General features: G+C 39.2%; 39 protein-coding genes (1 of these 39 running past the window's edge). 13 read left to right on the forward strand and 26 right to left on the reverse strand.

Annotated elements, in window-relative coordinates:
• On the forward strand, positions 1–1,197 hold a 1,197-nt coding region (locus ABXH34_RS00040; protein ID WP_353569799.1), incomplete at its 5' end, for a GspE/PulE family protein.
• A gap of 206 nt (positions 1,198–1,403) precedes the next feature.
• Here the strand turns inward: ABXH34_RS00040 and rimI are convergent.
• The 9 genes from rimI to ABXH34_RS00085 all read right to left on the reverse strand — a co-directional run bounded on the left by rimI (position 1,404) and on the right by ABXH34_RS00085 (position 8,674).
• Complete coding sequence (gene rimI / locus ABXH34_RS00045; RefSeq protein ID WP_353569800.1) at positions 1,404–1,871, reverse strand: ribosomal protein S18-alanine N-acetyltransferase; 468 nt, start codon at positions 1,869–1,871, stop codon at positions 1,404–1,406.
• Positions 1,868–2,641, reverse strand: coding sequence for a uracil-DNA glycosylase (locus ABXH34_RS00050; RefSeq protein WP_353569801.1), 774 nt, complete (start codon positions 2,639–2,641; stop codon positions 1,868–1,870). The genes rimI and ABXH34_RS00050 overlap by 4 nt, the downstream gene beginning before the upstream one ends.
• Before the next feature lie 49 nt (positions 2,642–2,690).
• On the reverse strand, positions 2,691–3,533 hold the full coding sequence (locus ABXH34_RS00055; RefSeq protein WP_353569802.1) for an ABC transporter permease: 843 nt from the start codon (positions 3,531–3,533) through the stop codon (positions 2,691–2,693).
• A 2-nt stretch (positions 3,534–3,535) separates the two neighbouring features.
• Positions 3,536–4,384: a quaternary amine ABC transporter ATP-binding protein gene (locus ABXH34_RS00060; protein WP_353569803.1), complete on the reverse strand. Its 849-nt coding sequence runs from the start codon at positions 4,382–4,384 to the stop codon at positions 3,536–3,538.
• Positions 4,385–4,766: 382 nt separating this feature from the next.
• Positions 4,767–5,708: a hypothetical protein gene (locus tag ABXH34_RS00065; protein ID WP_353569804.1), complete on the reverse strand. Its 942-nt coding sequence runs from the start codon at positions 5,706–5,708 to the stop codon at positions 4,767–4,769.
• Between the two features lie 246 nt (positions 5,709–5,954).
• Positions 5,955–6,398, reverse strand: a complete 444-nt coding sequence (gene dtd, locus ABXH34_RS00070; protein ID WP_353569805.1) for a D-aminoacyl-tRNA deacylase — start codon at positions 6,396–6,398, stop codon at positions 5,955–5,957.
• The gene (locus ABXH34_RS00075; protein ID WP_353569806.1) at positions 6,395–6,712 is read right to left on the reverse strand and encodes a c-type cytochrome; all 318 of its coding nucleotides are present in this window, start codon (positions 6,710–6,712) and stop codon (positions 6,395–6,397) included. The genes dtd and ABXH34_RS00075 overlap by 4 nt, the downstream gene beginning before the upstream one ends.
• 117 nt (positions 6,713–6,829) lie before the next feature.
• Positions 6,830–8,017, reverse strand: a complete 1,188-nt coding sequence (alaC, locus tag ABXH34_RS00080) for an alanine transaminase (protein ID WP_353569807.1) — start codon at positions 8,015–8,017, stop codon at positions 6,830–6,832.
• Positions 8,018–8,377: 360 nt separating this feature from the next.
• Complete coding sequence (locus ABXH34_RS00085; protein WP_353569808.1) at positions 8,378–8,674, reverse strand: hypothetical protein; 297 nt, start codon at positions 8,672–8,674, stop codon at positions 8,378–8,380.
• A 251-nt stretch (positions 8,675–8,925) separates the two neighbouring features.
• Between ABXH34_RS00085 and ABXH34_RS00090 the strand changes: the two genes are divergently transcribed.
• Positions 8,926–9,144 carry a hypothetical protein gene (locus tag ABXH34_RS00090; protein ID WP_353569809.1) on the forward strand — a complete coding sequence of 73 codons (219 nt, stop codon included), beginning with the start codon at positions 8,926–8,928 and terminating at the stop codon, positions 9,142–9,144.
• Between the two features lie 233 nt (positions 9,145–9,377).
• On the opposite strand, the gene ABXH34_RS00095 is transcribed toward ABXH34_RS00090, so the two are convergent.
• From ABXH34_RS00095 to ABXH34_RS00110, 4 genes are all read right to left on the reverse strand, one after another.
• Positions 9,378–13,985: a M6 family metalloprotease domain-containing protein gene (locus tag ABXH34_RS00095; protein ID WP_353569810.1), complete on the reverse strand. Its 4,608-nt coding sequence runs from the start codon at positions 13,983–13,985 to the stop codon at positions 9,378–9,380.
• A 290-nt stretch (positions 13,986–14,275) separates the two neighbouring features.
• A complete protein-coding gene (locus tag ABXH34_RS00100; RefSeq protein WP_353569811.1) occupies positions 14,276–14,803 on the reverse strand; it encodes an REP-associated tyrosine transposase in 528 nt (175 codons plus the stop codon).
• 54 nt (positions 14,804–14,857) lie between these two features.
• A complete protein-coding gene (locus ABXH34_RS00105; RefSeq protein WP_353569812.1) occupies positions 14,858–15,031 on the reverse strand; it encodes a type II toxin-antitoxin system YoeB family toxin in 174 nt (57 codons plus the stop codon).
• A gap of 211 nt (positions 15,032–15,242) precedes the next feature.
• Positions 15,243–20,996: an alpha-2-macroglobulin family protein gene (locus ABXH34_RS00110; protein ID WP_353569813.1), complete on the reverse strand. Its 5,754-nt coding sequence runs from the start codon at positions 20,994–20,996 to the stop codon at positions 15,243–15,245.
• Between the two features lie 248 nt (positions 20,997–21,244).
• Here ABXH34_RS00110 and ABXH34_RS00115 point away from each other — a divergent pair, with 248 nt between their 5' ends.
• The 3 genes from ABXH34_RS00115 (at position 21,245) to ABXH34_RS00125 (ending at position 22,315) form a co-directional block, all read left to right on the forward strand.
• The gene (locus ABXH34_RS00115; RefSeq protein WP_353569814.1) at positions 21,245–21,541 is read left to right on the forward strand and encodes a hypothetical protein; all 297 of its coding nucleotides are present in this window, start codon (positions 21,245–21,247) and stop codon (positions 21,539–21,541) included.
• A gap of 154 nt (positions 21,542–21,695) precedes the next feature.
• Entirely contained in the window at positions 21,696–21,926 is a 231-nt protein-coding gene (locus ABXH34_RS00120) for a hypothetical protein (RefSeq protein WP_353569815.1), read from the forward strand.
• A gap of 2 nt (positions 21,927–21,928) precedes the next feature.
• Positions 21,929–22,315 carry a type II toxin-antitoxin system VapC family toxin gene (locus tag ABXH34_RS00125; protein WP_353569816.1) on the forward strand — a complete coding sequence of 129 codons (387 nt, stop codon included), beginning with the start codon at positions 21,929–21,931 and terminating at the stop codon, positions 22,313–22,315.
• Between the two features lie 36 nt (positions 22,316–22,351).
• Here ABXH34_RS00125 and ABXH34_RS00130 read toward each other — a convergent pair whose 3' ends face one another.
• The 5 genes from ABXH34_RS00130 to fabI form a co-directional block, all read right to left on the reverse strand.
• On the reverse strand, positions 22,352–22,573 hold the full coding sequence (locus tag ABXH34_RS00130; protein WP_353569817.1) for a hypothetical protein: 222 nt from the start codon (positions 22,571–22,573) through the stop codon (positions 22,352–22,354).
• A 253-nt stretch (positions 22,574–22,826) separates the two neighbouring features.
• Positions 22,827–23,096: a hypothetical protein gene (locus tag ABXH34_RS00135; protein WP_353569818.1), complete on the reverse strand. Its 270-nt coding sequence runs from the start codon at positions 23,094–23,096 to the stop codon at positions 22,827–22,829.
• Positions 23,097–23,408: 312 nt separating this feature from the next.
• Positions 23,409–30,716: an RCC1 domain-containing protein gene (locus tag ABXH34_RS00140; RefSeq protein ID WP_353569819.1), complete on the reverse strand. Its 7,308-nt coding sequence runs from the start codon at positions 30,714–30,716 to the stop codon at positions 23,409–23,411.
• 438 nt (positions 30,717–31,154) lie between these two features.
• On the reverse strand, positions 31,155–32,564 hold the full coding sequence (locus ABXH34_RS00145) for a bifunctional enoyl-CoA hydratase/phosphate acetyltransferase (RefSeq protein ID WP_353569820.1): 1,410 nt from the start codon (positions 32,562–32,564) through the stop codon (positions 31,155–31,157).
• A gap of 207 nt (positions 32,565–32,771) precedes the next feature.
• Positions 32,772–33,545, reverse strand: a complete 774-nt coding sequence (gene fabI, locus ABXH34_RS00150; protein ID WP_353569821.1) for an enoyl-ACP reductase FabI — start codon at positions 33,543–33,545, stop codon at positions 32,772–32,774.
• A gap of 324 nt (positions 33,546–33,869) precedes the next feature.
• On the opposite strand from fabI, the gene ABXH34_RS00155 reads away from it, so the two are divergent.
• The 4 genes from ABXH34_RS00155 (at position 33,870) to ABXH34_RS00170 (ending at position 38,614) form a co-directional block, all read left to right on the forward strand.
• Positions 33,870–35,240, forward strand: coding sequence for an ankyrin repeat domain-containing protein (locus ABXH34_RS00155; protein ID WP_353569822.1), 1,371 nt, complete (start codon positions 33,870–33,872; stop codon positions 35,238–35,240).
• Positions 35,241–35,470: 230 nt separating this feature from the next.
• Positions 35,471–36,265, forward strand: coding sequence for a 3-methyl-2-oxobutanoate hydroxymethyltransferase (gene panB / locus ABXH34_RS00160; RefSeq protein ID WP_353569823.1), 795 nt, complete (start codon positions 35,471–35,473; stop codon positions 36,263–36,265).
• Positions 36,262–37,116 (forward strand): pantoate--beta-alanine ligase, encoded by an 855-nt coding sequence (gene panC / locus ABXH34_RS00165; protein WP_353569824.1) that lies wholly within the window; start codon positions 36,262–36,264, stop codon positions 37,114–37,116. The genes panB and panC overlap by 4 nt, the downstream gene beginning before the upstream one ends.
• An 85-nt stretch (positions 37,117–37,201) precedes the next feature.
• A complete protein-coding gene (locus tag ABXH34_RS00170) occupies positions 37,202–38,614 on the forward strand; it encodes a GMC oxidoreductase (protein WP_353569825.1) in 1,413 nt (470 codons plus the stop codon).
• 5 nt (positions 38,615–38,619) lie between these two features.
• Here the strand turns inward: ABXH34_RS00170 and ABXH34_RS00175 are convergent, their stop codons facing one another.
• The 4 genes from ABXH34_RS00175 to ABXH34_RS00190 form a co-directional block, all read right to left on the reverse strand.
• Positions 38,620–39,231, reverse strand: coding sequence for a DUF4390 domain-containing protein (locus ABXH34_RS00175; protein WP_353569826.1), 612 nt, complete (start codon positions 39,229–39,231; stop codon positions 38,620–38,622).
• Positions 39,206–40,513 (reverse strand): 16S rRNA (cytosine(967)-C(5))-methyltransferase RsmB, encoded by a 1,308-nt coding sequence (gene rsmB, locus ABXH34_RS00180; protein WP_353569827.1) that lies wholly within the window; start codon positions 40,511–40,513, stop codon positions 39,206–39,208. The genes ABXH34_RS00175 and rsmB overlap by 26 nt, the downstream gene beginning before the upstream one ends.
• Before the next feature lie 131 nt (positions 40,514–40,644).
• Positions 40,645–42,732 (reverse strand): DAHL domain-containing protein, encoded by a 2,088-nt coding sequence (locus ABXH34_RS00185; RefSeq protein WP_353569828.1) that lies wholly within the window; start codon positions 42,730–42,732, stop codon positions 40,645–40,647.
• Positions 42,729–43,733: a cytochrome-c peroxidase gene (locus ABXH34_RS00190; protein WP_353569829.1), complete on the reverse strand. Its 1,005-nt coding sequence runs from the start codon at positions 43,731–43,733 to the stop codon at positions 42,729–42,731. Before ABXH34_RS00190 ends, ABXH34_RS00185 begins: the two co-directional genes overlap by 4 nt.
• A 420-nt stretch (positions 43,734–44,153) precedes the next feature.
• Here ABXH34_RS00190 and ABXH34_RS00195 point away from each other — a divergent pair, with 420 nt between their 5' ends.
• From ABXH34_RS00195 to htpG, 3 genes are all read left to right on the forward strand, one after another.
• Positions 44,154–44,801 carry an MBL fold metallo-hydrolase gene (locus ABXH34_RS00195; protein ID WP_353569830.1) on the forward strand — a complete coding sequence of 216 codons (648 nt, stop codon included), beginning with the start codon at positions 44,154–44,156 and terminating at the stop codon, positions 44,799–44,801.
• A 284-nt stretch (positions 44,802–45,085) separates the two neighbouring features.
• The gene (locus tag ABXH34_RS00200; RefSeq protein WP_353569831.1) at positions 45,086–46,429 is read left to right on the forward strand and encodes a sigma-54-dependent transcriptional regulator; all 1,344 of its coding nucleotides are present in this window, start codon (positions 45,086–45,088) and stop codon (positions 46,427–46,429) included.
• A gap of 507 nt (positions 46,430–46,936) precedes the next feature.
• On the forward strand, positions 46,937–48,829 hold the full coding sequence (htpG, locus tag ABXH34_RS00205) for a molecular chaperone HtpG (protein WP_353569832.1): 1,893 nt from the start codon (positions 46,937–46,939) through the stop codon (positions 48,827–48,829).
• Positions 48,830–48,944: 115 nt separating this feature from the next.
• Here htpG and ABXH34_RS00210 read toward each other — a convergent pair whose 3' ends face one another.
• Positions 48,945–49,469, reverse strand: coding sequence for a hypothetical protein (locus ABXH34_RS00210; protein WP_353569833.1), 525 nt, complete (start codon positions 49,467–49,469; stop codon positions 48,945–48,947).
• 180 nt (positions 49,470–49,649) lie between these two features.
• On the opposite strand from ABXH34_RS00210, the gene ABXH34_RS00215 reads away from it, so the two are divergent.
• A complete protein-coding gene (locus ABXH34_RS00215; protein WP_353569834.1) occupies positions 49,650–50,330 on the forward strand; it encodes a DUF928 domain-containing protein in 681 nt (226 codons plus the stop codon).
• A 263-nt stretch (positions 50,331–50,593) separates the two neighbouring features.
• Here the strand turns inward: ABXH34_RS00215 and ABXH34_RS00220 are convergent, their stop codons facing one another.
• The 3 genes from ABXH34_RS00220 to ABXH34_RS00230 form a co-directional block, all read right to left on the reverse strand.
• Positions 50,594–54,565 (reverse strand): ribonucleoside-diphosphate reductase subunit alpha, encoded by a 3,972-nt coding sequence (locus ABXH34_RS00220; protein WP_353569835.1) that lies wholly within the window; start codon positions 54,563–54,565, stop codon positions 50,594–50,596.
• Between the two features lie 595 nt (positions 54,566–55,160).
• Positions 55,161–56,741 (reverse strand): glutamine-hydrolyzing GMP synthase, encoded by a 1,581-nt coding sequence (gene guaA, locus ABXH34_RS00225; protein WP_353569840.1) that lies wholly within the window; start codon positions 56,739–56,741, stop codon positions 55,161–55,163.
• A gap of 740 nt (positions 56,742–57,481) precedes the next feature.
• On the reverse strand, positions 57,482–57,671 hold the 3' end of the coding sequence (locus ABXH34_RS00230; RefSeq protein ID WP_353569836.1) for a homoserine kinase. Its footprint extends 746 nt past the window's final position; the window shows 190 of its 936 coding nt (coding positions 747–936); its start codon lies beyond the right edge, outside the window — the gene reads right to left on this strand; it ends in the stop codon at positions 57,482–57,484.

The following is a 57,671-nucleotide window of genomic DNA, read 5'->3' on the forward strand; positions in this document are numbered from 1 at the left end:
AGTTTAGCCACCGCAGATGAGTATAGCCAACCACTAGTACGTTTAGTGGACGCATTACTGGCGGATGCAGTAAAACGTAATGCTTCAGATGTACATTTTGAACCAGAAAAAGGCTTTTTACGGATTCGGTATCGGATTGACGGGGTTTTACAACAAATTCGCAGTTTACATAAAAATTATTGGTCAGCGATTGCAGTACGTTTGAAAGTGATGACAGGTTTAAATATTGCCGAAACCAGAATTCCACAAGATGGTCGTATGACACTTACCTTGTCAGGACGGCAGATTGATTTTCGAGTATCAGTGCAACCTACGGTATATGGCGAAAATATTGTGTTGCGGATTTTGGACAGTCAACGCGGGATTATGGCGTTGGATCATTTAGGTTTGACGGATGAAAATTTGCAAACCTTGCAACTGATGATTGCCCGCCCTGAAGGTATGATTCTGATTACAGGGCCAACAGGTTCGGGAAAAACCACCACCCTGTATTCGATACTCAATCATTTAAATACTGAATTGGTCAATATTATGACCTTGGAAGACCCTGTAGAATATGTACTAGGCCAAGTGCGTCAAACGGCTGTTAATGAAGGAGTTAAGCTGGGTTTTGCTACGGGTATTCGTTCCATGATGCGACAAGACCCTGATATTATCCTCGTAGGTGAGATTCGTGATGAGGATACCGCAGAAATGGCGTTTCGGGCTGCAATGACAGGTCATCAAGTGTATTCAACCTTGCATACTAATACGGCAATTGGCGCAATTCCGCGTTTATCTGATATTGGTATTTATCCTGATATTATGGCAGAAAATATTATTGGCGTGATCGGACAGCGTTTAATCCGTATTTTATGTGAACATTGTAAACAGGAATATCAGCCAACAGAATTACATAAAACCCTACTTGATTGTGATACTCAGCAAGCATTGTCAGTTTATCATTCACAAGGCTGCGATGTGTGCCACAACCGTGGTTATAAAGGGCGTTTAGCATTAATGGAGATTTTACGGATTGATGAATCTTTTCAAGATTTAATTGCGCACAAAGCCACTACTTTTGATATTCGACAATATGCTAAAAAATCAGGTTTTCAAACTCTAGCTCAAGATGGGGTTCGACGTATTTTAGAAGGGCAAACCAGTTTAGAAGAAGTTTCACGGGTTGTTGACTTAACCAGCCGCTTTAGTAATTGAAAATAATGGCTATATTTTGAGGACAACAATTCTGAATATTCTATAAAATGCTGCTCAAGTGAGCCAGCATAATCTAAATTTGTTGGAGCTCAAAACGCAGATTACAGCATTACAGAACATCTGATATATTATAAAATAGACTTGATTTTAGCATTAGCCATATTAAAAGGTGATTAATGCAAAATTTGCCACTTAAAAAAGCTAAATCATAATGTTAAACCAAACATCAGTGCATTTTCTCGTCCTTTTTTAGTAGGATAATAATTGCGTCTGACCCCGATTTGATTAAAGCCTGTATGGTGATATAAATGGATCGCAGCTTCATTTGATGGACGTACTTCTAATAAAACTTCTTCCACCATCTTATTCCGAGCAACATCAAGCAAATAGTTTAATAAAATACGTCCATAACCGCCATTCTGACAATCAGGATGGACGCAAATATTTAACACATGCGCTTCCAATGGATGTGCAATTAACATCAAAGCATAACCAATTAAAACTTGATTATCTTCAATCACATAATTGTGATAGTTAGCTTTAAAACAATCCTGAAAAATGCGCTGATTCCATGGATAAAGATAAGCAACTGACTCGATAAGCATCACATCAGTTAAATCAGTTTTTAACATTGGACGTATAACTAATTGTGGTTGGGCTAAAACTGCACTCATAAACCTTGTTCTGTAATAATGTGTTTAATTAATTGTAAATCTTCCCACGCTTTACGCTTTTGTAAATTACTACGCAGCAAATAAGCAGGATGATACGTTGCCAGCACTCTAACGCCAGTATCTGCATAAGATAATTCTTGTTTTCGGCTTTGGTTGCGTAAAACGCCCATGGCTTTATCATTATCTAATAAAAATGTGGCAGCAATGCGACCCAGTGCAATAATTACCTTAGGTTGAATCAATGCAATTTGGCGTTTTAAAAAAGGCGTGCAGCACAGCTTTTCTTCAGCAATAGGATTACGATTTTCTGGCGGGCGGCATTTTAAAATATTGGCAATATAAATGTCTTCGCGTTGCAATTGGATTGCAAATAACATTTTATTCAATAATTGTCCTGCACGTCCCACAAAAGGTTCTCCTTGTTTATCCTCGTCCGCTCCAGGTGCTTCGCCGATAAATAAAATATCCGCATTGGGATTACCCACACCGAATACCGTTTGAGTTCGACTTTTATGCAAAGCACAGGCAGTACATTGTGCCACTTGCTGCTGTAATTCATCCCAGCCAATATTATCAACTTGGGGCTGTATAGGCGCGACGGGAATAACAGACTTTGTCTTATGTGAAAGCGTTTTTTTTGCGATAGAAGCAATTGATTTAGCTGGTGATACAGCAGGTTTAGGGGCAACGCGCTCAACAATGAGTTCACGTCTGACCCAGATATCAACCTCCATGGTACGCAAATAATCTTGCTGTAACTCGCTTAACATATCACCATCTCATTTAGCAGATCACTAGTTTAACATATTGCCTAAAAATTTAGGATTCATGAGATTTACCCAGCTTTTGGGTGATTCGGTCTAAAATGATGGCTAAAATCACAATCGCAATCCCTGCTTCAAACCCTTTTCCCGCCTGTAAACGTTGAATTGCAATCCAAACTTCTCGACCTAAACCCCCTGCTCCAATCATGGCTGCAATCACCACCATGGATAAGGCCAGCATAATGGTTTGATTGATACCTGCCATCATTGTGGGAATGGCGAGTGGAAGCTGTAATTTAAATAATTTTTGTAATTTTGTCGAACCAAAAGCATCGGCGGCTTCAACCAATTCTTCAGGTACTTGGCGAATACCTAAACAGGTTAAACGTATTGATGGCGGCATTGAAAACACAATAGTTGCAAAAATAGCGGATGCTGCACCAAGTCCAAAAAATGGAATTGCAGGAATTAAATACACAAAAGCAGGCATGGTTTGCATAAAATCTAAAAGAGGCATCACAATGCGATAAAACGTTTTTGATAACGCGGCTAAAATACCCAGAGGAATGGCAATTGAAATCGATAATAATGTTGCAAAAACAACCAGTGCCAAAGTTTCAATCATCGGCTCCCATAGTTGTAAGTTCCATATTAAACTTAAACCAAGTACAGTAAATAAACCCATACTTCGGCCTGCAATGCGCCATGCTAACAGGCTAAATACAATAATAATCACCCAAGGCGGCAATTCCAATAAGTGATCGATAACGAAATCAATGCTGCTCTCAGCCACGTCACTCATATATTTAGTAATAAAAGCAATATGCTGTTTTAAAAAAGTCAGCCCGTTATCAATCCAAATATCTAAGGGTAGTTTCGGTAATTCAGGAAATTCCATTATTATGCTGCTCCTTGTTTAGCTAAGATATTCAACATTTTGCTAGTATCTATCGTTTCAATGAATCGCTTAACATAGGCGTTTGCAGGCTGGGTTAAAATATCTGTTGCCGTACCCATTTGCACCACGCAGCCATCCTTCATAAGTACAATCCGATCGCCAATACGTAAGGCTTCGTCCAAATCATGGGTAATAAATACAATGGTTTTATGGACACGTTGTTGTAATGTAATGAGTTCTTGCTGCATATCGCGTCGGATCAGTGGGTCTAAAGCACTAAACGCCTCATCCATTAGCAAAATATCAGGTTCAATCGCCAACGCACGGGCTAAGCCGACACGTTGTTGCATCCCACCGCTGAGTTGATGTGGTTTTGCCTGTTCCCAGCCATCTAAACCGACCAGTTTTAATGTTTCGCGGGCTTTTTGTTCACGGGTAGCTTTATCTATATGTTGAATTTCTAAACCATAAGCGATATTTTGCAAAATATTACGATGTGGAAATAAGGCAAAATGTTGGAACACCATTCCAAATTGATGTCGCCGAATATTAAGCAGCTCTTTGTTTGAAACTTGAATAATATCTTGGTTATCAATTAATATCTTGCCAGAAGTGGGTTCAACTAAACGATTAATACAGCGAATTAAAGTGGATTTACCGCTGCCACTAAGTCCCATAATGACTAGGATTTCTCCTTGCTGTACATCAAAACTAACGTTTGCTAAACCAACGGCAAGTCCTGTTTTATTAAAAACATCATCTTTATTAAGTCCTTGAGCAAGTAAATCGAGAGCGCGTTGGGGGTGTTTGCCAAATATTTTAGAAAGGTTTTGAATTTGGATTTTGGGCATCAATTTGCTGATAGTTTGAATGAGGCTAAAATTCTAATTGATTGAATTTGAAAATACAAAATATTAGAGCAAACAATAGATATGGAATCGATAGAACGAAGTGAAACCTACCGAATAAAATGTTTAGGAAATGGCTGGAAAAGACCTTGTTATTCCTCCCTATATTTTGGATAAGCTATGTATAGTCGTTTTATTCTAAGATGATACAGGACTGGCAGTCCTTAGTTTTAAAAGTAATTGATATTTAAAGTTTTATAGGACTGCCAGTCCTAATACCCAAAACGAAATTGACTATAGAGAGAAATGTCAGGGATTCATGATTAATATGAAATAATCCGAAGCATTGATTGTATGAACCAAGACTGCTCCAGATATTGAAATACTACACATTCTGATGCGTATCATGCACGCTAGAATCAGATTCTAGCGTTGCTCTTTTAGCTACATAGCGATTTTCGATATTTAATTGTCCGTCAGAACGGATTTTGTGATACAAAAATAGTTGACGCGCTATAACAGTCACTTTTCTATCATTATCAGGATTTATACGATAAGTACGGGTTTTTATAGCAGATCCATCTTGTGCGGCCAAAATACATTTATCTTCCGCTAAAAAGGTTCGTGTATATTTTTTACCCTCTTTTTCATATTCCCATGTCCCAACAATATCATGCACCCCTTTTTCCTCTTTTTCAGATGTTCGGGTTGCAGTACAGGCTGCACCCAGCATTGATATGCCTTCTACAACTGCCTCATGAAATAAACGCAACTTACCATCAGCAAGCAGCTCATGGTATAAGTACAATTGTTGCGTTACTGTAATTTCCCTATCATTCATGATTTCATAGGGGTATTCCCAAATAATATCTTGGTTTTCTGATGACAGTCTGCACAGATTATCTTTTGTAAATGTGCGGTAAAAATCTTTACTATCTCGGGTATATTCCCATGAACCAATAATTCCATGTACGGTACTCTGTACACCTTGGGCATTATTCTGAGTATTGGAGGTTGCAGCAGCAATATTATCTGGCACTTCAGGTATTGCATATCGAGGTAATTTCTTTTTAGGCTGTGTATTTTTGCCATTCTCTGCTGGCTTTCTATATTGATCAAGAGCTTGTTTTATCTTGGGGTCTGTAATCAAATCAATATCCATTAAAAATTCTAGTGATTCAAGTCGCTCATCTGCATCATCAGAATTCAAGGACTCTTTGATTAAACGCGCCTGCGTTTGTTGGTCAGCTAATTTGGAATCAAAATAAAACTTTATAACTGCGGCTGCGGCAGTCAAAGCTAAAGTAATTGGTAATGCAGCACTCATAAAAACTCCTTAAACTCAATGATTCGGATATTTTTTAAGACACATAAATTATAAAAGAAGTCTGTGCTTATAATTTATGGAAATCTTTTTTTCTAAAATCAATCTAAAGTATTGTAATCTCTTAATTAAAAAAGACACAGTAGCTTCTCAATAGCCAAATCTCTGGCTTGAAACATCTTAATTTAAGATTATATATTGAAAATATATCGTAAACAATTGTATTTAAAAAAAGGAATTCATAGAGTGTTAGGCTGTTACTTGCAGCCAGAATGTGACAGGACCATCATTGGTTAAACTGACTTGCATGTCCGCACCGAATTGCCCTGTTTCGACAATGGCGTGTTGCTGTGTTGCTTGTTCACAAAAATAATTGAATAAAGCTAAACCTTGCTCTGGTGGTGCGGCGGGGGTAAAACTGGGGCGTGTGCCCTTACGCGTATCGGCGGGTAAAGTGAATTGTGGTATAAGCAACAATCCACCTTGAATATCATTGAGACTTAGATTCATTTTATCTTGCGCATCACTGAATACACGATAAGTTAACACCCGTTGTAATAATCGATCCGCTTGTTGTTGTGTATCGGCTTTTTCAACACCAAGCAACACCATCAGCCCTTGTTCAATTTGGCCAATGATTTGATTATCAACACTGACTTGTGCCTGAGTAACACGCTGCAATAAAGCGATCATTCGGATTCTTCTAAACCAAACTTGTAATAAGTTGTATTTAAATATTCAACTACTTGTGTGACTTCATCATCAAACCATTGTGCACCTGTATTCGTAGCACATGTCTGAACCCGACTTTTTAATCCTGCTAAATCTTCTACACTGCTTTCAACCTGATCTTCGCGAGTATAAATCTGTTCTGGTTTACCATTAGTCATCGAATCATGGCAAGATAAACAAGCCTTATCATGTAATTTTTGGCCGTCTGATATTTCTGCCGCTTGTACATATACGACTGCATTCATGAATAAACCGATTAAAAATAACCAACGCATATTGTTGACTCCATTGGCAAAAAAATAAGCCACTTTGAGATAGGGAGGATTGGCAGTCCTGTTAAACTAAAAGCAAATATCTGCAAATACTAGAACTGCCTGTCCTTATTTTTCAAACTATAATAAACCGTCTTTCCTAAACATATCTTTAATACCGCGAATAGCTTGACGGGTACGATGAGGATTTTCAATCAAGGCAATACGCACATGGTCATCACCATGACTACCAAAACCAATCCCAGGGGAAACTGCAATTTTTGCCTCAGATAACAGTTTTTTTGAGAATTCTAAAGAACCTAAATGTTGATAAGGTTCAGGGATTTTTGCCCATACAAACATAGTTGCTTTGGGTTTTTCAACCTTCCAGCCCGCTGCATTTAATCCATCACATAACACATCGCGACGTTCTTTATACATGTCACAAATTTGTTGGACACATTCTTGTGATTCTTCTAAAGCGGTAATCGCGGCGACTTGAATTGGGGTAAACATACCGTAATCAAGATAAGATTTAATCCGCGCTAAAGCCGCAATCAAAGTTGGATTACCACACATAAAGCCCACACGCCATCCGGGCATATTATAGCTTTTTGATAATGAGAAGGATTCGACAGCAATTTCTTTCGCGCCTTCTACTTCTAAAATAGACGGTGCTTTATAACCATCAAACACAATATCAGCATAGGCTAAATCATGAATCACCCACACTTCATGTTCACGGGCAATTTTGACTACTTTTTCGAAGAATTCCAAATCAACACATTGTGTGGTTGGATTTCCAGGGAAATTTAACACTAACATTTTTGGTCGTGGCCAAGATGAAGTGATGGCTTTTTCCAATTCTTCAAAAAAATCGATGTCTGGTACTAATGGCACATGACGAATATCTGCCCCCGCAATCACAAAACCATAAGGGTGAATCGGGTAGGCAGGATTAGGCACAAGCACGGAATCACCCGGCCCGACAGTGGCTAATGCCAAATGCGCAAGCCCTTCTTTTGAACCAATGGTGACGATGACTTCTTTATCATAGTCAAGTTCAACGTTATAGCGGTTGGCGTACCAATTGGCCATCGCTCGACGCAAACGCGGAATACCTCTGGAGGCAGAATAACGGTGTGTATCCTTACGACTGGCAGCTTCCACAAGCTTGTTGACAATGTGTTCTGGCGTGGGTTGGTCTGGATTTCCCATGCTAAAATCGATGATGTCTTCGCCTCGGGCTCGCGCTTCTTGTCTTAACTCTCCAACAATATTAAAAACATAGGGCGGTAAACGTTGTATGCGTTGGAATTCGTCTTTCAACTTTCAATCCTTTCAGTACTTAGGACAGGAATGGTTTTGGTGTGTGATTCCTGATGGTGTTTGTTGCATTGCATTAAGCTTCTTATATTAAAATGAAATGTGCTTTTTGTCATGAAAGAATTGCAGGTTTGTGCGAGTATTTTTAAAGTGAGTGTATAACGATGGATTGTTTTAAATTTATTAAAAATATCTTATGTTTGAATCTGCATTTTTATTTTCTGATTATTTGTGGCTTAGATTTGATTTTTTAGCAAAACAAAAAGACCCAGTATTGATAATCAATTGACTATGCAGAATCTCTGAACCCGACAAAAATTAAGGGACATGGAGAAATAGTTGTAAGTTATTGAGTTCAAAAAATTAAGCAATAATGGCTGCAAAATTCCAGCGCAGCTTATAGGCTTTAATGATGTCATTTTTCTTTGCGGCTAAAACAATGATAAAGCCTTCCTCTCCAAGCTTTTTGGCTTCAACACAAACGGTTTTCCCCCATACAGTCACCTGCTCTAAATAAAACACTTTGCCAATGGTTTGTCCCAAATCTTGCGAAATGTCGTACAAGCCATCATTACTTGATAACTGATTATTGTTCATTAAAATGTCTGCTTGTGCAATATTGGTCGCACCCACAAACAGCCATAGCGTTGTTACTCGCATAATTTATCCCCATACAAATTATGAAATTAATTCTACAACAGGACAGAATATAAGCAAGATAAATACCTTATTCTTTAAAAGAAGATAATCTTAACTTAGGGGCTAAACTTGGAATCCAATCATCAATAGAAATAATTAGGGAAACGATACATATTGATTTTAAGCGTTAGCTGTGGTTGGAATTCTGTGGGTAGCTGTCCTGCAATTGTAGGGCAGCTACTAAAAAGCTAGAAGCTGTCTATCCAGAAATCATGACCAAAATCCAGTTTGAGCTTTCTCCTAAACCCTCTAAAAAGGAAAAAGCCGCTCAAGGGAAAGCTGGTTTTGTTCCTGTTAAAGCGCGTTGGGTTGTCGAACGTTCCAATGCTTGGGTTGAACGCTGCAAATCCCTTGTGAAGAACTTTGAGCATAATCTCTTTCATGCTAATCAAAAACTCAAGCTTTGCTTTATTCGACTTCTCCTCAAATAGAAAATAAACCCCAGCATATAATCTCAAAACTCATCAGCGTGCATTTTCCCATGTAAAGAATCGGCAATATTCCAAAGTTGTTGACGTAAACGACGTAATTCTTCTTCTAACATAAGATAAGTAAACCAATGATGAAACAGGAACAGAATGATAAGTGGAAAAGGTAAGCAATACAAACAAAAAACGCCCACCATTCCAAAGAACAATGAGCATTTAAGAATTGCAAAAACTATTTAGTTTTTAGTGGTTTCTAGGCTTTCAAGAGTCGTATTTTCGTGCTCAACCCCTTCGCCTTTTTCAACACCATTATCAATTCTAACATCAGCCCCTAATCTAACATGACTGAGCTTTGCACCTTTCCGAATCCACGCTTTTACAATTAATGCAGGTTTTTTAGGATGACCTTTGATAGTGCCACGTAATACACCACCAATTAAAATAGTACCTTCTGCCAGTTCGACATCTTCAATATAGCCTAAAGTGTCAGCAATAATCGTTTCAACCACACCTGCTAAAATACCACCTGTGAGCAAATGACCTCTAAAACGAATATTTTTTAGTGTGCCATTATTGATGATTGTACCTGTAAATCTACCACCCTCAACAGTTGCACCCTCTTTAATTTCTGAGTCACTGACTGTGCCTTTAATTTTGGGCGTACTATTTAAAACAACATTAGATACACTTGCATCTTCTCTAATTGCAACACCTTCTGGCAGTTCAGCTCCATTACCTTTACAACCTGAAATGATATTAGTAGAGGTTTCTATGCTTGGGCAAATAGGTGCTTTGATTTTATCTTCTAAGAAGTTGCTTTCTTCTATAGGTGTCTCAATTGATGGTGGTTCAATAACTTTTGCTAGTTGAGTTGGTGCAAATTGTTTGGCAATCGCAAGACTGGTAACAATGCCATCAATGGTAAAGCTGTTTAATACATTACCTTGTATGTCAAAAATAATGATTTCAGAACCACCTACTGCGGCTGCAATTATTTCTGGGGTTTCATCACCTAAGATGTTGCCTGCTGCGATGATAACACCTGTATTACTATCAAACGCTGTGAAGCTGTAAAGCACAGAGCCATCCGCTGTAATCACTTCGATGTAACCACCATTACTTGCCGTTGCAACAACAATTTGATTAAAGCCTGCTACGGCAGCGTTAACACCAAAGCTTTCATTTTTGTCATCATCTTCATCAAGACAAGCTCCTGTTGAATCTTTAGGATGAGCAAGATGAGCATCTAACGCATTATTAGAGACAGAGATTGTTTCAAAAGAGTCTGTTTTATCATCATAATGACAAATGGTAACTTTACGATCATTATCATCCTCTTCGTCATCTTTTTCATTGTCGTCATCATCATCTTCATCATTATTTGGTTCTGCTGGTGGAGGAGAACAACTGCCTACTGTATCACCATGACCTAAATGACCTTTTAAAGCACTTTCTGCTACGCTAAGCTCTTTTCCTTTGTGGCAAATGGTGACTTTTTCATTTTTACGGATACCCCGTGAACGCAGCGTACTTGACTCAAAAACCGTGATGGTTTCACCGTCAATGCTAATTTCATTTGTGGTTTGTGAACCAATGATGGTTTCCAGTGTGGCATCACCTTTGACATTGGCTTGAATCAAAAACATATTGTTTGTCACTGCAATATCAGTTTTACCGCCTGTGACTTCGTAAGTAGCATCGTTTTGTACGGCAATTTCTTCGGTGCTATCCGCATCAATGTCTTTGGTGGCAACAATGGCTTCTGGAGTTGAAACAGAAATAGTCTGGAATTTCTCTCCTTGAGGGGAATAAACTAATACGCTGTTTTGATTTGTACCCACAACTATAGAATCAGAATCTTGCATACCGGTTTTATCTGAATAGGTTATCAAAGAAACTGAAGGTGAGTTAAGACTAAGAGTTATTATTTGAGATATATCAGTATATCCATCTTTAATAATACTAATTGGATATCGATCACCAAGAAAACCAGTTGCTTCCCAGTAGCCTGTACTATCAACAGTAGCAATTACTTCATTTCCTATTTTTATATTTGCTTCTACTAACGGTTGACTTGAATTATCAAATGAAAACCCATTCATACTAAACAGAAATGCAGAAGTTGCTGCTCCACCAGGGTCAACGATATTACCATCATCTCCTGTAGAATCTCCACGCTGATTATCATTAAGTGTAAACGTAACAGTTGCAACAGTTTCTCCATTAATATTAGAAGAAGCAAAATTTGGATCATTAGAAGGAACTAATGTCCAAGGGTTTCCAATAGCTCCTCCTGGGGTTTCAGGTCCATGTTTACGAAACTCTCTTTCACTTATATCAGAACTACCATGATAGTAGAGTATTACATCAGCAGTTTCACATGGAATTTCAAAACTTATAAGTCCTTGGGGATAGTCATAAGAAAAATCAGTTCGGCTACTATTGTAAAATATCCCACTTCCTACTTGACTATCTTCATGAAGTAAACGTACATTTTGGACGGCGCAAGTATCAGGACTTACCTCTAAAGTAATATAAGTACCATCTACAGGGTTTGGCATTGATATAATATTTATTTGATCTCTATCAGGTGTACCATCATCATTAAAATCATTATTAATTAACTTTAAATAGCGATATAAGAATACAGCCATTTGAGCACGGGTAACAGGGTCTGATGGACCGTATCGTCTTGGAGTGCCTTTATAGCCACTTGTTATACCTAGTCTATATATTTCTTCAATATGAGGAAAAAAAGAGTTTGTATCTAATACATCAATAAATATATTTTGATAAGGATATTGCGGAATATAATTATTTCCATAGATTAGGCGAGTTAAGAATGCTGCTGTTTGTTCTCTATTCACTATGCCTTCAGGACTAAAGGAATCATTTCCAACACCATTTGTAATGCCCATGCGAGAAATAGACTCTATTTCTTGTATAGCCCATTCCCAAAGTACGGGGTCAACATCAACAAAGGTATTTTCAATATCTTGTAATGCACTACTCTCAAGAGCTTGGTGAATAGCTATTCGGGATAGAAAAACTGCCATTTCTGCTCTATTTATTTCATCATCAGGGCAAAATCTAGGGGGAGTCTGATCTCCACAACCTGTCGTTAATCCCATATCAAATAAATACTCAATTGCTGGGTATGCCCAGTAAGATGTAGGAACATCTGTAAAACTAGTTGTTTCTGATAAAAATGTCAAAAAATCTGCACTCATTCGTTCACTTGATGCTGATATATCTGTAATTTCAACACTAGATAAAGTTCCCATATAACCATACCTAGAACTTTCAGGTTCTGAGCGAGAACCAAAATAGGAGTTACTCCAAAGATCAGTTTGTTGTGTTCCATTTCCTCCTTTTTCTTCATTGTCAGCTTCCATTAAGTCAACTTTTCTATGTTGATTATTATTGCATATAGCAAAATGGGCATTTGAACCACTACATGCAATAGAGTTATGGTGTTTATCTACATGATTTGTACGCACCCTATCATCAATATGCCATATAGCCAACCCCCCATTAAAATTGTCTCCCAAGTGTCTTTCTAAACCCTCATCAAACCCAAGAGGTTGTCTATTCTCAACTAAGAAATATTCTTGTGGTTCATCTGTTTCCAGTTTAAATACTGAATTTGCAGTTGTTGCGTTTGATGAACCAGCTGCAACAATTTCTGTAACTCCAGAGGGAATCATTTCATCAACCCAGCCGAGATGGTACCTTGCCCAAGCCGAAGGTAAAATCGGACTTTCTCCAATAAATGTTTGGGCTGTAGTTCTCCCCCAACCACCTCCACTCATTAACCCCCAGCCACCAATACCTTTAGATGATCTATCTAAATCATATAAATCAGGTAAACCAAAGATTAAGTGTCCCAATTCATGAGCCATAATTCCAATGGTGGCACGGTGATCCCCATTACAACTATGTATTTCACCAAAAGCTGCATACCTTGATATTGTAATCCCATCAACAGTAAATGAGTTCAATCCTCCCCTATGTCCCCATATACTTGGTGTTCCTCCTGCACCACAAGAGGCTTCGTATCCAGCTGCAATAATCACAATGGCTAACTCTTCCACTTCAAGAATGTCATTATTGTCTCCATTATTCTCTTCATAATCGGAAAAATCTATATAACCATCGTTAAAAACAGCAGTAATTGCATCCTGAATCATATTATCAATAGTAGGATCATTTAAGTTATCTTGAGTATCAGGGTGTTCAATTGGTAGGGAAATACGAATAACTCCGTTGCCATTTATGCCCGCGTCGATTACCCCATCACCATCTTCATCACGTTCATCAATATCATTTACTCGACTGAGAGTTATCCTGTTGTAGGATGCCTGTGAATAATAATCAATAACATCGCCCAAAGCCATTGCAAAATCAGCCTCAGTATAAGTGGCTAACTGTGATGTTGCAGATATACCTGTATCAAATTCAACAAAAATAAAAAGTACTGGGCGGTTATTATCTGTTTTTGAGCGTACAGCACGGCGAGTATTTTCAAATTTATTAATAGTATCTAAACTAAGCTGCTGAGGAGGGTATGTGAATGTGGGACGTAAATTTTTATTTATTTCTGGTAGTGGAGGCAAATGTGCGTAATAACTACTTAAAATAGGAGCTTTGTCATTAAAATCTAAAACATAATACCAGTACTCGTCAGTACCCTTACTAATGGTATAGCCATGTATGTTTTGAATCCAGTGATTCCATTCATCTCCTATTGTTTTAGCTTCGAACACTAAGCCATTAGGTTGTTCAAACTCAAAAAAGATACCTGCTGAGGGTGCTGCTAATACATTTTGATGTATTAATAGCACGGTAGGTTGGGTTGACGAAGGAAGCCCAACAAAACAATATGCCACGATATAAAAAATATAACTTAATGTGATTTTGATAACATTGGGCTTCGTACCTCAGCCCAACCTACGGATATTACGGATACGGCTTTATCTTTCGCCATAACCTAAATCTTGTTCAATGGCTTCACCCCAATCTGGTGATAATCAACACAACAACATGCCACGATATAAAAAATATAACTTAATGTGATTTTGATAACATTGGGCTTCGTACCTCAGCCCAACCTACGGATATTACGGATACAGCTTTATCTTTCGCCACAATCTAAACCTTGTTCAATGGCTTCACCCCAATTTGATGATAACCAACCATTACGTACAAAACGATGAAATGAAGAATAGGGCCAATCGGCAACATTTTTCACCCAACCATGTTTAACAGGATTAAAATGAATATAATCCACATGTCGCTGCCAATCCAACTCATCCCGAATCACATGCTCCCAATATCGACGCTGCCAGATACCCCGTTCTCGTTTTTTCAATCGGCTGACACGGATAAGTTCACCTTTTGGTATACCCCGAGAAAAACCTGCTTTAATTAACATCCATCGCGTAGAGTAATCACTATCATTCTTTGGTAAACGCCAGATTGCATGTAAATGTTCTGGCAACACAACCATTGCATCAATATCAAACGGATGCTTCTGCTTCACATCTTTTATAACTTGACGCAACAAATCAACTTGTTCGACTAACAAAAAAGAATGTCGATTGGCTAAATTAACCGTAAAGAAATAAGTCCCACCTGAAACGCTTGCTCGTCGATAATTCATAATGTAAACATTTTGGATTTTATACCCAACTATCAACCTACCGTATTTTTTAATCTAATAATGATAACGACAGGAAATAATTGTAATTTTTTCATTATTTACAGCATAAACTAATCTATGTGTATCATCAATGCGCTTCAACGTTTTTATCTTGTGGTTGCCAATAAACGACTCATCAATAGATTGTTCTAAGCTCGGTAGGTTGGGTTGACGAAGGAAGCCCAACAAAACAACATGCCATGATACAAAAAATATAACTTAATGTGATTCTGGTAACATTGGGCTTCGTACCTCAGCCCAACCTACAGCACTTGATTCATTTTTTATCCTAAAAACATACGAATACTTCAAAAAAGTAAAGCATATAACTATCTATAAATCAAAAAAACGCCCACCATCCAGAAGACAGTGAGCGTTTCAATCAACTTATAACGTCTAATTAATCCCGCGTGACAATCAACTTCGCAGGTTTACTTTTGCCGTAAATCTCAGGCTCATACATTTCTTCTGCATGAGTGGACATCACGCTAAATTCGCCCGCAGCAATCGCTTGAGCGGTGTATGACAAGTGATAATTGCCTGCGCTCAAATAATCTGCGTAGAAAATCGCTGCATGATGGCGTAACTCTTTATGGTAGAAACTCCAGAATGAGATGTTATAGCCTGACCAATCATTACGCGTGAACCACAATGAACCGCCTGCATATTGTCCGCCTGCTTTATCTGCATCGACAGTTGAGGCCGTGGCTAAATCTCGATTGACAGGTTCTAAACCACCGGGAACAGGATCATTCACCGCGACATAATGACGCGCAGCAGGCAAGGACAAATACAAATCCACACGGACTAATTCGCCTGCCTTAATTTGCATCGGGCTTTGTAATAACACCCATTCTCCATCACGTTCCACATGATATTCACGTTGCAATGACATACCTGCATTCACCGCCTCGGCTTTCTCATCCAATGGCGCGTACTGCAAACGCAAGTTGTAATACATCCGTCCTGAGCCTTCTTTCTGCAATTTCACCACCGCTTCACGACCGACATCGCTAGAAGTCATTTGATGGGCGAAGGTTTCCGCAGGGTTTTGCACGTCATCGAATTCAACATAACCCAATTGCTCAGTATCCAAGAATGAAGTAATTGCCATATCCACGCTGTCTTTTTCATAAATTCGCGCATAATCAATCAAGGCATTCATACAAAACATATTTTCTTGGGTATTTTCCCAATGTCCTTTTTGCTTGCGAGATTGGGTAATTTGACGCACCAGTTTAAACGGCAGATCACCGACATCTGTGCTTGCTTTGCTTTTTGACAGCTCATCATATTGCAATAACGCGCTTAAAATCACACACTCAGTCCGCAATGGAGAAGACAATAAACGTTTGTAATTGCTGTCTAAATCTTCCACAAATGACACCCGACCCGAAGTCTGATTAGCATGAGACAAGATTTTATTCACCACCTCATCTTGAATCCGTTGGGTGCGCGGAATTTGAATCGCGGCTTGTAAATACATCGCTTGACCGAACAAACTCATACTATCCACATGAGGCTGATAACGTTTAATATCCTCACGCGTGACTTTTTGCTGTTTCGCCAACGCGGCTAATGCAACCGCTCGCACGGTAGATGACATGCCTGCCGAATAATGTTCAGGCGCGATATTTTTCCGCAACAAGCGCGACAGATAGTCATTCAATTTGTTCTCGACTTTATCGTTGACAGGTAAACTCCGTTCCCGCATCCAATTAAACGCCAACGCAGTGTAAGCACTTAAATAAGGACTAACGCGATTATCGGTCGGAATAAAATAAGCCATACCGCCGTTAGAGGCTTGAAAATCGGTGGCTAACTGTAAAGTGCTTTGTGGCAAGGTTTCGCTTTCATCCCAAACCACATCACTGACATAATCGCGTAACTGATTGAAATGTGAAGCCATTACGCCTTTGGTCAACTTCTGTTCCCAACACGCATACGGATAATCACGCATATAATCAAACGCACCGCTAACCCCACCAATCACAGTCGGTGATAAAGTCACGCTTAAGCCGCCCACATCAGGATAAATGTCTTGTGGAATCGCTACTTGCTCGGTGATTTTGTTGGCGATGGTTGTGCCGTAAGTCGCTTGGCTGTCCATTGCACGGCGTGGATGAATGATTAAATGATGCTCTAAACCATCTTGCTCTTCGTCATCTTTAGCGGTTGCGACAAAATGCACATGTCCGTCATCCTTGGTTGTTAACGGCATCCACAATTTATAACGTTGATACGGTTCAGCAGTCAGGCTTTGAGTAAACGCTTGTTTGCCGTCTTCAATCATGCCTGTGGCTTGAATATCAACACTCAATTGGCGGGTTTTCTCAGTGCGATTCATCACGCTAAATCCTGCATGGAAGCTGTCGCCTTCTAGCACTTGATTCGGCATAATCGGACGCAATTCAATCGGTTGATTCACTTTGAAATTGGCATCGCTTAAACCCATTTTGTCATCAGGCGTAACCGCAATCGCCAACACGCGCCAACCCGTTAAATTGTCTGGGACATTAAATTGAATCTGCGCTTTGCCATCTTTATCCACAGGAATTGACGGATTCCAATAACTGATATATTTGAACACTGAGCGCATACTTAAGCCCATGCCGCCATCGCCACCCGCATTCGCGCCTTTTTTCTCAAATTTCTGCCGACCGATTAAACGGGTCAACAAGCTGAAATTCGCCATGTCCAAATCATCTAAATTGTAAAAACCTTCATACGGATCAAAATACGCTTTTCCACCTTGCACCAAATCAAATACCGATTCGTCCAACACCGCAATCGCTAATTCAATCGGCTGCTCGGTTTGCATTTCAGCATTTAATGGTTTCACTTGAAAATCAATTGTGACTTGTTCGCGTGGGCGATAAGTTGGTTTGTCGGTTTTGATGTCAACAATGAGTTTTTTATATGGCTCGTTGACCATGGTTTTAACGTAGCCCATTCTATAAGTCGGCTTGCCTAAATCCACTTGTCCATCGCCTAGCGGTTTATCAACCCGTGGTGAGAACAATGTCACAGAAACGAAAAAGCCCGGTACATAATCTGGTTTAATTGGGATTTCAATCACTTCAATACTGTTGCTAATGGTTTGTGTCCAACTGTCCAACACGCCGTAACGTTCAACGGTAATCAACGCTTGTGCTTCAGGGTACGGATTTTTAAGCAAATATTTCGCAGTTTCACCGACTTTGTAACTTTGTTGCTCAGGCGTAATGTGCAAACCGTTGCCCGTTGGCATCGCCCACATCGCCATCCCAGAACCCACAACCCAAATGGTTTCCGTGGTGCTATGGCTTAAGCCTTCAGTATCTTGAATTGTCGCAGTTAAACGATAATCGCCGACTTTTTCAGGATTAAATGTACACGTCAATGACTCAATATCTGAGCTTAAATCTGCTTGTTGGCATGTACCAGCATCAACCCAAGAGCGTTCGTATTTGGTTAAATAAGCGTTGCCCGCGCCTTTGACTCGGGAAGCTTTGACTTGTTCACGTTCGATTTTGACGTTGATTGCTGTGCCTGTGGTGGGTCGCCCAAATTCATTGACCACCAATAATTGAATCTCATTATTTTGTTTGGCGGTGGCGAGCCAGCTTTCTTGTTTTGTGCCGACAAATCGATCTCGACCGACATATTTAGCGGTGCTAGAACTGGCGACGTTTTTACCTCTATCGTCTTTGACCGCGCTTTCTAAAGTCAGTTGACCGTATAAAATCGGTGAGTTTTGCAAGGTGAATTCGGTGAGCATTTCGCCTTTGTCATCGACTTTGCCTGTGGTTTGGAAAATGGTTGAGTCGTAATCTTTATCAGTGCTGACATCAAACCAAAAGCCTTTGGCAACGGGATGTGTTGGGTTTAAGCTACGGGGTTTTAAAATCGCAGTGACACGGGTTTCCGCATCGCCATACGCACCGCCAGCGTGCAATTTCGCTAAGGTATCGACTTTGACTGTATCGCCTTGTTTGAATAATTTGCCTTGAATTTCAGTGCTAACACGGAATGGCGCGGGGGTGAAATCACTGACCAATACTCGCATCGGTTGCCAACTACTTTTAGTGAAATCCGCTTTTAAATTAAACGCATACCAACCCACAGCACCCGTTTTCGGAATCGTAAACTCGCCGTGTAAACTACCAAACTCATTAAGCTTCACTTGTTTGACTTCATGCACGGTTTTGCCCATTGGGTCTTGTACTTGTAAAGTATATTTTTCCGTAGGCGCGGGAATAAAACGTTGATTGTCTTGGTCGCGCACTAAGATTTTGTATTGCACCGTATCGCCGACTTTATAAATCCCTTGTGCGGTCGTACCCCAAGTGTGGATATGCCCGTATTGCTTACGCATTGAAGGATACAGCGAATAATCCAGATTTAAATCATACATCGAAATTTGATATTCATAATCAAGCGGCAACAACGCAGTGTCTTCACCATTTTCAACTTGCACGAAGAAGCGTTCTTTATCACGACTATAAACCCCGACTTTTTTCAATTTAGGATCAAGTTCGCTCGTCCCCGCCAACATTGCTACACCGTGTTCATTGGTGGTTGCGCTGGTTAAAGTTTTATATGGTTCACGTTGTGGTTGATAATTGCCTGAGAATATATTGACAGTTGCATTGGCAACAGGTTTACCCGTGGCGAATTCCGTGACCCAAACTAAGGTGTTGTGATGACCTAATTTGACTTGGATTTGATACGGCGTGACTTGGCTGAAAAACCAGCGATTTTCTTCATGATTATCAGTTTTCGGCGTGGTTTTGTAATAGCCTTGCACCACACCCGATTTTCCATTGAGTAACTTGCGGACATTGAACGGGGTTTTAATTGCCACATCTTGGATTTTGGGGTATTCCAATTTGGTATTGAGCAATTCAGACCAGCCTTGTTTGCCCAGCGTTTGGTATCTGATGTCGACTTTTTCTAAATTGGTGATATAAATCGGTAGCTCGCTATCAACGCCTTGTTCTAACACCGAATATTGATATTGCATGTCATGTTCTGGGGCGCGATGGTCAGTGGCAAAAGCTAAATCGATTGGATTTTTCAGCGGTCGACCGAATTCATCGCGAAACGTTGCTGTCCCCACACTTTGCAAATTGTAGAGTTTATAGGCGCGTAAATATTCAGGCAGCCAGACCATGTAAGTTTTGTTTTTGTAATTGGATTCACCTAAACGTGAATAGCTGCTGGCGTTTTTCCACGGGTCATAGTCTTTTCGTCCGCCTGCTAAGTCTGGCATGATGAGTAGATTTTGTTTGATGATGTCAGAAATCACGGGACTAGAAAAACGTAATCCGATACGACGCAAGGGATTACAACGTTTTGACCATTTTTCATGTGCGCCTAATGTGATCGAATTATCTTGTAAATCATCGCATTCAATACCTAAAAATTTGAATTCTGGGAAGGTATGAAACTTGGTTTCGACTTCGTTTTGAATCCCACGCTCAGGGCCTAATTTGGATTTTAAGCCTTGTTCTATATTTAAGGTGATTTTGCTGTTGAGTGGCAATAAGCGTTTGGGGTACACAATCCACGTTTGGGCAAAGTCGTTGCTGGTGGTTGCATCTTTGGGCAATTTGGCTTTGACTGCCACGCGGCGACCGTTGGGCTTTTTCATATACAGGTGTTTTTCAACCGAGGTTTTGCTCACGGGTTGATTGAATGTCGCTTGTAATAAAGGCATACCGGGTGCACGCCATGTATTGAAATAAGTGTAATTGATTTTGGGGCGTTCAGTAATGAAGTGGTGCGAATAGGTTTTGATTAATTTTTTGCCCGCCGTGGTGACGAATTTGTCTTGTACCAGTATGCGATAGCGGGTGGCATAGGCGAGTTTGTCTTTTGCGCTGAGTTCACAGGCAAGGCTACTGGTGTTTATCCATCGCCATTGGCAGTTGAGTTGAGGCGTGATACTGATGGGGATTTCTGCGGCATCGCGTTCCATTTTACCCAGTGCGACCACGGGTTGGTTAAAGGTGAAGACGATTTGACGCGCGGGATAGACATCTTTTCCATTGGGCGTAACCCGCGAGAGTTTCAGAGGTTTATCTTGATTGAACGCCGCCGAGTCGTAAGCTGCTTGAGTGACAGGTATATGCAGTAGCAGCAATAGCAGAAAGGTTATTCTCAGTATCATTTCAAGCCCCTATATATTTTTGATTCGGATTGGATGTTGTCAATGATGAATTGACGGATAAGTGTTGTTTTTTAATTGATAATAGTATGCACTTTTTTGACCAGCGGGTTAAGGGGTTTTGTGTTTTAGATGGTTATTTTTAAATAGACTGATAATTGAGGGTTTTAATGGGGAATATTTTTGGGGTATGATATTTGAACTAGAAACTTACTTAATTAGATTCAATTATTATTTGAGAGGTAATAAAGATGACAACAAATGATGACATGGAATGGAAGCACTTTCAGTTTATAACTGAAGTTCAAACTGCTCTAATTGCAAATGCTATCAATGTAGTATCGCTTGAAGATGATGCTAAAGACAGACAGCATATTTTCTCTGCAACAGGAATGCTAATAAAAATGGATGATGCTTTTTATGCTGCAAATAGAATTCCGAAAGATATGTCAGCACATAAGGCAGCCTGTGAGTTTATTTATTTTATATGTGAAAACCTTAGAGGAGAAAATGCAACTGTTCCATCTTGGTTTGCTCGGTATGGATAATAAGTGAATACAAAATACCCTACACCCACAAGTTTGTGGGAATTGGGAATGCAGTCAAAACGCTCTGCGTTGAGTTTGCTTATCATTCAACTTGATAATGCCTGCCTGTAAAGCTATGCTTTGTTGGAAAATGTTCATTAAAGGAATTCAATTTATGTTTGCACATCGTATAGAAACAAAAGTTGCTCAAAATGGTATGCTCAATTTACAAGGGCTGCCCTTTTCTGAAGGAGAAATAATTGAAGTCATTATTTTACGACAAGAAAACACTAAACAAGTAAAAAATGAACAACGAACAGTAGGCGAATATTCTGGCAAGATTCGGATGAGCGAAGATTTTGCAGAACCATTACCTGATGAATTTTGGTTAGGAAAGAGTGAATAACAATGAAGCTGCTACTTGATACACATGTATTCTTATGGCTACGCTTTGCCCCTGAAAAATTATCTCAACCTGCTTTAGCTGCTTATCAAAACAAACAAAATCAAGCCTATTTAAGTTTAGCCAGTATTTTAGAAATGCAAATTAAACAGCAACTGGGAAAGTTAGAATTAGATATTGAATTAAGCGAACTAGTACAAAAACAATGTGAACATAACGATATACAACTTTTGCCCATTACATTAACACATATTCTAAATTTACAAACACTACCATTTCACCACAAAGACCCATTTGATAGATTATTAATTTCACAAGCTAACTCTGAAAATATGACATTACTCACAGTTGATGCACTCTTTTCAAATTACGATGTACAAATACTTTGGTAAGTTTTATCTTGTTCTCACAAACTTGAAGGAATGTAGTCAAGATGCGCTGTGTTGAGTTTGCTTTCTTTTGCTTCTCAATGCCATTGCTTCTTGACTTATTTCCTCAATACTTGACTCTTCATCTAAATTTTGATGCCACTGAGTATAATCAAACGGCTCTCTTTGAATTAAGGCAATAAACCGCTCCATTTCAACATTACCAAGATAAGTTGCTAAGATTTGTACGCCTTGGGCTTTTATTTCTGTATCAGTCATCATAACGCCACTTCCTTAATAAATCCTATTTAGCAATGTTGAACAAGGAAAATTTTACAGACCTTTTGGAAGAGCTGGATATACCAATTTACTTGGACAAAGAAGTAAAAGCGTTTTTTATGCAAAAATTACAAACACAAGGTCAAACTTTTTCCTTAAATGAAACCATTAACGCACTTCTAAAAAAAGACATAGAAATCTTAGCTCAACTCACAAACTAAAGGAATGCAGTTAAAACATACTGCCTTGAATTTGCTTAAGCTACTTTTTGGTGTTGTTGAATAAGTTGTCCAAGCGTCCGCAAAGCCTGATTAACAGATTGCGCATCAGGAAAAAGTTCGGCAACATCATCATCAAGTTTGACAATATTAGAACCCGATTTTAATCGCTCTGTATATTTTCCTCGTACTGCATTTGAAAAATCATACTCTTCTAACATTTCATCATTATGTGTAGTCATTGTTTTCTCCATAAAATCGTTTTTCACTTGAGGTTGCTTGTCTTGCTGAAATAAGGCGGATTTCATTACCTAAATCCATATGCACAACATCAAAAAAAGCAAAATCTAAATTTGAAGCCTTTGCACAAACAATCTCAGAGGATACGGTTTTTTTCTGAGTTTCGACTTGGTAGTAAATTTCGAGTACATGGTTTTAAATATCAATCTGCTTTTTTTTCTGGCAATGGCTCAAAAAAAGCAGCAGCATCGACTTTAAACATACCCTTTAATTGCCCTGGTTCGCGAGGTGGCTTTTGTATTGGAATTGCCATTCTTTGAAGGATTAGTCCTAAAAATCAGGCATGTTGATAATATTCAAAATGGAATCCATTTATAGCTTTATAAAGAATCAATATTCAAAGAAAAGCTTAATAAATCATCACCTTCTTGCACTTGATACAATAACACGTTGTCTTGCAAATTGATTTTAGGCTTACGTTTTTCCCCAGCATCTAAAGTACGTACTTTTACGTCAATGTTAGAAGTTAAGCTGTATTGTTGTTCTTGCTTATCGGTTAACACCGTCACCTCAAACGTACCATCTGATTTGTAAAGTACCTTACGAATGGATTCATATTGCTCTAATAAATTCACCAAGGTTTCGGGATAAATTACTGTAGGATAAATACTTTGTGCACTACCATCTGGATAAATCACTCTTGCTTCTTGTCGGGCACGTAAGTGGCCAAAATCAGAAGGGAATTCCATACCGAAATCACAAAATTCTGCATCAGCACAAAAACCATCAGGTGCAGGCTCAACAAACGCATCAAACATACCCACCACCATCACATCAGTTTCAAAACGCAGATTACGACTGCGCGTATTATTTTTTGTGGTATCTATACGCATCAACACATCACCTGTTGGACTGAGTTTGATTGTACTTTCACCGCCTAAAGCTTGTTGTAATCCTAAGGGATTATTCGGCGCATTGATTAGGACAAATTCCTGTTTATCAGGTGTGACCATTTGGAAATAACCGCCTTCAACCGTGGTCAAACCGACAGGCGTATCTAATGGGGCTTGCTCGATATTATTGGCATTAGGCATAAACGCAAATACAATATCTTTGTAATCATCCGTTCCCGCCACATTGAATATTCCATGGTCATTTTGGGTAAAAATAAACTGGTTTAAATCAACAGAATCAATAGTTGGGGTTTGTTGTAAACCAGTATTAAGATCATTTCCTACAGTTGGCTCAGTTACATTTTCACCCTCAATAATGTCACCACCAATTGAAAAGCTCGATTGAAGGTCTATTAAATAGGGTGTTGATACCGTGCTTGGTAAACGATTCACTACACTTTTAAAGCTTAATTTTGAGCCGACAGAGGGAATAATTTTACCTGTTGCTGTCACTTTCCAGCCTTGTGGCAGGATTTTATTAATGATGTCTTGTGATGTATTAGAATCAATATTAGTTAATAATTTAGCGACTAATTCTGCTTGTTGCAGTGATTCAATATTAAACGCTTCCAATTGCTCAGGGCTTAAACTCTGCATGACTTTGGGGCTAAGCGCAGTAATATTATCAGCAGTGAATCCTGCGAGTGCTTCGGCTGGTAATTGCTCAAATTGTTCCACGCTGACATTGCTTAGTGTTTCAGGTCCAAGCGTGGCAGTCTGTTCTGGAGTCATACCTGCAAAAGCATCGGTTGGAATATCTGCTATTTCGTAACGGTCAAATAAAGCCATCGCTGCAGGTTCAATCGCAACGATGGTTCTAGCATCCAAGTCATTCAATTGCACAACATTCAGCCCAAAATCATCTAAACTGGGTTCAGCAGGATTTAAGGCTTGTTTTACATTGATTAAAGTCACATCTCGCGGTAATTGTACAGTTGGACTTAAATATACATTTTGTAAAGTTGAACCGGGGAGAATTTTTGCTGCACCAATATAAGCAGGTGAACGGGTTGGTGCGCTGATGATGCCAGAGATTGTGCCACCAATAATTGCCGTATTAACCCCTAATTTTATTGTGCCTTGAATTGTGCCTTTATTTTGGGTAATACCTTGAATTGTACCTTGACCTGTGGTGCTGTAAATCGTACTGCCTTCATTAATATATGGATCAATCATCGTGCCGTTGTTATCCACCAAACCCGCGTAAAACCCACCTGTGACTTCGGAGTATTGAGTGATGGTTAAATCTTGTAGCGTGCCTTGATTAGTACTAAACCCACTGACTCGACCACCTGTAATCGTTGCTTCTTCATTTAAGGTAAAGCTTGAAACCAAGCCTGCATTTATATTGTCCCCAATCAGATTACCCCCTGCAACACTGCCTGTTTTACAAATATCAAGATTGCCTGTGATTGAATTGTAGTTGCTGAATGATGCACCACATAAATCAGCACCAATATAGGGTATAGACACTGTGGTTGTAGGTATATTTGGATCAAGTGGATTGATAATGATAGCTTGCGGAATAGGCTCAGGTTCTAGCTCTGATTCTGGCTCTATAATTATTTGACTGAAATGGGCGACACAATTTTTTTCAACATCTGCAACTAATTGTGGGCTGGTACAATCACCACTCCAATGGCTAAATTGCCAGCCTTCACTCGGTGTTGCAGCCAAGTTAATTGTAGAACCCGCTGTGGCTGAGAGACTACAAGCGGTTGCATTGCAATTATTGATGATGCCTGCGCCAACGGTATTGAGATAGATATAAAACTCACCCTCATCTAAACAAGCTGGTGTTGTGACAATTTGTTCTAAACCACCAACGTTAATCACATTATCTGTTGCATAAAGATGGTAAATGTATTCTGTACCACAAGTCGTATTGGTATCAATAAATGATGCTGCATTGATAGGGGTCACTATCATAAATTTACCGTTACGCGCAATTGGGAAACCTGCCTCATTTAAGCTGTTATCATTCCATGTCAGTTGAACTTGGTTATTTAACGTCGTTGCTACGAAATGAGAAGGGGCAATTAAATTGACCTGTGGACAAGCTGCGGTGGTTGCCGTAATGGATTCACTATATGCTTGTCCTTCAGCATTGTATGCAGCCACTTGGAATGTATAAGCCGTTTCACATTGTAAATTTTGAATTGTCGCACTTGCACTATTTTCAGCTATTTCTTGAACTACATTGCCATTATTGAAAACATAAAATCCTGTTTCATTGTCACTGTTATCTAACCATGTGAGTGAAATATGGGTATCTGTAATTGAAGCAATATTTAATTGGCTGGGCGCAACTGGGGCTATTAAACAAGGTTCTGCATCAACTGTAATGGTCGCTGCGGCGGATGCACTGCTGTCAGCAACGGCGGCAACCGCATAATCATAGGATTGCCCACATTCAAACTCTGAATCGGTAAATGTGGTGGAATCCGCAGCTAAATCAAATTCTGTGATTGCTCTCAGCCTACGTGTTGTTACAGCTTCGCGGGTCACTAAATAGCTGGTTTCGCCTTCCACATCTTCCCAAGATAAAGTGATATTATCAGCAGTCACGGTTGCACTGAGTTGACTCGGTGTATTTGGTGGACAAGTAAATGTAGTTGCCGTCGCGGTTAAATGCTCTGATTCTCCAATGCTGTTGTAAGCATATATTTCATAGTTATACGTCGTTTCACAATTAAGATTGTTATCTGTATAAGTTTCGGTATTTTCATCTAACGTGGCGATTAAAGTATTGTTACGTTCAACCCGATAGCCTGTTTCAATTGAACTTTCATCAACCCAGATTAATTCAATTTGGTTATAGTTAACGGCATTGGCGGCAAAGTTGATTGGTGCATTAGGTGGAGCAGGTTCTGGCGGTAATACACACTCTGGCATGTTGGCTGTTACAGATACACTGCTTGATTCACCACTGGTATGTTGTGCTTTCAAACTGTAGCTATAAGTCCTGTCACATGTTGTTGCGGTTGTATCAATATAGCTGGTGCTGTTTGCAGGTAAAGTGACCAATACAGAACCATTTCGCGCCAAAATAAACTCATCCTCACTCGCACTATTATCAGTCCATGACAGGCTCACACCTTGGGCAATGTTATCAAGGCTTGGAGTATTTGCGGTAAGCTCGGAAGGGGCTAATGCAGCTATAGCCGTACCTGTAATTACAAAATCGTATGGGTTTTCATCTGAATCGTCATTATCAATGCTGACTGTACAATTATGTGTCCCTGTCACAGTGGGATTATAACGAATACCAAAGCTGTCATTACTGCTGATTGCAATCGGAGACGTTGGCTGAATTGTCACGCTGAACATCGTGCAATCTGTACCACTTAATGCGACTACAGGGCTACCTGAAAGGTTAAGTGTATTCGTACCTGTATTTTCAATCGTAAAGGTTTTATCAATAGGAAGATTAGTTTCTGTGCTACCAAATTTTGTATCGTCAGTCGCATCAGGTGTGGTATCTCCATCTACAATAGCATTGCCATTCCCGAGTAAACTTATTTCTGGCGCAATCCCTGTACCTGTAATCGCAAAATCATAAGGGTTTTCATCAGCATCAGTATTGTCAATACTGACTGTGCAATTATGGGTTACTGCCGCGGTTGGATTATATTGAACGGTAAAGTTTGCGCTGGCACTTGAGGCAATTGAAGAAGTAGGTTGACTGGTTACGCTGAACATGGTGCAACCCGTACCGCTCAGGGCAACGATAGGACTCCCTAAAAGGGTAAGCTCTCCAGTATCTATATTTTCAATGGTAAAAGTTTTATCAACGGGTGTATTGATTGGTGTGTTACCAAAATCGGTATCATCACTGGTAGCAGGGGTTGTATCGCCATCGCTAATATTATTGCTGTTGCCGACAAGATTAATTTCTGGAAGCAAGACTTTAACAAGAACAGGCACGTAACTCGTTGTAGTAGAGTTATCACCTAATTGCCCATGATTATTATATCCCCAGCATTGCACATTGCCAGTGTCAAGCAAGACACAGGAATGATAATAACCTAAATTAATATCAGTCACATTATTTAGGCTACTCACATCTATTGGCGTATAACGATTTATAATAGAATTATCGCCGAGTTGGCCATTACTATTTTCCCCCCAACATTTCACACTACCTGTATCGAGCAAGGCACAAGAATGATAATAACCTAAAGCAATCGCAGACACACCACTACTTAAACCAGTGACATCCACCGCGGCATAACGACTTGTAGTAGAACTATCACCAAGTTGACCATAAGCATTATATCCCCAACATTTTACCCCTCCCGTATCGAGCAAGGCACAAGAATGATAATAACCTAAAGCAATAGTGGACACACCACTACTTAAACCAGTGACATCAATTGGAATATAGCTATCTGTAGTAGAATTATCACCAAGTTGACCATAAACATTATATCCCCAACATTTTACCCCTCCCGTATTGAGTAAGGCACAAGAATGTCTAAATCCTAAAGCAATAGTGGACACACCACTGGTTAAGCCAGTGACATCAACTGGAGTAGAGCTATCTGTAGTAAAACCATCACCAAGTTGACCATAACCATTTGATCCCCAACATTTTATCCCGCCTGTATTGAGTAAGGCGCAAGAATAATAATCACCTAAAGCAATGGCGGACACACCACTGCTTAAACCACTGACATCGACTGGAGTAGAGCTATCTGTAGTAGAACTATCACCAAGTTGACCATAACCATTCGATCCCCAACATTTTATCCCACCTGTATCAAGTAAGGCGCAAGAATGAAAATCACCTAAAGCAATAGCGGACACACCACTGCTTAAACCACTGACATCAACTGGAGTAAAACTGTCTATGGTGGAAGTATCGCCCAGTTGACCACTACTATTCCATCCCCAACATTTTATCCCACCATCAACTATTGTGCAGGTGTGATATTTTCCTGCTGAAACTTGAGTGACATTTGCCAAGGCTGGGTAAACGGTAATGTCAGCAGAGACTTGAGGGGCCGCATTGTAATTACTATCACCTGCTTGGTCTGCTGTCACAGTACAAGTACCTGCGCTGATAAAATTTAAACTAGAACCATCATTGATGGTACACACACTGTTTGTGCTGCTGGCAAATGTGACTGAACTAGTAGAATCCTCACCTGTGGCACTTAAAGTCATACTATCATCTAATACCCCTGTCGCTGGTAGAGAAAAGTCTGTAATAGCTTGGTCTAATTTTTCGCCAATGCCTGTCATCGCAAAATCATAAGGATTTTCGTTAGTATCATCATTGTCAATACTGACCGTGCAATTGTGGGTTGTTGCTGCGGTTGGATTATAACGAACGGTAAAGTTTGTGCTAGCACTTGAGGCAATAGGCGAACTGGGCTGACTGGTCACGCTGAACATAGCGCAATCTGTACCCGTTAAAGTGACTTCTGGATCACCAGATAATGTGAGGTTGCCATCACCACTATTTTCAATCGTAAAGGTTTTATCAACGGGTGTATTGATTGGTGTCGTAGCAAAATCGGTATCATCACTGGTAGCAGGCGTTACATCGCCGTTTATAATTGAATTACCGTTACCGACAAGGTTAACCTCAGGAATAGTGGCAACATCAACAGGGGTCTGACGCTCTAAAGTTGTACCATCACCGATTTGACCATTCTCATTAAATCCCCAACATTTCACCCCACTGGTGCTAAGTAAGGCACAAGAGTGATATTTACCTAAACCAAGCCCTGAGGCATCAGTCAAGCTGCTTACGGCTGTTGGCGTATATTGATCTATCGTTGTTCCATCACCCAATCGGCCATTCCCGTTATACCCCCAACATTTCACACTACCCGTACTGAGCAAGGCACAACTATGATAATTACCTAAAGCAATCGCAGACACGCCCGTCAAACTACTCACTGCTATGGGCGTAGAACTGTCCGTTGTTGTTCCATCACCAAGTCGCCCATTACCATTATATCCCCAACATTTCACACTGCCCGTATCCAGTAAGGCACAGCTATGATTCTCACCTAAACTAATCTCAGATACACCCGTTAAACCACTCACAGCCACTGGTGTGTAACGATCTGTGGTTGTCCCATCACCCAATTCACCATACCCATTATTTCCCCAACATTTCACAGTACCTGTATCCAGTAAGGCACAGGAAGTCAAAGGACCTAAAGCAATCGCAGATACACCCGTCAACCCAGTCACATCTACTGGTATATTGCTGTTTGTGGTTGTTCCATCGCCTAATTCACCATCTGTATTAATTCCCCAGCATTTCACAGTACCTGTATCCAATAAGGCACAGGCATGAGCACCACCTAAAGCAATCGCAGACACACCCGTTAAACCGCTCACATCAACGGGTGTGTAACGGTCTGTGGTTGTTCCATCACCCAACTCACCATTTCCATTAAATCCCCAGCATTTCACAGTACCCGTATCCAGTAAGGCGCAAGAATGATATTCACCTAAAGCAACAGCGGAGACTTCACTACCTAAATCACTGACATCTATTGGAGTAAGGTGATCTGTACTAGTATCATCACCGAGTTGACCTGTTCCGTTGTATCCCCAACATTTCACCCCAGTACTATTTTTCCCACAAGTGTAATAACCACCTGTTGCGAGTTGAGATATTCCCGTTAAGGCTTGAGCAGTAGGAATAGCAAACATAACACTGATAAAAATTTGATAAATCAATAGGAATTTTAGACGTGAACGTATCAACATACCCTACCCCTTAATAATGAATTCAGATACCGATATTTTAAGTAAAGTATAACAGTAATTATGCAATTATTACTCAAATAAATTAAAGGCAATAATTTGTTTCTTATAACTTTTATTTATATTTTGCGCAGTCACATTTTTGTGATTTTAATATCGGGTCGTGGTGTAAATCCTAGGACAGGAATATAAAACTTGTTTTGCATAAAACGATGACTCAATTTTATCTATCCAAAAACCTGAACCAGCAAAGTCCATGTAAAGAAAAGAGGAAGATTAAAAAAATCCCTGCAAAATATTTAAACTGAGTCCAATGAGCCTAAGTAAATGGAGAAAAACAAGCGCAAGAAATGAGAGCGTTGGTGATGGGAGGTTAAGCTGACAGGAGTCCCCCAGCTTAGCTGAGGGTTTGCTTAGTCAATTAGGACGACTGTAAACGGACTATAATTCTAAACGTCGATGTGCAACTAAAGTCGCCATTGCACATGAGGCAATTTGTGATAACTGACTATCTGCACGCCCCGGTAAAATAATTGGCACTCGTGCACCCATGACGATATTTGCGGCCTGTCCATCAGCTAATAATTCAATCTGCTTGGCTAATAAATGACCTGCTTCTGCATTAGGCACTAAAATAATATCGGCTTCGCCTGCAACCTCAGATTCAATGTCTTTTGCTTGCGCCGCTTCTTTAGAAATCACATTGTCAAAAGCTAAAGGCCCATCAATAATACCGCCTGTAATTTGATTGCGCTCTGCCATTTTGCATAAAGCCGCTGCATCTAATGTTGTTGGTAATATGGGATCAATGGTTTCCAATGCAGAAACGATCGCTACTTTTGGTATTTCAACCCCTAACATTTTCGCTAAATCAATTGCATTCTGCACAATATCGCGTTTTACATTTAAGCTTGGATTGATATTCAATGCCGTATCGGTGAAAAACAAGGGACGTGAATAACTAGGTACATCAAGAATTTGTACGTGACTCATTTGGCGCGAAGTACGCAAGCCTGTGTCAGATTTCACAACCGCGTGCATCATCTCTTGTAAACTCAAACTACCGCGCATTAAGCTATCAAGCTCCAACTGACGCACCAATTCCACACCTTTGTGAGCTGCCTCTTCACTATATTCAGTTGCGATGAGACGATATTGACTGATGTCTACATTTTCCTGTTCCGCTACGGCACGAATTCGCGCTTCAGGACCAATTAAAATAGGCTCAATTAAACCTGCTTCAGCCGCATGAATTGCACCTAATAAACTATTGGCTTTAACAGGATGCACTACGCCCATACGAATCGCTGGCAATGATTCCGCCATATTAATCAAACGCTGATAACCCGCATAACGATCAGTCAGACGAATTTTAGGTAAAGGTACTTGCTGACGACGAATTTTTTCAGTGGGCGCGATCACTTCCGCTTCGCCTTTAATCACCGCTTTATCATGTTGGTTGACGCAAAGACACTCAAAAGTTACACGATGGGTTTCAGCCTCTTTTTTAATCGCAGTCAATTTAACCGTAATCGTATCGCCCAAGGTGACAGGACGACTGAATTTTAAAGATTGGCTTAAATAAATCGTCCCCGGTCCGGGATATTTTGCTCCCAATACGGTTGAAATTAATGCGCCGCCCCACATCCCATGCGCAATGATTTTATGAAACATGCTTTTTTCTGCATATTCTTGATCTAAATGTGCGGGATTCACATCACCCGACATAATGGCAAATAATTTAATATCTTCCATAGTTAACGTGCGTTCGATTGATGCACTATCACCTTCATTAATCTCATCAAAGGTGGCATTTTCTAAATATTTCTCGTCTTCTGGCAAAATTAACACGGTATATTCTCTCTTTAAGGATAAAATTTAATAAACTTAAGAATCAGCAACCTTGTTCATCGCAAGATATAGTGAATTTTTTGTTGTGTGTTAGGACTGGTGATCCTTTAATATTTCAAATATCAAACACTTTCAAATTTGAGGACTGCCAGTCCTGTATCACTTTAAAATAAAACGACTATAGCCAATCCTTAAAGTAATTATTTCTTATCCAACAATGTGATAGCCTGCATCAACGTATAATGTTTCGCCTGTCATTGCCGCTGCGGCATCGCTGACCATAAATGCAGCCAATGCGCCCACGTCCTCAATGCTAACTAAACGCTTTTGAGCTGATTGCTGTTGTGCTTTTTGCATTAATTGGTCGAAATCAGCTAAACCAGAAGCTGCGCGGGTTTTCAATGGGCCGGGAGAAATTGCATGAGCACGAATGCCTTTTTCACCTAATTCCAATGCTAAATAACGCACACTGGCTTCCAAGGCTGCTTTAACAGGCCCCATTAAGTTGTAATTTGGAATCGCTTTGTCTGCGCCGTAATAACTCATGGTTAAGATACAACCGCCTTGCTTCATTAAAGGTTCTGCCAATTTCGCCATCCGTAACATAGAATGACAAGACACATCCATGGCCTGCAAAAAGCCTTCACGAGAAGAATCGATTAAACGCCCATGCAAATCTGCCAATGGTGCAAATGCAATTGAATGTACAATAAAATCTAATTGTCCCCAGCCTTTTTCAATTTGAGCAAAAACAGCGTCTAATTCACCTTCCTGCTCTACATTGCAGGGCATGATAATCGATGCGTCTAAATTTTCGCCCAATGGACGCACAAAACGTTCAGCCTTGGCATTCAAATAAGTTACAGCTAATTCTGCACCCGCTGCCTGAAATGCTTGACCACATCCATAAGCAATACTGCTTTCATTCGCAATACCAACGATTAAGCCTTTTTTACCCTCAAGATTAATCAACTGCGCCATTTGTTTTTCCTCTTCATTATAAGTTTTCTGCATCGCAGCATAATATTTTTTTATTAAGATTTTTTGACAATAGCTGATTATTTCTAGCTTTGCTAGTGCTGGATGTAATTTAGTGATAAATATATTTTATGATTGATGCGGGAAATCTAAAATGATTGTATTGGTTTGATAGTTTGGAAATGAAAAACCATAATCAAAAGCGGACTGATTTAAAAGATTGCTAATTCCATCAAGTAAGCAGTTCTATCCTATAAAATAAGTACACAGCATCAGTTAAATTTGTCTGCTACAATAGGGTTAAAAATAACAAAGCAGGGGTGAGCAATGAGCTTGTTTGGACGCTTAACATCAATGGGACAAAAGGAAGAAGTTGAACCTGTTTTAGATGATATTCCACTTGACCAATTAACCCCTGAATTATTAGACCAACCACCACAATATACCTTCGTCGCTGCACAACATGCGGTTAAGCAAGGCCAAATCGAAAAAATCCAACAATATCTTGAATTCAATCCAAAATATGTTTATTGCAAAGATTGGGATGACAGCACCCTATTGCACAAAGCGGCTCAATATGCCCGAGCTGATATTATAGAATTACTGTTAAATCATGGTGCAGATGCCAATTTTAATTTTAATGAACGTGCGCCATTACAAATTGCGGTTGAAAGTGAATATGTTGGGAATGATCGAAGTCCAGAAAATATAAAAGCATTTAGAAAACAACGCTTAACTACTGTTAGAATCTTGCTTAAACACGGTGCTCAAATTGACTATATTAATCAGGCGGGCGAACAAGCATTGCATATTGCTGCCAAGCTAGGTTGTGCTGAATTGGTCGAAGAATTATTAAAACAAGGGGCTGATTTAGAGGCAAAAATAGAAGCAACAGACAAGGCTGTTAATAATATTGCTCGAACCCCGTTAATTATGGCAGTACGTTATGCGAAAGATAAAACCACGATTCATTTATTGCTTAATTCAAGATCAAATCCAAATCGCATAGACCTTGTTACAGGCCACACACCACTACAATTAGTTGTGAACTGTCAGGATGAAAAAATCCAATTAGCGCAGTTGAAATTATTAAGCCAGTTGTTGTTAAAATATAAAGCCGATATTAATCAACAGTCTGAAGATGAGATGCAGCAAACAGCCCTACATTTGGCGGTGATTCAATGTCAATTACCTTTGATTGAATTACTGGTTGCTCATGGTGCAAGTTTATCCATTGAAGATGCAAAAAAAATGATGCCGATTGCGTTAGCTGCTCAGCATGGTGATGCAGATTTAGTGAAATTCTTGTACGAAAAAGGCAGCGATTTGCAACAATCTCGGGCTTTATTCTATGCGGCAAACTGTCAGCGAAGTAGTGCTGCTTTGGAATATTTATTGGACGTTGGTGTTGACATCAATATGCCAGATAGAAATGGCTATACACCGCTATTTTCTGCAATTTCAGCTTATTCATTAAAAAATGTCAAATTGCTTATTGATAGAGAAGCCGATATAAAAATGCACTCACCGAGAGGTATGACAGTACTTGAACATGCGTTTGCGTGTTGGGGCGAAGTTGAATGCTTGGACAAAGAAGAAAATATTTCAGAACAACAGCGATTAAATTCAGATAATGCCCGAGATATTATTGATTTATTGGGTGGTTTTGAACACAGAAGACCAAAAATGTATTTTTAGCAGTATAAAATCTGATTAAGTCACAATATCTTTTAAAGAAATTTAAATTTTACAAGGGATTGTTATAAATACATGAATTGCAAATAAAGATTAAATCCTTCTTACTCTTTATAAACAACTGAAATGAACACTTATCATAGACATACATCAAGGATGCAAGGCGTAAATCTGAATCATTCAAGCCACATGATATAATAGTGATTGTCTACAGAAGTTCAGAGGGTCATTGCATGGGTCGAATAACCTTAACTTATTTACAGAAACTAAAACGTAATAAAGAAAAAATTACTTGCCTTACCGCGTATGATGCGACATTTGCGCGACTGGTGGAACAAGCGGGCACTGAAATCATTTTAGTTGGTGATTCGCTAGGGATGGTGGTACAAGGTCAAGACACAACGCTGCCTGTCAGGCTGCAAGACATGCTATATCATTGTCAAATGGTGCATCGTGGCTCTGAAAGAGCCTTCATTATCGTAGATTTACCATTTATGACCTATGCAACTCCTGAGCAAACTTTAGAATCAGCGGCCTTGCTAATGCGTGAAGGTCAAGCCCAAATGGTTAAAGTAGAGGGTGGTTCATGGTTAACTGAGACAGTTAGTTTACTGGTTGAGCGCGGCATTCCCGTTTGCGGCCATATTGGCTTAACACCACAAGCTGTACATAAATTAGGTGGTTACAAAGTCCAAGGTCGTGAAATTTCCGAAGCACAACGTGTACGTAAAGAGGCTCTTGATTTGGAAAATGCTGGCGTTTCTCTTATCGTCTTAGAATGTGTCCCGAAAGATTTAGCCCGTCAAATCAGTCAAGAATTAACCATCCCAACAATTGGAATCGGTGCGGGTTCATATTGTGATGGCCAAGTATTGGTTTTATACGATATGTTAGGCATGTTTGATAAATCCCCCTCATTTGCTAAAAATTTTTTACAAGAAGCCAACTCCATTCCAGAGGCTTTGGCCGCTTATGTCCAAGCAGTTAAATCAGGCGAATTTCCTTCTGTAGAGCATAGTTTCCAATGATGAAGATGATTGAAGACATTAACGAATTACGAAAAACTGTACAAACATGGCGTGACCAAGGATTGCTAGTCAGCTTTGTGCCCACGATGGGTAATTTGCACCAAGGTCATTTGCAATTGATGGATAACGCCAAGCAAATCGCTGATAAAGTGGTGGCCAGTATCTTTGTAAACCCGTTGCAATTTGGGGTGAATGAAGATTTTGGACGTTACCCACGTACTTTTGAAGCAGATTGTGAGCAATTAGAACAACATCAAGTTGATGCCGTGTTTTTTCCATCTGTCGAAACCATGTATCCCAACGGCACAGAACAGCAAACGGTTGTTGAAGTGCCTGATGAGTTGAGCAACTTGCTCTGTGGCGCATCACGCCCCAGACATTTTACGGGTGTGGCAACCGTGGTAACTAAATTATTCAATTTAGTGCAACCTGATTATGCAGTATTTGGCGAAAAGGATTATCAGCAATTATTAGTGATTCAGCGATTGGTGGCTGATTTGTGTTTGCCTATTGATATTGTTTCTGCACCAATTTGCCGAGAATCTGATAATTTAGCGATGAGTTCACGCAATCAGTATTTAACCGCCGAACAACGTCAACTTGCCCCACAATTATTTGTGTGTTTGCAATGGGTTGCCCAGCAATTACAGGGAGGTTCAAGAGATTTTCAAAAATGGAAAACTGAAGCTCAAAAGCAATTAAATGCACTGGGTTTTAAATCTGATTATGTTGAAATTCGCCGCGCGGCTGATTTGCAATTACCAAATGCCAAAGACACTGAGCTTGTGATTTTGGTTGCTGCATTCCTTGGTCAAACCCGTTTGATTGATAACATGCAAGTCTCAGTTTAACGTGTTTCAAATATATCAGGACTGGCAATTCTCAAAAGACTGCTAGTCTTGAAAAATAATAATAGATTGTGAAGGGAACGGTTTCTTGACTGAACAATTTGATATGGTTGTGATTGGGAGTGGATTTGCTGCAAGCTTCTTTCTGTATGGTTATTTACAACGCGCTCCCAGTAATGTACGGATTTTAGTGCTAGAACAAGGAGCTGTTCATTCCCATGCTTGGCGCACTCAACATCAACGTCTTGCCGCGATACCATTTCACACCACATTCATTAATCAAACACCAGATAAACAATGGATATATACCCCTGCTTTTGGTGGCTCTTCTGCGGCATGGTGGGCATGTACGCCACGTTTTTTACCTAATGATTTTGCACTAAAATCCCGCTATGGTGTGGGTATCGATTGGCCAATACATTATGATGAACTTGAACCTTTTTATACCCAAGCTGAAATAATTTTAAATGTGGCAGGAGAAAATCAAGCCCCTTATCCACGCTCTCAAGCTTTACCACAAACCGCACATCGATTCAGTCAACCCGATAAGATTTTAAAACAAGCCTATCCCGATTTATATTTTTCCCAACCCAGCGCACGAACCCCACAAGCCACTCAACATCGTCCTGCCTGTTGTAATTCCAGTGTTTGCGGGCGATGTCCCATCGATGCCAAATTCACGGTGCAAAATGAAATGCAATCCGTTTATACCGATCCTCGAATTGAATTGCGCACCCAAGCCCAAGCTCTGACAATTGAAACAAGTAACAACATTGCAACAGGCGTGATTTATCAACATCAAGGTATGGAAAAAACCGTACAAACTGATAGTGTGATTTTAGCCGCCAATGCCTTGTTTAATCCATTTTTGCTATTGCGTTCTGGTATCCAACACCCTGTTTTGGGTAAGCGATTAAACGAGCAAGTCAGTGTGACAGTAAAAGCTTATTTAGATGGTGTAGACAATTATCAGGGCAGCACCAGTATTAATGCCAATGGTTATATGTTGTATGATGGTGAGCATCGCAGGGATTATGCCGCTTGTTTATTAGAGCATAGCAATGTGCCACATTTGCGGACTGATTTCGGTAAATGGCGACAATTAGCCGTGTTTAAATGTATTTTTGAAGACCTACCTAGCGAGCAAAATACGGCCAGTTTCAATCCAAACCAGCCAGATAAACCGATTATTAATCACCAATCCATATCGCATTATGCGCAACGCGGTATCCAAAAATTAGAGCAAAACTTAAATAAAACCTTAGCTCCATTACCGATAGAAATGTTGGAGTTTGGCGAACCCAGTCAAACCGAGGGACATATTTTAGGCACAACCATGATGGGAAATGATGCGGCAAGTGCAGTGGTAGATCGATATTTAAAGCTGCATCAAGTTTCTAATTTATGGGTGCTGGGTGGAAGCGTGTTTCCAACCAGTTCACCCAGTAATCCAACGCTAACATTATCCGCTTTGAGTTTATGGGCTGCTGCACATTATTAAGGTGGCTAGCCTTGTTCAGCCACAATGGATGGCTCTAATGTACAGGCAAACCAATCGCTTGCTAGCCGCCAATCAGATGAAAAATAAGCCACAGGTCGTAATGGTGCGGGCAAAGCTTCAATATCTAATTGAATTTTTAAATACACAAGATAATCACTATAATCAGAAACCAAAGCCGCATCTAATAACGGAAAATCTTCTAAATAATTCAAGCTCATCAATACCGAATCCAGCGAGGTATGAATTTCTTGAATTCCTGTATTAGTTAGATTCAGCATATATTTTTTACTCAAAGCAAAATATTTAAGCTGATATTGTTGCCTTAACTCCGTGACACTTTCATCCCACAAATACCAACGTTCGCGTTTAATCTCAATCGACAGCAACAAGGTTAAAGTCACTCCATTTTGTAGCGCTTCGACCACAGCATCCGTCAAACCATAATCTAGGGAAGCGTCTAATAAATAAACACCGTCTTCTAAATGAGTTTCAGCGTGCTGGATTGTAAAATCAGCATAAACAGCGCAGTGAGCAAACAACAGAGATAGGGCAAATAACCATCGTCTCCATTGCACTGACATCGCAGTTGATTTAGCTTGTTTTAAGCAGGCAGGCATAGTAAAAACCATCAAAACATTCTTTGTCACACGGTAAAATTTGACGACCTATTATCTGTGCATGTCCCCAAGTGTCGGGTAAAATTTGTGCTTTAGAGTCAGGATGTTGAGTTATGAAATTTTGTATTTGCAAGTCATTTTCTTCTTTAAATACCGAACAAGTGGCATATAACAACTTCCCATTCGGCTTAAGTAAATCCCAACTTGCATTGAGTATTTCGGCTTGATGTTTGACTAATGAGGCAATATCGCTGGCCTGACGTAAATATTTAATATCAGGATGACGACGAATCACGCCACTGGCTGAACAAGGGACATCAAGCAATATACGGTCAAACTGATTTTTATCCCACCAAGTATCGGGTTGACTTACATCAGCGCAGACTACTTTAGCAGTTAAGCCTAAACGTTGCAAAGTATTATGGATTTGTTCGATCCGATTTTGCTGATTATCAACCGAGATCAATGTATCAATATCATAACGTTCTAACAAATGTGCTGTTTTACCACCCGGAGCGGCACACGCATCTAATACAGTCGCTTGTGGTGGCACATCGAGCAAATGCGCGGCCAACTGTGCGGCATTATCCTGAACTGAGACCCAACCTTCTGAAAAATTGGGTAATAGTTTTACATCCATCGCTTTTTCTAATTGAATACCTGAATCAATATGTAAGCTGGCTTGAGCGGTAATTTGTTGGGTTTCTAGCAGCTTAAGGTAAGCTTCCCGACTGGTTTTGCGTAGGTTTATCCGTAAATTCATTGGTGGACGCTGGTTATTGGCTTCAGCAATCGCTTGCCAGTGCTCAGGCCAATCTTTCTGCAACCGCTTCAATATCCATTGCGGGTGTGCATGACGCTCTGTGTCATTTTTATCAACCTGTTGCAATAATTCAACACTGTTGCGTTGAAAACTTCTCAATACGCCATTAGCAAGTTGGGTCGCCCAGTTTTTCTTCAATAAACGAGTAATTTCAACTGTGGCAGAAATCGCTGCATGAGGTGGGATGCGTAGATAAATTTGCTGATATAATCCAATCAGTAATAATGCTTCAATATCAAAGTCTTTTTCTTTAAAAGGTTTACGCAATAACTGTTTTAGTATCGCATCTAAGCGTGGCAACCAACGCATTACGCCATAAGCTAACTCTTGTGCCAATGCACGTTCACGTTTGTCGGTTAAAGCAGGTAAGTGGTTATCTAAACTGTCGGAAAGAGATTGATGGTGTTGTAGAACATGGGTCAGCACTTTGACCGCGATATAACGTGCATTGTTTTTCAAAAGGTCTTCCAGTAATCAATCAAATGTTGCTGTGAGCAGCAGGTATTTTATAAACGGCGCATAGTTACAAAAAAATCAGAAATATTCAACTGAATAAATCGCTCTTTTTGACTTTAAGTCAAACTAAATGCTTATCCTATATTTCCATTGTCACAATAAGGTAAATTCTGCGGTAAATAAATATGCACCACAGTGCCTTGTCCTAAAGTACTCTCTAAACGAATATAGCCTTTCATCAATTCCACAATATTTTTACTAATGGCTAAACCAAGGCCTGCACCATCATAAGCGCGAGTTGCTGAGTTATCGACTTGAGAAAACCATTTAAATAGGTGTTGTTGTTGCTTAGAACTGATACCAATCCCTGTATCTGAAATTTGAATATGCACCCAGTTAGTTGTCATGCCGAGTTCTAATTGTTGACAACGACGTGCTTCAAGCTGAATTCGCCCATCTTGAGTAAATTTCACTGCATTACTTAAAATATTTAATAAAATTTGGCGTAAACGAGTGGCATCAGTTGCCATGGTTTGGACTTCTTCACTGATATAAGTGTATAAGCGATTTTGTGATTTATTCAACATTGGACGCAAAGTATCGGTGATTTCATCTACAAGAGTACTTAACTCAACATCTTGTATATGTAATGTTAAACTTCCTGTTTCAATCTTAGAAATATCCAACACATCATTCACCATACTCAATAAATGTTTGCCAGAGTGCTGAATTTTCCGCAAATCATTAATACAGGCTTGTGCGCCTAAATCCTCAGCTTCTTCTTCCAACATTTCACTATAACCAATCACCGCATTTAAAGGAGTTCTCAGTTCATGACTCATATTTGCCATAAATTGACTTTTAGCCCTATTTGCTGATTCTGCAACATCTTTGGCATCAACTAAAGCCGCTGCATGTTGTTCTAGTTCAATGGTTGCAGATTCTAATTGTTCATTACTTTCACTCAATTGTTTAGTGCGACGCTGTACCCGATATTCCAATTCTTCATTCAAATTTTTTAGCTGTAATTCTGCTTGTTTACGTCCACTAATATTATGAAAAAAAATCGATAAACCTTCTTTATTTGGATAAGCTCGGATTTCTAACCATTTATCTAAAACAGGGTAATAATCTTCTAGGTCAAAAATGGCTTGTCTCGCTTCCTTATTATTTTTCAACATATTTTGTTCTAATTGCTGAATTTTAGATTTTAAAGGATCAGAAAACAATTCAGTGTAATGTTGAGCATGTTCTGCATCATGTTTGATATTCAATAAATGCCCTGCTTGGGGATTGATATATGACACTTGACCTTGTAAATCAATGGCGACAAAAGCATCTTTAATACTTTCTAAAATGGTTTTAGTGCGTTGGTTTGCACGCTGCAAATGGGTCACGAAAAAATACCCAATCCACATCACTAACATCAAACTCCAAAGATATGCCGCTAAACGATAAATCGAGGCAATTTTAATAGCTTGTTGCGCATAATAATGATAAGTACGCTCCAATTGGGTCGCATGGGCATTCGCAATCGAGGGCATGAGTTGAGCGGTTAAACTGTCCACTTCAGGTTTATGGCGCAAAATATTTTTGGCATGAGCAAGGGCTAAGGTAATCAGTTTTTCATCTTCAACTTGGGCATCTACATCACGAAATTGTGTTAATTCTTGCATAATCTTGAGTACACTAGGTGCAAGCAGTTCATCGGCTGTCAGATTATATAACAATAAGTTATGCAACAATGCATTCATTAAAATCGATGGTGAGCGCGTTGAAACCGATTGATACCACTCCCATACATCTTCTTCACCTAACACAGGCAAATAACGCAAGGAATTCTTTAGAATCGCATTACGTGATTTAAAGATTTCTAAAACAATGCCTTTTTCAATTAATTCTTGTTCGCGTAATTCTAAAATATCTTGTAATTTATCTTGGCCTTTTTGAGGAATAAAGCTCGGAATTTGATTTAATCCCAGTTGGATTTGTTGTAGCTCATTCATGTATAAAACCAGTGCATCGTAAGAGGTGACCAGTTCATAACGTGAGTGCAAAATATCTCGATTAATCATCGCATCTTTGGCTAAATGCTGAAAAATGGCAGCTTGATAACGTTCATGTTCGGTAAAATCAATAGAACGACTTTTTATAATTAAAAGTATCAATACGCCGATCGCCATGATAAACATAACCATCGTTAACCATTGATGATGTTTCATAGTGGCTGTCCATTATATTCACCTGAAAGTGTTTTTAGAAATGCGACTAAGAGTTCTATGTCCTCATCTGATAGCATTCGTCCAAGCTGATAACGTCCCATTACTTTTACCGCATCTTTCAAAGTCTTAGCTGACCCATCATGAAAATAAGGTGCAGTTAATGCAATATTGCGTAAAGAAGGGACTTTAAATACAAATTTGTCATCAGGATTATTAGTCACATTATAACGCCCCAAATCCACTTGAGTAATATTGCCTCTATCTTCAAAATAGTTGCCCATTACGCCAAAGTGTTGGAACATATTCCCGCCAATATTCATACCTTGATGACAGCTAATACAGCCATAGGCTTTGAATCGCTGATAACCCAAAATTTCTTGCTGAGTTAAAGCAGTTTCATCACCTTGTAAATAGAGGTCAAAACGTGAATTAGGTGTATATAAAGAGCGTTCAAAAGTCGCAATCGCATCTTGGATATTATGACTGTTTAAACCATCTAAATACAGCAAGTTGAATTGTTCAATATAATCAGTATCTAGTTCTAATTTGACGATGACTTCACGCCAATTTGAACCCATTTCTATTGGATTATGAATAGGCCCCGCTGCTTGTTGTTCTAAGTCTTTTGCCCGACCATCCCAGAATTGATGGAAGTTAAAACCACTATTGAATACGGTGGGCGCATTAATTGGCCCAATTGCGCCATTGATGCCTGTAGAGCTTGGTGTACCATCAACCCCACCTTTAAGTAAATTATGACAGCTAGCACAGGATATTGTATTGTCATGTGACAGCCTGGGGTCGTGAAATAATATATTGCCTAATTGTACTTTTCTGGCGTTAAAGTAAATATTTTTTGGAATAGGTCTTATCGGTTCAAGAGTTAAATTTTTGCCATCATGAAATGTTTCATCCAACTCCATTGGCTCATATTGCTGCCATAACACCATACCAAACAAACTACCAAGTACGATTGGGATTAAGTATGATAATTTCCACATTATAGGCTCCAGACTTTTTATTACATAAGTATAACAAGTTTATGACATTTTGGGATATTCAGTTAAATGAACTTTTGGAAACTATCTACATATTCTAAAATCATCAGATCAGCAATTTAACAATCTGTTTTTTATTGTATTTTTCTTGGCTGATTTAAAACTAAAATAGGTCTCATTTTGGATTGGAACTAGGAATCGCTGCTTTAAGGTGAAATATGCTAATAATATTTAAAATATAATCGGCGATGTTGAACCTTCATTGCTCTGTACTCATAGCTTTTATAATATTGTTGTTTTATCATTAATAAACTTAGGGCTGCCAATATTGACTATTATAGTTTACAATTAATCGTTTCCAGCCAAACCGCGCCATTATTACTTATGATACAGTTTACCCTTCATAGTTTAGAATTAGGTCCGATGGATAATTTTGTACATATCGTTGAAGACCATGCTTCTAAACAGATGGCTGTTGTAGACCCTGCTTGGGAAGCAGATGAAATTCAAGCTTTTGCCCGAGATAAAGATTGCCAAATCACCGATATTTTATTAACACATACGCATACCGACCATATCAATGCGATGCGTCCATTGATTGAGCAACTGATGCCACATATTCATATTTCCCCTGCTGAAGCTTCATATTGGCAACAACCTTATGGTCATTTACAATTGCATCAAGACGGCGATACGTTAATGCTGGGTGAAACTGCTATTCAGGTGATTCATACACCAGGGCATACACCAGGCTCAAGCTGTTATTGGTTAGATAATCATGCGATTACAGGTGATACTTTATTTGTTTTTGGGTGTGGCCGTTGTGATTTGCGCGGAGGTAATCCTAAGCAGATGTATCACAGTTTGCATAAATTGGTTGCGACATTACCCCCAGAAACTGAAATTCATCCCGGACATTACTACTCGGTAAAACCCACCAGTACCATGGCTGAAGAAGTAGCAGGCAATCCATTTTTGCACTGTGAAAATGAAGATGAATTTGTCACTTATCGTATGGTGACACATGATCAAGTACGTTCATCTCCTTATGATGCTGTACCAAAAAATTAAGCTACCACTATGGCGTATACGTTCTGAGATATGAAAATATCATGCTCATTACTGACGTTGGCTATTAAGTTTTAAATCCTTAATAATACTTTCTATAATAAAACACACACCTCTGACTAAAGGTATTTGTGATGTCTATTTATATCAAAATAATCATTGAGCGTTTTTGGAGCAAGTTGCTCTGCTGACAAATAGATAGCACGCTATAACAATAAACTGGGAAAACCCAGTATAAGGAAAGGCTAGCAAGCCATACCATTAAACAATATTAGCGAGGAGGAGCAATGAGTTACCCCGGCGTTTTAGTTGTTGAAGACGATTTATTACTAAATCATTTATTAGTCGAAAACTTACAAAAAATAGGTTACGAGGCAGAAGGTGTAGGCACATTAAACGAAGCCCGTCAATATATTACTCAAAAAGAAATCGCTTTATTATTACTCGATGCACATTTGCCCGATGGTACGGGAATGGAATTGTTAGAAAAAAATAATTTACCGCCCGTGGTATTTTTGACAGCCTATGGCTCAATACGCGAAGCGGTGTCGGCAATGAAAGCAGGTGCTGAGGAATATTTAGTCAAACCAATCAACTTAGATGAATTGGAAGTGACAATTTCGCGCGTACTTGAAACCCAAGCCATGAAACAGGATTATCAATTCTGTAAATCGCAAGTACAAAAGAAACGCCATAGTAAAGTGATTGTTGGCCAAAGCCCTATCATCGAAAAAGTACATGAATTAATCCGAGCGGTTGCACCAACTAATATGAGTGTATTGGTTCAAGGTGAAAGTGGTTCAGGTAAAGAACTGGTCGCGGCTGAAATTCATAAGCAAAGTGATCGTGCTCAGCGTAATTATGTTGCATTGGACTGTTGTTCATTACAAGAAAAATTGTTTGAATCTGAATTATTTGGACATGAAAAAGGTTCATTTACAGGGGCAGATCGACAGAAAAAAGGCTTAATTGAAGCAGCGGATGGCGGTACATTATTCCTAGATGAAATTGGTGAAATTGAACCCGCAATTCAAGCTAAATTGTTAAGAGTATTGGAAACAGGACATTTTAGACGTTTGGGCGGTACTAAAGATTTAAGCTCAAAAGTACGGATTGTGGCGGCAACCAACTGTAATTTAGAAAAAATGAGTGAAGATGGCACATTTCGCTTAGATTTATATTATCGACTCAGTGCGTTTGTGGTAACCATTCCAGCATTACGGGAACGTCGTGATGATATTCCAGAATTAGTCAGCCATTTTCTGCAAAATCACAACTTTTCGCGGCGGATTAATAAACAATTTACCAATACTGCAATGAAAGAATTGATTGCTTATCATTGGCCGGGCAATGTACGTGAACTCAAAAACGTGGTGGAACGAGCAATTATTCTATCGGGTGATAAACCTGATATTCGCCCAGAGCATTTAACTTTTTCCAATATTCGCAATCATCGTAATATAGGGTTTCAACTAAATTTCGATCATGAGCCGACGCTAGAAGAAATTGAGCGTGATTATCTGAAAGTGTTGCTAAATAAATATTCAGGACATCGTTTGAAAGTGGCAGAAGCTTTAGGTGTGAGTGAAAGAAATACTTATCGCTTATTGAAAAAACATACTTTATCTTAAGATTTTAGGAATGCTTTCTTTCCAAAACACAGTTGATGTGTATATTGTTATTTAAAAAATGGTTGCAGAATTTTTGCTCATATTGAGATTGTTCTGAATAGCAAAACCTGACGTTATTTTTATCAATGCACTGTTCAACTGTGTGCCATTGTGTTTATGGTAATATGGCATATATTAAGTTAATGACTTTTCATCCATATTTGCATAAGCTTATTATGCCTTCTAATAAATTTTAAAAAAATATAATAATAATCAAGATTCTATATGGAATTTAGAAATACAGATTTCTATTAATGTATTGTATTCTCAGTTCGATTTTAAATTGCTTTCTTTTAATCTACTCTTTCTTAAAGCCTTTTTGAGATCATAAGCAACGCCATTTATATTCTGTACTGAAAGGACAATATACTATTTTTACTTATAAATCTTGAAACTGACTCGTCAAGCCTTATATCCCCTCTATTCATAATATTAATGCAACCCAAAAACAAAACGGAGAACAAACCTATGGCAGTAGAAGCACACAAAGAAACACGCGGGTTTCAAACTGAAATCAAACAGTTATTAAACTTAATGGTGCATTCGCTTTACAGTAATAAAGAAATTTTCCTGCGTGAATTGATTTCAAATGCTTCAGATGCTGCGGATAAGTTACGTTTTGCAGCATTGTCTGACGATGGTTTATACGAAGGTGATGCAGAACTCAATATTTGGGTTGAAATGAATCCTGATGCCAAAACAATTACGATTCGTGATAATGGCATTGGTATGACTCGCGATGAAGTGGTTGAAAACATTGGTACGATTGCTAAATCAGGTACAAACGCATTTTTCAAATCCTTAACAGGTGATGAAGCCAAAGACACTCAACTGATTGGTCAATTTGGTGTTGGCTTTTATTCTTGTTTTATCGTTGCAGACAAAGTGACTTTAGTCACACGTAAAGCAGGCTTAGAAGCAAGCCATGGTGTATGTTGGGAATCAGCAGGCGATGGTGAGTTCTCGATTGAAAATGTAGTGCGTGAAACCCACGGCACAGAAGTGACTTTGCATTTACGTGATGGTGAGGAAGAATTCACTCAAGATTATCGGATTCAAAGTATTATCAAAAAATACTCTGACCATATTGCATTGCCAATCATTGTACCTAAAGTTACTACAGACGAAGAAACCAAAGAAGTAACCATCACCAATGAAACGGTTAACAGTGCTAAAGCATTGTGGATGCGTGGTAAAAACGAAATTACTGATGAAGAATATCAAGAATTTTACAAGCATGTTTCCCATGACTTTGAAAACCCATTAATTTGGATGCACAATAAAGTTGAAGGCACACAAGAATATGCCTCTTTACTTTATATTCCAGCGCGTGCGCCATTTGATTTATGGGACAGACGTAATCGTCATGGGGTTAAATTATATGTCCGTCGTATTTTCATTATGGATGATGACGAGCATTTATTACCGCCTTACTTACGTTTTGTTCGTGGTGTGATTGATTCCAATGATTTACCGTTAAATGTTTCGCGTGAAATTTTGCAAAATAACAAGCAAATTGACACCATTCGCGGTGGCACAGTGAAGAAAATTTTAAGTGCTTTGGAAGGCATGGCAAAAAATGATGTGGAACAATACAAAACCTTCTGGAAAGAATTTGGTCGTGTATTTAAAGAAGGCGTGGTTGATGACGCAGGTAATAAAGAGCGTATTGCTAAATTATTGCGCTTCATTTCAACTCACGAAGGCAGTCAAGAGCAAGAAATTTCCTTAGAAGATTACGTTGGCCGCATGAAAGAAGGTCAAGACAAGATTTTCTATATTACGGCTGAAAATTATGCTGCAGCATTACACAGTCCTCATTTAGAAATCTTCCGTAAGAAAGAAATTGAAGTTTTATTATTAACCGATCAAGTTGATGAATGGTTAGTGATGCACTTGTCTGAATTTGATGGAAAACAATTGCAATCTGTGACTAAAGGCGATCTTGATTTAACCCATTTAGAATCAGAAGAAGAGAAGCAAGAAGCTGAAAAAGCGAAAGAAGAAGTACAACCATTAGCTGAACGGATTCAAACTGCTTTATCTGAAAAAGTTAAAGAAGTGCAAGTGACTCATCGTTTAACATCATCACCCGCATGTTTAGTTGCAGATGCACATGGTATGGATGCGAGTTTAGAACGTTTATTAAAGCAAGCAGGACAAGAAATCCCTGATAGCAAACCTATCTTAGAAATCAATCCAACTCATCCTTTAATCACGAAATTACAAGCTGAGTCTGATGATGATAAATTCAAAGATTGGGCACTTATTTTGTTTGACCAAGCCTTGTTAAGTGAAGGTGGTCAATTAGAAGACCCAAGTGCATTTGTCAGCCGTATTAATCAAATGTTTGTACAATAATTATTGCAATGTTAAATCAATGATTTATCTGTTTATTGATTTAATTTGGTCAGCAAGTGTGAAAGCTGCGTTATAGAAAGTTATGACGCAGCCTTTAATGCAGCATATTAAATTGCTACTCTCCGACTAATTTTTTATTTTCAGGATTCACAATACCTATATTTACTTCAGGGTGAGTTTGTTTTACCAAGTAACAAATCTCGGCAACTTGTTTGGTTGGAATATCCAAAATCAGTAAAATTTGCCCTTGTATCAATGCAGTTTGAAATTCATCCAGTTCATGGTTTGGAATATCACGGGCGACTAATCCCGAAACAATCCCACCAAAACCAGCTCCTGCTAACGTGCTTGCTAAAATCATCATAGCACCGCCGCCAAGCACAATACCTGCGGGTGGAAAGGTCACCGCCAATAAACCGCCAAGCATCCCAGCAGCGCCGCCCACGGTTGCGCCCATTTCAGCACCGTGTACTAATTCAGTTTTTTGCAATTCAGTCGCTTCAGGTAATCCCTCAAGTGAAATAGTTTCATTTGCAATAACATGAATATGTTGAGAATCAAGTTGTTCTGCTTGTAGTTCTGAAACCACTTGTTTACAACAATTCACATCAGGCAAAGTGAAATACAGCCTTCTACGCATATTTATATCCTTGAGTACATAATTAATGTTAAAGATTAAGTGACTTCCTATTCTTCATAAACTAATATCAAATTATCTGCTATCTTAATAATAGACTAGGCTTATCACAAAGTTCTAACATAGCACTTTTATCATTGAGTTGTTACAATTAATTAAACTGATTAACGCAGGTAGGTTTGTATGAAAACATCAGTCTTTTTTACTATTTTAATTGGCTTTACTACTTTCTTTACAGCGCCTATATTTCTCTCAGAGAATATAGCGGTTGCAGAAACAACACAGTATGAGCCACCCGATGTAGGCAAGCCCACCCGTCGCACGGGTGCAGGTACACGCGGTAAAGGCCATACAATTCGCTTAGATGTTTTAGCTCCCACGCATACGGGTCACACTTCTCAATCTCAACCCACTTTATATTGGTTTGTTTCCGAGACTGAAGAGGTGCGGGTGCTCATTCAAAATATGCAACCTCAATCTATAGATGATGCCAATCTCACCTTAGATAAAACGCTGACAGCAAAAGCCTCAGGCACCCAAGTATTATCTTTAGCTGAGCATGATTTTAGTTTAAAACCGGGTTCTATTTATGAATGGTCAGTCAGTCTTGCAAAGTCACCAAAGACCATTGCTAGCGGCACAATTCGCTGGGTACAGCCAAATGATGTATTAGCTAAAGGCATCGATACAGCAGAAGGTAAAGTAAAATATGATCTGTTTGCAGAACATGGCTATTGGTATGACACCATTCATGGCGTATTAGAAATGATTAGCCAAGATGCAAGCAATGAAGACTATAAAGCTGACCGAACAGCATTGTTGAAACAAGTAAAATTACCTCAATTAGCGACTGTGATTAAATAGTAGTGAGTTAATTTTTTCTATTTTTAGGGGCGCAATCGCGTCCTTTTTTATTTAAGGCAGATAATAATACTCTGAGCTATTAAATAATAACTCAGAGTGAACTACATTCAATCCTATAGTCAATTTCGTTTTGGGTATTAGGACTGGCAGTCCTATAAGACTTTAAATATCAATTACTTTTAAAACCAAGGACTGCCAGTCCTGTATCATCTTAGAATAAAACGACTATATCTCACTTTATTGGTAGCGAGATAGGAATATATTTATTGACATGCCTCACAATCAGGATCATCAATCGCACATGCTTGTGGCGCATTTGAAATATCAGGTGCAGCAATTGCTGATGATGAAGGTTGTAACGTCGATTTTTGTATTCGTGTTGCACCCATAGTACGCAAGTAATAAGTGGTTTTTAGTCCACGAATCCACGCCAATTTATATAAGGCATCTAGCTTACGCCCCGAGGTTTCTTTCATATACAAATTCAATGACTGAGATTGGTCAATCCATTTTTGTCGTCTGGAAGCACATTCGACTAACCATTCTGGTGCAATTTCAAATGCAGTCGCATATAACTCTTTGATATGTTCAGGAATCCGCTCAATGTCTTGCACACTACCATCATAGTATTTTAAATCATTGACCATCACATCATCCCATAAGCCCAATGCTTTTAAGTCATTAACCAAATACTGATTAATCACCGCAAAACTGCCTGACAAATTGGTTTTGATAAATAGATTCTGATACGTTGGCTCAATCGACTGACTGACACCGCAAATGTTTGAAATCGTTGCAGTTGGCGCGATCGCCATGGTATTAGAATTGCGCATTCCTTGGGCTTTGACTTTATCCCGTAGGCCATTCCAGTCTAATCTAGCACCAGTGTTTAATTTCAAGTCTGTGCCACGAATGGTTTTTAATCGCTGTATGCTATCAATTGGTAACACGCCTTGTGACCATAACGAACCTTCAAAGCTAGGGTACTTTTCTCGTTCCTTGGCTAAATCACTGGATGAAGAAATTGCGTAATAACTGACAAATTCCATTGCTTCATCGGCAAATTCAACCGCCTCTTGCGAGGCATAGGGAATACGCATTTTATATAAGCTATCCTGAAAGCCCATAATGCCTAAACCGACAGGACGGTGTTGTAAATTGGAATTTTTGGCTTGTGGAACAGAATAGTAGTTAATATCCACTACGTTATCCAACATACGCATTGCTGTAATGACAGTCTGTTTTAGTCTGGTTTCGTCTAGTTGCCCATCTTTAATATGCGCAGGTAAATTCACACTGGCAAGATTACAAACCGCGATTTCACCGTCACTGATATTTTTAATAGGATCAGAAAAAGCCTTAGTATTCAAGGTGATTTCAGTGTTTTTAGTAATAAATCCGTTTACAGTCCAAGCATGTGTTTCTGAATCTACTGTCAAACAATAGGCATCTTCATTTGGTAACTCTGTTAAATCAATGAAAGTCGCATAGAGTTTTTGGCTATAGCCTTCTTTTTGTAGATTAGTTAAATATTTCTGTGCTGCTTCCGATGATTTATGTGCAGCCAGTTGAGTAATACTTTCTGCAATCTGACAACCTTTGATAGAAGTAATTAACAGTCTATATAGCGGTTTACTCCAATACTCTTTTGTGCCACCTTTACCATCAGGCATCGGTTTTAGCTCATGTCCCCGCATTTGATTAATAGAGCTTTTCACACCAAAATTCGCCCATAAAACTTGTAGTTCTTGAATAAAATCAAAATTAATAGAAGCTAAGGCAAGCGTTGTTACATCATGACTACTGACAATATTTCCGTCAGCTTGGTATAGACCTTTCAAGTAAGCAGCAACGGTTTCTTTGTCACCCGTCCACACTAGTTGAGGTGTTTTGTGTTTGGTTTTTGCTGTGAAATTATGCTCTCTTAGCAAACGATTTAATGGAGCAGAACTTAATCTTGCCCGCCGTTGTTGTTTGTTAATGCTAAAACTAGTCGTATTGGTAGAGACTGTATTTAATACAGTATTACCTTCCAATACATAGTGAACAGTTTCTTCAACAGGGTTAAGATACTCAAAATCATGTTCCCAAATATCGATGTACACTTTATTTCGATCTTGGTCAAATGTGCCATCACCCGCAATTAAGCCCATTAAATAACTTAGTTCGGGGTTATGTTGCTGTCCCCATAAGCCTTCAAGCTGTTGCGTTAATAATTTGTCGCCTTCCTGAAGTGCTTGTGCTTCAACCCAGCCTTTATCTTTCACCCATACTTTGTGATCGGGTGTCACTTTATGCGTATAACCTTCTTGGGTGTTAATACGAACCATTGGCGCATTAGGTCGTGGCAATAACATTTCTGAAGCGTTATAAATACCATCGAGACCCATTACTTTATTTTCACCACCTAATTGATACAGTTCCCCAATGGTTAACAAACCCCTATCGGTAACGACACGCTGGTCAGCTGCAATACAACATAGATTTGAGCTATGCACCACACCCACGTGTTGTTGAGGGCTGCGAATATTACAAGGTTCTTTAAATGTAATCCAAGGATGTCCTGTTTCAAATAACATGGTTAAAACTTTACGCCATAATTCAACCGCAGACACTCGTTTGTAAATCTCAAGTTTGCCTTGTTGGCCTAGTGCTTCGTAATGTTCGTAACGAGTTTGGAATGCATCACCGTATAAATCATGCAAATCAGGGGTTTCATTAGGTGAGAATAATGACCATTGTTCTGCATTATTAACTCGTTGCATAAATAAATCGCTAATCCATGCCGCCGTATTCATATCATGGGTTCGACGACGTTCATCACCAGTGTTTTTACGCAGTTCTAAAAATTCATCAATATCGATATGCCACATTTCCAAATAGGCGCAGCCACTTCCTCGGCGCTTCCCTCCTTGATTCACAGAGACCAAAGTATCATTCGCCACTTTTAAGAAGGGAACAACGCCTTGTGAGCGTCCATTAGTACCTTTAATCACCGAACCCATGCCACGCACTGAAGTCCAGTCATTACCGATACCACCCGCCCATTTTTGCATCAATGCATTATCTTTAATCGCACTGAAAATACCATCTAAATCATCAGGAACAGTGGAAATAAAACAACTAGATAATTGAGGACGCAATGTACCTGAATTGAACAGAGTCGGCGTACTGCTCATCAAGCTGAAGGTAGAAAGCAACTCATAAAACTCAATCGCACGGGCTTCACGGTCATCTTCTTTAATCGACAAACCCATCGCCACCCGCATGAAAAAGGCTTGAGGTAACTCAAAACGGCTATCTTGCCAATGTAAAAAATAGCGGTCGTATAACGTTTGCAAACCTAAATAAGTAAAGTTTAAATCACGCTCTGGATGTAAAGCTTGACCTAAACGCGCCACATCAAAATTCATCAATTCAGGTGATAGTAATTCGTATTGAATCCCATGCTCAAGATATTTCTGGAAATACTCTGGGTAAAATTGCCCCATTTGCTCAGCAGTTAAATGATGTTCTGTATGATTGATGTGAGTCAGTGTTTCTGTACGCAAACGGTCTAACAATAAACGCGAAGCCACATAAGTGTAATTTGGCTCTTTCTCAATTAAGGCGCGTACCGTCATCACTAATACGTTGTTTAAATCACGTTCGCTAATCCCATCAAATAAATTTTTCAAGCTATCATGGATAATCGCTTCACTGTCTACAGCCTCTAAATTGCTACACGCTTCAACAATGACATGGCGTAAACGCTGTTCATCTAATGGCTGTGATGTGCCTTCATCATCGACCATACTCACAATAGTTTTGGAATTTTGCGCCGCCCGTTTTACTGCATGTTTTTCTCGATACAATACGTAAGCACGTGCTGCTTTATGTTCACCCGCTCGCATTAATGCCAATTCAACTTGGTCTTGAATGTCTTCGATATGGACTTTGCCGCTGTCTTTTAAACGTCGGCTGACACCCACGATGACTTGCTTAGCCAGTTGCTGGGTAATTTGTTTGATACGACTGGAAGGAGTCTCAGAATGTTCTACTGCTAAAAAGGTTTTAGTAATGGCGGCTAAGACTTTATTAGCATTGAATTCTGTCAATTGACCGTTACGGCGAATCACTTTGAATTGAGCTAAGGCTTTGTTGTCCCAATCTGGAATTGAGCTGTCAAAGCTTTGCTCTAAACCATGATAGTGCATGTCCGCTTCTAATTCTTCGTCGATTAATTCTCTTTCCATTGATAGCTGTTCTCTTGCCCAAATTTTTAAGCGTGAATGATACACCATTTGATTTTGGATTTTCGAGTTTTGATTTTAAACTACCAATATTATTTAGAGCGTGAGCCTAGAGAATCATAATATCTTAATTTGTGCTGTTTTTGGTCTTTAGCAATCAGCAAAGAATGATTTTAATTGTTTATATACAAGCTTGTGCTAAATGATGTAAGCGTTATTATTGATTAATTTATTCTTAGCATTAAAGATGGGTTTGGATTTTTATAGTCGTTTTATTCTAAGATGATACAGGACTGGCAGTCCTTAGTTTTAAAAGTAATTGATATTTAAAGTTTTATAGGACTGCCAGTCCTAATACCCAAAACGAAATTGACTATAGTTAATGCTCATTTATGCTATATATTTCACATCGTTATAATTTGCACTGGGTGGAATGTGTCATATTTTTTGTGGACGTTGCTACGTCCTATCAGATGACGACGCACCGCGTCGTCACAAATTGAACCTAAAACGGCTTATTTTTTAAATAGTTACAATTTTAGGCAATGGTAACTTTTAAAAATTGTCCAAAGTATTTATTGTTAAATCAGAATATTGCTTATTCCCATTCAATTGTTGCAGGTGGTTTACCTGAAATATCATAAGTGACCCGTGACACGCCGCGTACTTCATTGATAATGCGGTTTGATAAGGTTTCTAACATGTCATACGGTAAATGCGCCCAATGTGCGGTCATAAAGTCCACTGTTTGTACTGCACGTAACGCTACGACATAATCATACTGCCGAGCATCGCCAACAACACCAACTGATTTTACAGGCAAAAATACCGCAAATGCTTGGCTGACTTTTTCATACCAACCCTGTTTACGTAATTCTTCCATAAAAATTGCATCAGCTTGGCGTAAGGTTTCAGCAAACTCGTATTTGACTTCACCTAAAATTCTCACACCTAAACCCGGTCCAGGGAATGGATGACGCATCACCACTTCTTTAGGCAAGCCTAATTCAATGCCTAATTTACGCACTTCATCCTTGAATAATTCACGTAGAGGCTCTAATAAATTCAAGTGCATATCATCGGGTAAACCGCCAACATTATGGTGCGATTTAATCACATGAGCTTTGCCTGTTTTTGAGCCAGCCGATTCGATGACATCAGGATAAATTGTGCCTTGCGCTAGCCATTTCGCATTAGAGATTTTTGCCGCTTCTTCGTCAAAGATTTCAATGAATAAATTGCCGATAATTTTGCGTTTTTGCTCAGGATCAGTAATCCCTTTCAACGCATCTAAGAATCGTTTCTCGGCATCAACAACAATCAATTTAATCCCTAAATTCTGTTTAAATGTATTTTCAACTTGCTCCGCTTCATTGAGACGCAATAAACCATTGTTTACAAAGACACAAGTGAGCTGTTTGCCAATCGCTTCATTGACTAAAGCGGCAACCACTGAGGAATCCACGCCACCTGATAAGGCTAAAATCACATGGTCATTGCCAACCATTTGTTTAATATTTTGAATACTATCGCTAATAATATTGCTCGGACTCCACAATTGTTGGCAGCCACAAACATCATGACAAAAACGTTTTAAAATCCGTACACCTTGAGTGGTATGTGTTACTTCTGGATGGAATTGTAAACCATAAAAATGTCGCTGCTCATCTGCAATCCCTGCAATTGGCGCGTTATCGGTTGAAGCAATGAGTTTAAAACCGTCGGGCAATTCCGTAACTTGATCGCCATGACTCATCCAAACATCTAACAAGCCATGACCTGATGGGCTGATATGATCTTCAATATGTTTTAATAATTCTGAATGACCATGCGCCCGTACCTGAGCATAACCAAATTCACGACTGCCAGCAGCACCAACAATACCGCCTAGTTGCTTGGCCATGGTTTGCATACCGTAGCAAATGCCTAAAATCGGTACGCCCATATCAAAGATTGCTTGTGGGGCTTGATAGCTAACATCACAATCATTCACAGACTCGGGGCTGCCCGATAGAATAATACCCTTAGGTTTAAAATCTTGAATTGCTTGCAGGTCAACATCATAAGGATAAATTTCACAATAAACTCGTGCCTCACGTACTCGACGCGCAATAAGCTGAGTATATTGTGAGCCAAAATCTAAAATGAGGATGCGATGAGCATGAATATCTTGCATTATGGTTCTCTAAATTCTAAATGTATGCAGATGAATAAATACGGCTGGCATTTTGGAGGGATTGTGCATTGTCGTCAAGCATGTTCTCCATAGACTGACTTTAAGAGTATATTGAATGGATTGCTAAATATAGTCGTTTTATTCTAAGATGATACAAGACTGGCAGTCCTTGGTTTTAAAGGTAATTGATATTTAAAGTTTTATAGGACTGCCAGTCCTAATACCCAAACCGAAATTGACTATAGTGCGACTTTGAGTCGTAAGCGTCAATTTAAGCACTCGTAAAGTTTGGTAGTGGTGTAAATTATTATATAGTCGTTTTATTTTAAAGTGATACAGGACTGGCAGCCCTAGATTTTAAAAATGATTGATATTTAAAGTATAAAAGGACTGCCAGTCCTAGCATACAAACCGAAATTGACTATAATATTCAGTTAGCACTATGCTATTACAGGACTATCGAAAGTTTGAAGATAGAATTATGCTAAACAATTTGATGCGGACAACGGTTCTTGGAATTAAAAAACACTGTTTCAATAACAACACTTCAGACAATTTTTAGAAAATACAACATAGCTTAATAAAGGAGCTTTTATATATTTTTAAAAAAATGTCCGAATCATTGCAATCACTCAGTTTCAAAACAGGACAGAATGAGTTCTGTAGTGAATGGTCTTAACATCATTATGGCTAAATAAAGGGTAATATCCCTCAATGTAACCAAAACTTTACAAATAACTGATTTAGTTGAGCGGTTTAACCGTAAGGCGATTTTTTAAAATATTTTTGTATTCATCAGGATTTTTGACTTGTGTCATTTCACCTTCTCGTGGGAATAATTTATCCTGCAAACGGGATAACCAGAACCGTAAAGCCGCTGCTCTCAACATCACAGGCCATACTTTACATTCAGCTTGAGTTAATTTACGGTGT

It is taken from the genome of Candidatus Albibeggiatoa sp. nov. BB20, assembly GCA_016744725.1.
GTDB lineage: Bacteria > Pseudomonadota > Gammaproteobacteria > Beggiatoales > Beggiatoaceae > Albibeggiatoa.

Excerpts from the sequence above, each read along its gene's own strand:
- ABXH34_RS00055 (WP_353569802.1), bottom strand. The coding sequence starts at position 3,533 with ATGGAATTTCCTGAATTACCGAAACTACCCTTAGATATTTGGATTGAT.
- ABXH34_RS00085 (WP_353569808.1), bottom strand. The coding sequence starts at position 8,674 with ATGCGAGTAACAACGCTATGGCTGTTTGTGGGTGCGACCAATATTGCA.
- dtd (WP_353569805.1), bottom strand. The coding sequence starts at position 6,398 with ATGATCGCTTTATTGCAGCGTGTTACTCAGGCACAAGTCAGTGTTGAT.
- ABXH34_RS00075 (WP_353569806.1), bottom strand. The coding sequence starts at position 6,712 with ATGCGTTGGTTATTTTTAATCGGTTTATTCATGAATGCAGTCGTATAT.
- ABXH34_RS00155 (WP_353569822.1), top strand. The coding sequence starts at position 33,870 with ATGAGCTTGTTTGGACGCTTAACATCAATGGGACAAAAGGAAGAAGTT.
- ABXH34_RS00190 (WP_353569829.1), bottom strand. The coding sequence starts at position 43,733 with ATGTGGAAATTATCATACTTAATCCCAATCGTACTTGGTAGTTTGTTT.
- ABXH34_RS00120 (WP_353569815.1), top strand. The coding sequence starts at position 21,696 with ATGTTTGCACATCGTATAGAAACAAAAGTTGCTCAAAATGGTATGCTC.
- ABXH34_RS00215 (WP_353569834.1), top strand. The coding sequence starts at position 49,650 with ATGAAAACATCAGTCTTTTTTACTATTTTAATTGGCTTTACTACTTTC.
- ABXH34_RS00210 (WP_353569833.1), bottom strand. The coding sequence starts at position 49,469 with ATGCGTAGAAGGCTGTATTTCACTTTGCCTGATGTGAATTGTTGTAAA.
- ABXH34_RS00220 (WP_353569835.1), bottom strand. The coding sequence starts at position 54,565 with ATGGAAAGAGAATTAATCGACGAAGAATTAGAAGCGGACATGCACTAT.
- ABXH34_RS00175 (WP_353569826.1), bottom strand. The coding sequence starts at position 39,231 with ATGCCTGCCTGCTTAAAACAAGCTAAATCAACTGCGATGTCAGTGCAA.
- ABXH34_RS00100 (WP_353569811.1), bottom strand. The coding sequence starts at position 14,803 with ATGAATTATCGACGAGCAAGCGTTTCAGGTGGGACTTATTTCTTTACG.
- ABXH34_RS00090 (WP_353569809.1), top strand. The coding sequence starts at position 8,926 with ATGACCAAAATCCAGTTTGAGCTTTCTCCTAAACCCTCTAAAAAGGAA.
- htpG (WP_353569832.1), top strand. The coding sequence starts at position 46,937 with ATGGCAGTAGAAGCACACAAAGAAACACGCGGGTTTCAAACTGAAATC.
- ABXH34_RS00050 (WP_353569801.1), bottom strand. The coding sequence starts at position 2,641 with ATGTTAAGCGAGTTACAGCAAGATTATTTGCGTACCATGGAGGTTGAT.
- panB (WP_353569823.1), top strand. The coding sequence starts at position 35,471 with ATGGGTCGAATAACCTTAACTTATTTACAGAAACTAAAACGTAATAAA.
- panC (WP_353569824.1), top strand. The coding sequence starts at position 36,262 with ATGATGAAGATGATTGAAGACATTAACGAATTACGAAAAACTGTACAA.
- ABXH34_RS00125 (WP_353569816.1), top strand. The coding sequence starts at position 21,929 with ATGAAGCTGCTACTTGATACACATGTATTCTTATGGCTACGCTTTGCC.
- ABXH34_RS00200 (WP_353569831.1), top strand. The coding sequence starts at position 45,086 with ATGAGTTACCCCGGCGTTTTAGTTGTTGAAGACGATTTATTACTAAAT.
- ABXH34_RS00140 (WP_353569819.1), bottom strand. The coding sequence starts at position 30,716 with ATGTTGATACGTTCACGTCTAAAATTCCTATTGATTTATCAAATTTTT.
- rimI (WP_353569800.1), bottom strand. The coding sequence starts at position 1,871 with ATGAGTGCAGTTTTAGCCCAACCACAATTAGTTATACGTCCAATGTTA.
- ABXH34_RS00135 (WP_353569818.1), bottom strand. The coding sequence starts at position 23,096 with ATGAAATCCGCCTTATTTCAGCAAGACAAGCAACCTCAAGTGAAAAAC.
- ABXH34_RS00195 (WP_353569830.1), top strand. The coding sequence starts at position 44,154 with ATGGATAATTTTGTACATATCGTTGAAGACCATGCTTCTAAACAGATG.
- ABXH34_RS00115 (WP_353569814.1), top strand. The coding sequence starts at position 21,245 with ATGACAACAAATGATGACATGGAATGGAAGCACTTTCAGTTTATAACT.
- ABXH34_RS00110 (WP_353569813.1), bottom strand. The coding sequence starts at position 20,996 with ATGATACTGAGAATAACCTTTCTGCTATTGCTGCTACTGCATATACCT.
- fabI (WP_353569821.1), bottom strand. The coding sequence starts at position 33,545 with ATGGCGCAGTTGATTAATCTTGAGGGTAAAAAAGGCTTAATCGTTGGT.
- ABXH34_RS00130 (WP_353569817.1), bottom strand. The coding sequence starts at position 22,573 with ATGATGACTGATACAGAAATAAAAGCCCAAGGCGTACAAATCTTAGCA.
- ABXH34_RS00060 (WP_353569803.1), bottom strand. The coding sequence starts at position 4,384 with ATGCCCAAAATCCAAATTCAAAACCTTTCTAAAATATTTGGCAAACAC.
- ABXH34_RS00185 (WP_353569828.1), bottom strand. The coding sequence starts at position 42,732 with ATGAAACATCATCAATGGTTAACGATGGTTATGTTTATCATGGCGATC.
- ABXH34_RS00065 (WP_353569804.1), bottom strand. The coding sequence starts at position 5,708 with ATGAGTGCTGCATTACCAATTACTTTAGCTTTGACTGCCGCAGCCGCA.